Origin of the sequence: Pseudomonas sp. (assembly GCF_049653025.1) — a bacterium.
GTDB lineage: Bacteria > Pseudomonadota > Gammaproteobacteria > Pseudomonadales > Pseudomonadaceae > Aquipseudomonas.
In genome coordinates, this window is the sequence record NZ_JBASFM010000002.1 from 1 (window position 1) to 55,279 (window position 55,279).

58 protein-coding genes and 2 riboswitches (1 of these 60 cut by a window edge) are annotated in these 55,279 nt (G+C 60.8%); of the genes, 39 read left to right on the forward strand and 19 right to left on the reverse strand.

Translation table 11 applies throughout. The features are described from left to right. From WBK23_RS00300 to WBK23_RS00310, 3 genes are all read left to right on the forward strand, one after another. A partial coding sequence (locus WBK23_RS00300; RefSeq protein WP_424482075.1) for an OprD family outer membrane porin occupies positions 1-127 on the forward strand: 127 nt, incomplete at its 5' end. 143 nt (positions 128-270) lie between these two features. After that, entirely contained in the window at positions 271-804 is a 534-nt protein-coding gene (locus tag WBK23_RS00305) for a hypothetical protein (protein ID WP_424482020.1), read from the forward strand. A gap of 90 nt (positions 805-894) precedes the next feature. Beyond that, complete coding sequence (locus WBK23_RS00310; RefSeq protein ID WP_424482021.1) at positions 895-1,269, forward strand: hypothetical protein; 375 nt, start codon at positions 895-897, stop codon at positions 1,267-1,269. Between the two features lie 4 nt (positions 1,270-1,273). Here the strand turns inward: WBK23_RS00310 and WBK23_RS00315 are convergent, their stop codons facing one another. From WBK23_RS00315 to WBK23_RS00340, 6 genes are all read right to left on the reverse strand, one after another. Beyond that, positions 1,274-1,903 carry a class I SAM-dependent methyltransferase gene (locus WBK23_RS00315; protein WP_424482022.1) on the reverse strand — a complete coding sequence of 210 codons (630 nt, stop codon included), beginning with the start codon at positions 1,901-1,903 and terminating at the stop codon, positions 1,274-1,276. A 5-nt stretch (positions 1,904-1,908) separates the two neighbouring features. Further along, the gene (aroE, locus tag WBK23_RS00320) at positions 1,909-2,733 is read right to left on the reverse strand and encodes a shikimate dehydrogenase (protein WP_424482023.1); all 825 of its coding nucleotides are present in this window, start codon (positions 2,731-2,733) and stop codon (positions 1,909-1,911) included. Continuing rightward, positions 2,733-3,653: an oxygen-dependent coproporphyrinogen oxidase gene (hemF, locus tag WBK23_RS00325; RefSeq protein ID WP_424482024.1), complete on the reverse strand. Its 921-nt coding sequence runs from the start codon at positions 3,651-3,653 to the stop codon at positions 2,733-2,735. Before hemF ends, aroE begins: the two co-directional genes overlap by 1 nt. 224 nt (positions 3,654-3,877) lie before the next feature. Next, positions 3,878-4,435, reverse strand: coding sequence for an L-threonylcarbamoyladenylate synthase (locus WBK23_RS00330; RefSeq protein ID WP_424482025.1), 558 nt, complete (start codon positions 4,433-4,435; stop codon positions 3,878-3,880). A 41-nt stretch (positions 4,436-4,476) separates the two neighbouring features. After that, the gene (gene dprA, locus WBK23_RS00335; RefSeq protein WP_424482026.1) at positions 4,477-5,592 is read right to left on the reverse strand and encodes a DNA-processing protein DprA; all 1,116 of its coding nucleotides are present in this window, start codon (positions 5,590-5,592) and stop codon (positions 4,477-4,479) included. 115 nt (positions 5,593-5,707) lie between these two features. Next, positions 5,708-6,733 carry a LysM peptidoglycan-binding domain-containing protein gene (locus WBK23_RS00340; protein ID WP_424482027.1) on the reverse strand — a complete coding sequence of 342 codons (1,026 nt, stop codon included), beginning with the start codon at positions 6,731-6,733 and terminating at the stop codon, positions 5,708-5,710. A gap of 152 nt (positions 6,734-6,885) precedes the next feature. On the opposite strand from WBK23_RS00340, the gene def reads away from it, so the two are divergent. From def to WBK23_RS00365, 5 genes are read left to right on the forward strand one after another with little or no spacing between them, the layout of a single operon-like run. Continuing rightward, a complete protein-coding gene (gene def / locus WBK23_RS00345) occupies positions 6,886-7,392 on the forward strand; it encodes a peptide deformylase (protein WP_424482028.1) in 507 nt (168 codons plus the stop codon). A 58-nt stretch (positions 7,393-7,450) separates the two neighbouring features. Then, positions 7,451-8,395, forward strand: a complete 945-nt coding sequence (gene fmt / locus WBK23_RS00350; protein ID WP_424482029.1) for a methionyl-tRNA formyltransferase — start codon at positions 7,451-7,453, stop codon at positions 8,393-8,395. Then, positions 8,392-9,702: a 16S rRNA (cytosine(967)-C(5))-methyltransferase RsmB gene (rsmB, locus tag WBK23_RS00355; protein ID WP_424482030.1), complete on the forward strand. Its 1,311-nt coding sequence runs from the start codon at positions 8,392-8,394 to the stop codon at positions 9,700-9,702. Before fmt ends, rsmB begins: the two co-directional genes overlap by 4 nt. A gap of 12 nt (positions 9,703-9,714) precedes the next feature. Beyond that, entirely contained in the window at positions 9,715-11,088 is a 1,374-nt protein-coding gene (trkA, locus tag WBK23_RS00360) for a Trk system potassium transporter TrkA (RefSeq protein ID WP_424482031.1), read from the forward strand. A gap of 9 nt (positions 11,089-11,097) precedes the next feature. Further along, positions 11,098-11,415, forward strand: coding sequence for a tetratricopeptide repeat protein (locus tag WBK23_RS00365; protein WP_424482032.1), 318 nt, complete (start codon positions 11,098-11,100; stop codon positions 11,413-11,415). 26 nt (positions 11,416-11,441) lie between these two features. Here WBK23_RS00365 and WBK23_RS00370 read toward each other — a convergent pair whose 3' ends face one another. From WBK23_RS00370 to WBK23_RS00380, 3 genes are all read right to left on the reverse strand, one after another. Continuing rightward, complete coding sequence (locus WBK23_RS00370; protein WP_424482033.1) at positions 11,442-11,711, reverse strand: PilZ domain-containing protein; 270 nt, start codon at positions 11,709-11,711, stop codon at positions 11,442-11,444. Positions 11,712-11,794: 83 nt separating this feature from the next. Then, positions 11,795-12,682, reverse strand: a complete 888-nt coding sequence (locus WBK23_RS00375; RefSeq protein ID WP_424482034.1) for a lysophospholipid acyltransferase — start codon at positions 12,680-12,682, stop codon at positions 11,795-11,797. A gap of 45 nt (positions 12,683-12,727) precedes the next feature. After that, positions 12,728-13,285 (reverse strand): DNA-3-methyladenine glycosylase I, encoded by a 558-nt coding sequence (locus WBK23_RS00380; RefSeq protein ID WP_424482035.1) that lies wholly within the window; start codon positions 13,283-13,285, stop codon positions 12,728-12,730. Between the two features lie 66 nt (positions 13,286-13,351). Between WBK23_RS00380 and glyQ the strand changes: the two genes are divergently transcribed. The 4 genes from glyQ to WBK23_RS00400 all read left to right on the forward strand — a co-directional run bounded on the left by glyQ (position 13,352) and on the right by WBK23_RS00400 (position 17,810). Beyond that, the gene (gene glyQ / locus WBK23_RS00385; RefSeq protein WP_424482036.1) at positions 13,352-14,299 is read left to right on the forward strand and encodes a glycine--tRNA ligase subunit alpha; all 948 of its coding nucleotides are present in this window, start codon (positions 13,352-13,354) and stop codon (positions 14,297-14,299) included. Continuing rightward, positions 14,296-16,368: a glycine--tRNA ligase subunit beta gene (gene glyS, locus WBK23_RS00390; protein ID WP_424482037.1), complete on the forward strand. Its 2,073-nt coding sequence runs from the start codon at positions 14,296-14,298 to the stop codon at positions 16,366-16,368. The genes glyQ and glyS overlap by 4 nt, the downstream gene beginning before the upstream one ends. Before the next feature lie 102 nt (positions 16,369-16,470). Further along, complete coding sequence (gene gmhB, locus WBK23_RS00395; RefSeq protein ID WP_424482038.1) at positions 16,471-17,004, forward strand: D-glycero-beta-D-manno-heptose 1,7-bisphosphate 7-phosphatase; 534 nt, start codon at positions 16,471-16,473, stop codon at positions 17,002-17,004. A gap of 32 nt (positions 17,005-17,036) precedes the next feature. Beyond that, positions 17,037-17,810 (forward strand): lysophospholipid acyltransferase family protein, encoded by a 774-nt coding sequence (locus tag WBK23_RS00400; RefSeq protein WP_424482039.1) that lies wholly within the window; start codon positions 17,037-17,039, stop codon positions 17,808-17,810. A gap of 397 nt (positions 17,811-18,207) precedes the next feature. On the opposite strand, the gene WBK23_RS00405 is transcribed toward WBK23_RS00400, so the two are convergent. The 6 genes from WBK23_RS00405 to dnaA all read right to left on the reverse strand — a co-directional run bounded on the left by WBK23_RS00405 (position 18,208) and on the right by dnaA (position 25,103). Further along, positions 18,208-18,495, reverse strand: coding sequence for a type II toxin-antitoxin system RelE family toxin (locus tag WBK23_RS00405; protein ID WP_424482040.1), 288 nt, complete (start codon positions 18,493-18,495; stop codon positions 18,208-18,210). Next, positions 18,485-18,724 (reverse strand): type II toxin-antitoxin system RelB/DinJ family antitoxin, encoded by a 240-nt coding sequence (locus WBK23_RS00410; RefSeq protein ID WP_039964104.1) that lies wholly within the window; start codon positions 18,722-18,724, stop codon positions 18,485-18,487. The genes WBK23_RS00405 and WBK23_RS00410 overlap by 11 nt, the downstream gene beginning before the upstream one ends. Before the next feature lie 247 nt (positions 18,725-18,971). Continuing rightward, on the reverse strand, positions 18,972-21,389 hold the full coding sequence (gyrB, locus tag WBK23_RS00415; RefSeq protein WP_424482041.1) for a DNA topoisomerase (ATP-hydrolyzing) subunit B: 2,418 nt from the start codon (positions 21,387-21,389) through the stop codon (positions 18,972-18,974). Between the two features lie 4 nt (positions 21,390-21,393). Beyond that, positions 21,394-22,497: a DNA replication/repair protein RecF gene (gene recF / locus WBK23_RS00420; RefSeq protein WP_424482042.1), complete on the reverse strand. Its 1,104-nt coding sequence runs from the start codon at positions 22,495-22,497 to the stop codon at positions 21,394-21,396. A 7-nt stretch (positions 22,498-22,504) separates the two neighbouring features. After that, the gene (gene dnaN / locus WBK23_RS00425) at positions 22,505-23,608 is read right to left on the reverse strand and encodes a DNA polymerase III subunit beta (RefSeq protein WP_424482043.1); all 1,104 of its coding nucleotides are present in this window, start codon (positions 23,606-23,608) and stop codon (positions 22,505-22,507) included. Positions 23,609-23,639: 31 nt separating this feature from the next. Further along, a complete protein-coding gene (gene dnaA, locus WBK23_RS00430; protein WP_424482044.1) occupies positions 23,640-25,103 on the reverse strand; it encodes a chromosomal replication initiator protein DnaA in 1,464 nt (487 codons plus the stop codon). A gap of 522 nt (positions 25,104-25,625) precedes the next feature. Here dnaA and rpmH point away from each other — a divergent pair. The 25 genes from rpmH (at position 25,626) to WBK23_RS00555 (ending at position 48,658) form a co-directional block, all read left to right on the forward strand. Beyond that, a complete protein-coding gene (rpmH, locus tag WBK23_RS00435) occupies positions 25,626-25,760 on the forward strand; it encodes a 50S ribosomal protein L34 (protein WP_002551315.1) in 135 nt (44 codons plus the stop codon). Positions 25,761-25,771: 11 nt separating this feature from the next. After that, the gene (gene rnpA, locus WBK23_RS00440) at positions 25,772-26,170 is read left to right on the forward strand and encodes a ribonuclease P protein component (protein ID WP_424482045.1); all 399 of its coding nucleotides are present in this window, start codon (positions 25,772-25,774) and stop codon (positions 26,168-26,170) included. Then, on the forward strand, positions 26,163-26,408 hold the full coding sequence (gene yidD / locus WBK23_RS00445; protein WP_424482046.1) for a membrane protein insertion efficiency factor YidD: 246 nt from the start codon (positions 26,163-26,165) through the stop codon (positions 26,406-26,408). Before rnpA ends, yidD begins: the two co-directional genes overlap by 8 nt. A 2-nt stretch (positions 26,409-26,410) precedes the next feature. Then, a complete protein-coding gene (gene yidC / locus WBK23_RS00450; RefSeq protein ID WP_424482047.1) occupies positions 26,411-28,162 on the forward strand; it encodes a membrane protein insertase YidC in 1,752 nt (583 codons plus the stop codon). A 74-nt stretch (positions 28,163-28,236) separates the two neighbouring features. Next, positions 28,237-29,604, forward strand: coding sequence for a tRNA uridine-5-carboxymethylaminomethyl(34) synthesis GTPase MnmE (gene mnmE, locus WBK23_RS00455; protein WP_424482048.1), 1,368 nt, complete (start codon positions 28,237-28,239; stop codon positions 29,602-29,604). A 17-nt stretch (positions 29,605-29,621) separates the two neighbouring features. Further along, positions 29,622-31,007, forward strand: a complete 1,386-nt coding sequence (locus tag WBK23_RS00460) for a lysozyme inhibitor LprI family protein (protein WP_424482049.1) — start codon at positions 29,622-29,624, stop codon at positions 31,005-31,007. Between the two features lie 604 nt (positions 31,008-31,611). After that, on the forward strand, positions 31,612-33,504 hold the full coding sequence (gene mnmG, locus WBK23_RS00465; protein ID WP_424482050.1) for a tRNA uridine-5-carboxymethylaminomethyl(34) synthesis enzyme MnmG: 1,893 nt from the start codon (positions 31,612-31,614) through the stop codon (positions 33,502-33,504). Continuing rightward, positions 33,504-34,151 carry a 16S rRNA (guanine(527)-N(7))-methyltransferase RsmG gene (rsmG, locus tag WBK23_RS00470; protein ID WP_424482051.1) on the forward strand — a complete coding sequence of 216 codons (648 nt, stop codon included), beginning with the start codon at positions 33,504-33,506 and terminating at the stop codon, positions 34,149-34,151. Before mnmG ends, rsmG begins: the two co-directional genes overlap by 1 nt. Before the next feature lie 12 nt (positions 34,152-34,163). Next, on the forward strand, positions 34,164-34,952 hold the full coding sequence (locus WBK23_RS00475; RefSeq protein WP_424482052.1) for a ParA family protein: 789 nt from the start codon (positions 34,164-34,166) through the stop codon (positions 34,950-34,952). 10 nt (positions 34,953-34,962) lie between these two features. Then, complete coding sequence (locus tag WBK23_RS00480) at positions 34,963-35,835, forward strand: ParB/RepB/Spo0J family partition protein (RefSeq protein WP_424482053.1); 873 nt, start codon at positions 34,963-34,965, stop codon at positions 35,833-35,835. A gap of 159 nt (positions 35,836-35,994) precedes the next feature. Further along, positions 35,995-36,402 carry a F0F1 ATP synthase subunit I gene (locus tag WBK23_RS00485; RefSeq protein WP_424482054.1) on the forward strand — a complete coding sequence of 136 codons (408 nt, stop codon included), beginning with the start codon at positions 35,995-35,997 and terminating at the stop codon, positions 36,400-36,402. Between the two features lie 16 nt (positions 36,403-36,418). Further along, entirely contained in the window at positions 36,419-37,288 is an 870-nt protein-coding gene (gene atpB / locus WBK23_RS00490; protein WP_424482055.1) for a F0F1 ATP synthase subunit A, read from the forward strand. A 115-nt stretch (positions 37,289-37,403) separates the two neighbouring features. Next, positions 37,404-37,661 carry a F0F1 ATP synthase subunit C gene (gene atpE / locus WBK23_RS00495; protein ID WP_003097235.1) on the forward strand — a complete coding sequence of 86 codons (258 nt, stop codon included), beginning with the start codon at positions 37,404-37,406 and terminating at the stop codon, positions 37,659-37,661. Between the two features lie 56 nt (positions 37,662-37,717). Then, on the forward strand, positions 37,718-38,188 hold the full coding sequence (locus WBK23_RS00500) for a F0F1 ATP synthase subunit B (protein WP_424482056.1): 471 nt from the start codon (positions 37,718-37,720) through the stop codon (positions 38,186-38,188). 14 nt (positions 38,189-38,202) lie between these two features. Continuing rightward, positions 38,203-38,739, forward strand: coding sequence for a F0F1 ATP synthase subunit delta (locus tag WBK23_RS00505; protein ID WP_424482057.1), 537 nt, complete (start codon positions 38,203-38,205; stop codon positions 38,737-38,739). Positions 38,740-38,760: 21 nt separating this feature from the next. Further along, positions 38,761-40,305 (forward strand): F0F1 ATP synthase subunit alpha, encoded by a 1,545-nt coding sequence (gene atpA / locus WBK23_RS00510; protein WP_090254179.1) that lies wholly within the window; start codon positions 38,761-38,763, stop codon positions 40,303-40,305. A 50-nt stretch (positions 40,306-40,355) separates the two neighbouring features. Beyond that, positions 40,356-41,216 (forward strand): F0F1 ATP synthase subunit gamma, encoded by an 861-nt coding sequence (atpG, locus tag WBK23_RS00515; protein ID WP_424482058.1) that lies wholly within the window; start codon positions 40,356-40,358, stop codon positions 41,214-41,216. Positions 41,217-41,263: 47 nt separating this feature from the next. Then, positions 41,264-42,640, forward strand: coding sequence for a F0F1 ATP synthase subunit beta (gene atpD, locus WBK23_RS00520; protein ID WP_090378655.1), 1,377 nt, complete (start codon positions 41,264-41,266; stop codon positions 42,638-42,640). Positions 42,641-42,682: 42 nt separating this feature from the next. After that, on the forward strand, positions 42,683-43,108 hold the full coding sequence (locus WBK23_RS00525; RefSeq protein ID WP_424482059.1) for a F0F1 ATP synthase subunit epsilon: 426 nt from the start codon (positions 42,683-42,685) through the stop codon (positions 43,106-43,108). 311 nt (positions 43,109-43,419) lie between these two features. Further along, complete coding sequence (glmU, locus tag WBK23_RS00530) at positions 43,420-44,781, forward strand: bifunctional UDP-N-acetylglucosamine diphosphorylase/glucosamine-1-phosphate N-acetyltransferase GlmU (RefSeq protein WP_424482060.1); 1,362 nt, start codon at positions 43,420-43,422, stop codon at positions 44,779-44,781. Between the two features lie 14 nt (positions 44,782-44,795). Next, on the forward strand, positions 44,796-45,305 hold the full coding sequence (locus tag WBK23_RS00535) for a M23 family metallopeptidase (protein WP_424482061.1): 510 nt from the start codon (positions 44,796-44,798) through the stop codon (positions 45,303-45,305). A gap of 97 nt (positions 45,306-45,402) precedes the next feature. Next, entirely contained in the window at positions 45,403-46,170 is a 768-nt protein-coding gene (locus tag WBK23_RS00540; RefSeq protein ID WP_424482062.1) for a DeoR/GlpR family DNA-binding transcription regulator, read from the forward strand. A gap of 15 nt (positions 46,171-46,185) precedes the next feature. After that, positions 46,186-48,048 (forward strand): glutamine--fructose-6-phosphate transaminase (isomerizing), encoded by a 1,863-nt coding sequence (gene glmS, locus WBK23_RS00545; RefSeq protein WP_424482063.1) that lies wholly within the window; start codon positions 46,186-46,188, stop codon positions 48,046-48,048. Between the two features lie 17 nt (positions 48,049-48,065). Continuing rightward, positions 48,066-48,296: a hypothetical protein gene (locus WBK23_RS00550; RefSeq protein ID WP_424482064.1), complete on the forward strand. Its 231-nt coding sequence runs from the start codon at positions 48,066-48,068 to the stop codon at positions 48,294-48,296. Positions 48,297-48,340: 44 nt separating this feature from the next. Further along, positions 48,341-48,658 carry a hypothetical protein gene (locus WBK23_RS00555; RefSeq protein ID WP_424482065.1) on the forward strand — a complete coding sequence of 106 codons (318 nt, stop codon included), beginning with the start codon at positions 48,341-48,343 and terminating at the stop codon, positions 48,656-48,658. Here the strand turns inward: WBK23_RS00555 and cobM are convergent. From cobM to WBK23_RS00575, 4 genes are read right to left on the reverse strand one after another with little or no spacing between them, the layout of a single operon-like run. Beyond that, positions 48,639-49,394 (reverse strand): precorrin-4 C(11)-methyltransferase, encoded by a 756-nt coding sequence (gene cobM, locus WBK23_RS00560; protein ID WP_424482066.1) that lies wholly within the window; start codon positions 49,392-49,394, stop codon positions 48,639-48,641. The genes WBK23_RS00555 and cobM overlap by 20 nt on opposite strands. Continuing rightward, the gene (locus tag WBK23_RS00565) at positions 49,391-49,819 is read right to left on the reverse strand and encodes a cobalamin biosynthesis protein (RefSeq protein ID WP_424482067.1); all 429 of its coding nucleotides are present in this window, start codon (positions 49,817-49,819) and stop codon (positions 49,391-49,393) included. Before WBK23_RS00565 ends, cobM begins: the two co-directional genes overlap by 4 nt. Positions 49,820-49,822: 3 nt before the next feature. Beyond that, the gene (locus tag WBK23_RS00570; protein ID WP_424482068.1) at positions 49,823-50,548 is read right to left on the reverse strand and encodes a CbtA family protein; all 726 of its coding nucleotides are present in this window, start codon (positions 50,546-50,548) and stop codon (positions 49,823-49,825) included. Between the two features lie 10 nt (positions 50,549-50,558). Further along, the gene (locus WBK23_RS00575; protein WP_424482069.1) at positions 50,559-50,744 is read right to left on the reverse strand and encodes a CbtB domain-containing protein; all 186 of its coding nucleotides are present in this window, start codon (positions 50,742-50,744) and stop codon (positions 50,559-50,561) included. Between the two features lie 102 nt (positions 50,745-50,846). Further along, positions 50,847-51,065: riboswitch (cobalamin riboswitch) on the reverse strand. A gap of 59 nt (positions 51,066-51,124) precedes the next feature. Next, positions 51,125-51,357, forward strand: a riboswitch (cobalamin riboswitch). 100 nt (positions 51,358-51,457) lie between these two features. Here WBK23_RS00575 and cobW point away from each other — a divergent pair. Further along, positions 51,458-52,510, forward strand: a complete 1,053-nt coding sequence (gene cobW / locus WBK23_RS00580; protein ID WP_424482070.1) for a cobalamin biosynthesis protein CobW — start codon at positions 51,458-51,460, stop codon at positions 52,508-52,510. A 78-nt stretch (positions 52,511-52,588) separates the two neighbouring features. Continuing rightward, a protein-coding gene (cobN, locus tag WBK23_RS00585; RefSeq protein WP_424482071.1) for a cobaltochelatase subunit CobN crosses the window boundary here: on the forward strand, positions 52,589-55,279 show its 5' portion. Its footprint extends 1,044 nt past the window's final position; only the first 2,691 of its 3,735 coding nucleotides appear in the window; it begins with the start codon at positions 52,589-52,591; its stop codon lies beyond the right edge, outside the window.

A 55,279-nucleotide genomic window follows, 5' to 3' on the forward strand; every position in this document is an offset into this window, starting at 1 on the left:
CCTGCCGAGCGGCGCGTTCAAGGGCCTGGGCGTCTCCTGGCGTAACGCTGCCTTCCGCAGCAACACCACAGCGGCGGACCAGGACGAAAACCGCCTGATCCTCAGCTACAGCCTGCCACTGCTGTAAGCACTTGGGGCCAGTCTTTGGAGAGCCAGGCGTTCTCCAAAGACGCCAAACGGTTGACTCGACCCAAGTACCCCTGGCGAAGCGGGCAGCAGCCACTGACAACCCCATTAGCCCGCTTTTCGCCGTTCGACAGGAGCATCCACATGCACTCAATTCTATCGACCCTGCTGGGTCCACTGCGCCACGGCGGCAAACCCGCAGGGGTGCCCGCCACTCCGATTCACCGCAGCCCCCCAACTCTGCACGTAACCGGGCAGGTGCTGAATCAGCTGTGCCTCAGCGTGGCCGACCTGCAAGCCATGCCGGGGCATGACTGGGTGGCACGGACCAGCAAGGCCCACATGGGTCATGCCCAGAAAACGCAGACGACAGGTTATCGCGGCGTCCTGCTGCGAGAGATCGTTTTGCAGGCGGCGCTGAAATGTGACGACCCTAAAGGCTGGAAGCGCGCCTACGTCGTGGCCCATGCCAACGATGGCCATAGCGCCCTGTTCAGCTGGAACGAGCTACTCAACACCGAGGTTGGTGACGGCGTGCTGGTGGTCTATGCCCAACACAACGAACCGCCCACCGCAGATACGGAACAACTCTTCCTGGTTTCGCGGCGCGATCGACATTCCGGGGCACGCCATGTGAAGCGGCTAAACAGCATAGAGCTGCGCACCAACAGCGACTGATAACAGTGGCGGCTTGACGCTGCAACGCAGCAGGACGAGCGCCGGCTATCCGCGACTAACCAGTTGCGCTGGCCATTGAGGAGGACGGTGATGTGTTCTGGCGATGCCTACGACCTTGAGCAGCAACCCCTGGCGGAGCAGGTGCTTCCCGGCCAGCAGGGGGGCCCCGAATTAAAAGCCGCGCTACGCGAATTGCTGGCGCAAATGGATCGCGCCGGACACGACATCAATATCCACACGCTTGGGCTGTTTCTCGGCAACTTTGTCCCCAGGCAGACCCTGGATCGAGCCGAAGAGTGGCAAGAGCGAGCCGCGCGACGGTGGCTTAACGAGATCAAACCGGCGCTGGTGGATCGCCTGGCCGAGCACTTTATCGGTGGCGATGCCAGTTCATGGCTTGTCAGCAAGCCGCCCCATAATGACTGGCGCGCGCCGGGCGCAACTGCGCCGAAGCAAATCCAGTGATGGCCTATTGGGCCTTACGCCACACGCTGGCCAGCCAGGGCTGCTGTGCGCGTGGCAGCCCCTGCGGGCGGTAGTAATGCTCCAGCTCGCTGAAACCGGCCGCCAGCAGCAGGCTGCGCCAATTGGTCAGGTCGTAATACGCGCCATAGCGGTCGCCGTTCCAACCTTCCTGGTTATCGCCACGCGGGTTGGAGCTGAACAGCACGCCACCCGCTTTCAACGTGGCATGCAGTTGGCGCAGCACCCGTGGCAGTTCCTGGCTGGGGATATGGAACAGCACGGCGTTGGCGAAGATGCCGTCGAAGCGCGCCGGCGGCAGGTCAAGGGCGAGAAAATCCTGCTGCCAGGCCTCGCACTGGCTGTCGCTGCGGGCCATCTCGACAAACTGCGGACAGCCGTCGAGACCGATGGCCGTATGGCCCAAGGCGCTGAACGTGCGCAGGTCACGGCCCGGGCCGCAGCCGAAATCGAGAATCTGGTAGGGCGCGTCGGCCTGGATATACCGCAGCAAGGCGGCAATGTTCTGGCTGACATCGTGCTCGCGGGTGCCCTCGCGGAAGTCTTCGGCGCAGTCCTGGTAGTGGCGCAGGGTCAGCGTGCTGATCTGCGCCAGTTCATCCGCACTCAAGGGCATACGCCTCAGCCCTCGGCCAACAGGCGACGCAGCTCGGCCAGCACCGGCGTACTGTCCGGACGCACACCGCGCCACAGGAAGAAGGCTTCGGCGGCCTGCTCAACCAGCATGCCGAGGCCGTCGAGGGTGCGCGCCGCGCCCTGATCGGCAGCCCAGCGGTTGAACGCAGTCGGCAGCTTGCCGTACATCATGTCGTAGCAGAGCGTATGCCCGGGCTGGATCAGGCTCGAAGCCAGCGCTGGCAGCTCGCCGGCCAAGCTGGCCGAGGTGCCATTGATGATCAGGTCAACCGGGGCATCGATCCAGTCAAAACCACTGGCCACCAACGGTCCCAAATCGGCGAATTCGCGGGCCAGCAGCTCGGCCTTTTCCACCGTGCGGTTGGCAATCACCAGCGCTGCCGGCCGCTCGGCCAGCAACGGCTCAAGTACCCCGCGCACGGCACCCCCGGCACCCAGCAGGAGGATACGTTTACCCTTGAGTTCGCAGCCGGCATTGACCTTGAGGTCGCGCACCAGGCCAGCACCGTCGGTGTTATCGCCGAGCAGGCTGCCATCGGCCAACTTCTTCAGGGTATTCACCGCACCGGCGCGCTGGGCACGGGCAGTCAGGCTATCGGTCAGCTGAAAGGCCTGCTCCTTGAACGGCACGGTGACATTGCCGCCCAGGCCCTCGGCAAAGAAAGCCCGGGCAAACCCGCTGAAATCCTCCAGTGGGGCCAGCAACGGCTCATAGCTCAGCTGTTCGCCAGTCTGCTGCGCGAACAGCCGGTGAATCAGCGGCGACTTACTGTGGCCGATGGGGTTGCCGAATACGCCGTAGCGGTCCATCAGCGGACCGCCTGGTTAAGCCAGTCGCGATCGGTCAGGAAGTATTCGGTCAGGCGCGCTTCCTCGCTGCCCGGCGCCGCCTTCCAGTCATAACCCCAACGCACATGCGGCGGCAGCGACATCAGGATCGATTCGGTGCGCCCGCCGGACTGCAAGCCGAACAGGGTGCCGCGGTCGAACACCAGGTTGAACTCGACGTAGCGGCCACGGCGGAAAGCCTGGAACTCGCGCTCGCGTTCGCCGTAAGGGGTCAGCTTGCGCCGCTGCACGATCGGCAGGTAGGCCGCCAGGTAGGCATCGCCGATGGCGCGGATAAAGGCGAAGCTGGTGTCGAAGTCCCACTGGTTGAGGTCATCGAAGAACAGCCCGCCGATGCCCCGCGGCTCGCCACGGTGCTTGAGGTGGAAGTAGCGATCGCACCATTCCTTGAACTTCGGGTAGACCTCGGCACCAAAGGGTGCGCAGGCGTCATGGGCGACTTGGTGCCAGTGCACGCAGTCTTCCTCGAAGGCGTAGTAGGGGGTCAGGTCGAAGCCGCCGCCGAACCACCAGACTGGTTCTTCGCCCTCTTTCTCGGCGCTGAAAAATCGCACGTTGGCGTGGGAAGTCGGCACATAGGGGTTTTCCGGGTGGATCACCAGGGACACGCCGAGGGCTTCAAAGCCGCGCCCGGCCAGTTCCGGACGATGGGCGCTGGCGGAGGGCGGCAGGCTGTCGCCGAATACGTGGGAGAAATTCACCCCGCCTTTTTCGATCAACGCGCCGTTCTCGACCACGCGGGTGCGGCCACCACCACCGGCGGGGCGCTGCCAGGCATCCTCGAAAAACTCGGCGCTACCATCCTCGGCTTGCAGGGCGGTACAGATACGGTCTTGCAGGTCGAGCAGATAGGCTTTGACGGCCTCAGTACGGTCACTCACGGCAGCACCTTGAAAGCGGGTAAGGCCGTTCGGCAATGGGGTGACCGAGCGGCGAAATCGGCGGCAAGCATAGCATTTATGGCCTGCCATCCATGCCGGCCACCCTGCGGGCCGTCGCTGCGCGACGTAAAAAATCGCTCCCGGCCATTTTCCCTGCGCTCAACCCACCGCAGTTGACGCCGGTCAATGGATGGCCGGGCTAACCCAGGCAGACGCATGGCGAATCAGGACGGGCGCACCACATCGCCGCTGATCAGGTCGCGAATCAGGCTGGGGTTCTTGCGCCCTCCCAGTGCGCCACCGAGCACCTTGTCCAGTTGCCCGGGGAAATACTGCTCGACGCGCAGGCGACTGCGTGCGGCGGGGCGACCGCCCGGATTGGCGGAGGTCGACACCAGCGGCCCGGTCAGGGCGCACAACTCACGCACCAGCGGATGAGCGCTGACGCGCAGGGCAACGCTGTCGTGCTGCCCTGTGATCCACTCAGGCAGGCGGTGCTGATGGGGCACCAGCCAGGTATTGGGGCCGGGCCAGCTGCCAGCCAGCCGCGCCAGCCAGATTTCCGGCAGGTCATCGAGAAGAAAGTCGAACTGCTCGATATCGGCGGCCACCAGAATCAGCCCTTTGTGGACGGGGCGATCCTTCAGCGCTAATAGGCGCTCGACCGCCAACTCGTCCCAAGGATCACAGCCCAAGCCCCAGACAGCTTCCGTCGGATAGCCAATCACCCCACCACGCCGCACCACCTGTGCGGCCTGTTGCACCTGCCACCTGCTGACCATTCACTGCTCTCCGCTAAAGCCTGGCCGGCAGTGTATCCAAGCTAGCGCGCGCGGCCCACCCAGCGACCGCCCTCGCAGGCCACCAGACCGTCCAGCTCCAGCTCGGTCAGCGCCGCCAACACTTCGGATAACGGTCTACCGCTGGCGACGACCAGGGCTTCGCTGCTATGCGGCGCGGCATGCAGCAGCTCCAGCAACGGATGACTGTAAGGCTGCGCCAGGGGTGCTTGCTCGGGCGGCGCTGACAACTGCCAACCACGCAGCGCCTCGAGGATATGCTCGATGCTTTCCACCAGCGTGGCACCCTCGCGGATCAGCTGATGGCAGCCACGAGCACCGGGATGATGAATTGAACCAGGAATCGCATACACCTCGCGGCCCTGTTCCGCCGCCAGCCGGGCGGTGATCAACGACCCACTGGACGGGCTGGCCTCGACCACCAGCACTCCGAGCGACAAGCCGCTGATAATGCGATTGCGTCGAGGAAAATTGCTCGATTGTGGCGGGCAGTCCAGCGGCAACTCGGAGACCAGCGCACCACCCTGCGCGACGATTTCGGCCGCCAGCTTTATATGTCGCGCCGGGTACAGGCACTGCAAACCCGTGCCGAGCACCGCTACCGTCTTGCCACCGGCATCCAGTGCGCCCTGATGGGCCGCACCATCGATACCCAAGGCCAAACCACTGGTAATCACAAAACCGCCACCGGCCAGGCTGCGGGCAAAACTCTGCGCAGTATCCAGCCCCGGCCTGGAGGCGCGCCGACTGCCGACCATGGCCAGTTGCGGCTGCTCCAGCAACGCGGGATCGCCCTCAACGAACAGCAAAGGCGGCGCATCAGGTAGCTCGGCCAACAAGCCCGGATAGGTCGGCTCATCCCACATCAGCACATGGTGCTGTTCGGCTTCCAACCAGGCCAGGCTCTGCGCCGCACGCTCACGCACCTCGGTGCTACGCCGTGACTCGGCACAGGCCGCTGGCAACCCTAATGCACGCCAGGCGCTGGCCGGCGCGCTGAGCGCGGCAGAAGCACTGGCGAAAGCACTGAGTAATTTGCGAAAGCGCCGAGGGCCCAACTCCGGCAAGCAATGCAGGCGCAGACGGGCTTCAAGTTCAGCGGGAGAGACGGCAGGGGAAATAGCAGAGGATTGCGACATCCGGATCATCCTTGATCGGTCGCGCCGCGTGTGCGGCAAGGGAGTCAAATTGCAGCGCAACGGCACGCAGGATGGCACGCAATAAAAAGCCCCGCGATTGCGGGGCTCTTTGGTTTTACGGGTTACGCACTTTATCCATGACTTCAAGCGAGCGACTGGCACCTAGCACCAGGCCATAACTGAGCTTGTCGTAGGTGCGGAACACCATCAACAGACCGGAACGCTCATCTGGGATTTTCACCGACTCTCCGGTTACTCGGTCGCGCACGGTTTCACCGGTCTTGTAGATCGCCAGCACATTGCCTTCGCTGAGGCCGTCGCGCACGCCCTTGTTCAGGGTCACCACATCGAACTGACCAATCTGGGTCACACCGCGCGGCACGTCGAGAATCACACCGTTGATTTCGCCAGCTGGCTCACTCGGCATAAAGGTCGAATTGATCGAGCGCTCTTCAGTGGCAAACAGACGATCGCCGAGACGCACTTCCTGGGTCGAGCGGCTCAGCAGCATAGTGCCGATATCGCCTTCTTCGGCAACGATCTCACCCGAGCCAATGTCGTCGGCGTTGATCCCGAGGAACTCCTGGGTGTCCGGGTCCGCGTAGGTTTTACCCTGACGGAAGATCCCGTACGCCGGAGCCGACTCATCGAAAACACCGCGAGCATACACGCGATCGCCTGCGCCGCTGACTACACGTTCGGCGTTACCAGCAACGATATAGGGCGCACCCTGGAACTGCTCCGGGGTATCGACGATGCGGTTGCTCAGCAGGAAGCTGTTGATCGCTTCCAGCGGAATCGCCGGAATGGCCTCGGCCATCGGTGTGCTGCGAATCTGTGGCGACAGCTTGATGGTACCGCGCGACTCGCCACGGTTGAGCATCAGGCGCGGCTGGCCGTCGATGTACACCAGGCTGAGCAGGTCGCCTGGATAGATCAGATGGGGGTTTTCCACCTGTGGGTTGGCGTGCCAGATTTCCGGCCATTTCCACGGCTCGCTAAGAAATTTTCCGGAGATATCCCAGAGGGTATCGCCCTTGACCACGGTGTACCGGTCTGGGTGACCGTCCTTGAGTTGCACTTCGGCCTGGGCCAAGCCACTTGCCGCAAGCAGCAGCAGGGCGAGTAGTGATTTCCTCATGCGGTGAATCCCTTTATTATGTGTCTTCACGTGGAGCGCCCTAGCGCCGCGACGAAACCCAGTCGTGCTGCGGCGTGAAGCCGTTTTTCAATGCTGCTCATCATCTTAGCAGCGGATTTTGACTTTATTCCACAAGTGCATCACAAACGCATATGGCGATCCTGAATATCCTCGAATTTCCCGATCCGCGCCTGCGCACCATCGCCAAGCCGGTGGACGTAGTCGACGACGCCTTGCGTCAGCTGATCGACGACATGTTTGAAACCATGTACGACGCTCCGGGCATCGGCCTGGCCGCCACCCAGGTCAACGTGCACAAGCGTCTGGTGGTCATGGACCTTTCCGAGGACAAGAGCGAGCCGCGGGTGTTTATCAACCCCGAGTTCGAGCCGCTGACCGAGGAAATGGAGCAATACCAGGAAGGCTGCCTGTCGGTGCCGGGTTTCTACGAAAACGTCGATCGCCCGCAAAAGGTCAAGATCAAGGCCCTGGACCGTGACGGCCAGCCCTATGAGCTGATCGCCGAAGGCCTACTCGCCGTGTGCATCCAGCACGAATGCGACCACCTCAACGGCAAGCTGTTTGTTGATTACCTGTCTAATCTCAAACGCGACCGCATCAAGAAGAAGCTGGAAAAGCAACATCGCCAACAAGCTTGAGCCACACCTTATAAAGGCTTGCTGCGGCAAGCCTTTTTCTTTCTAGCAGTGAGAACCCATGTCTGAGTCTTTGCGTATTGTCTTTGCCGGCACCCCGGAATTCGCCGCCGAACACCTCAAGGCCTTGCTCGACACGCCACACCAGATCATTGCCGTGTACAGCCAACCGGATCGCCCAGCCGGCCGTGGGCAGAAGCTCACACCCAGCCCGGTCAAGCAACTCGCCGTACAGCATGAAATTCCCGTTTACCAGCCGCAGACCCTGCGCGATCCCACTGCCCAAGCCGAACTCGCAGCACTCAAACCCGACCTGATGGTGGTGGTGGCTTACGGCCTGATCTTGCCGCAGGTGGTGCTCGATACTCCACGCCTGGGTTGCATCAACAGCCACGCCTCCTTGCTGCCGCGTTGGCGCGGTGCCGCACCGATCCAGCGTGCAGTCGAAGCCGGTGATGCCGAATCCGGCGTCACCGTGATGCAGATGGAAGCCGGCCTGGACACCGGGCCGATGTTGCTCAAGGTCAGCACACCTATTACTGCCGAAGACACTGGCGGCAGCTTGCACGACCGCCTGGCCGCGCTCGGCCCGCAGGCGGTGATCAAAGCCATCGCCGGCCTGGCCGCCGGCACGCTCAAGGGCGAGGTGCAGGACGACAGCCTGGCCACTTACGCACACAAACTGAACAAGGACGAAGCACGCCTGGACTGGAGCCGCCCGGCCATTGAGCTGGAACGCCTGGCCCGCGCCTTTAACCCCTGGCCGATCTGCCATAGCACGCTCAATGGCGAAGCCATCAAAGTGCACGCCGCTGCACTAGGCGAAGGGCAGGGCAAACCCGGCAGCATCCTCGCCGCCGACAAGTCAGGGCTGACCGTGGCCTGCGGCCAAGGCGCGCTGCGCCTGACCCGCTTGCAGCTACCGGGCGGCAAGGCGCTGGCCTTCAGTGATCTGTACAACAGCCGCCGCGAGCAGTTCGCCATTGGCCTGGTACTCGGCCAATGAACCCGCGTCTCGCCGCCGCCCGTGCCCTGGCCGTGGTACTCAATGGCAAAGCCTCGCTGGGCAGCAGCCTGCCGCCGCTGCTGGATAAGGTCGACGCCCGTGACCGCGGCCTGGCCCAGGACCTGGCCTTCGGCACCGCGCGCTGGCAGCCGCGCTTGGCCCTGATCACCGAGAAGCTGCTGCAGAAACCCTTCAAGGCCGCCGACCGTGACGTCGAGGCGCTGCTGCTGATCGGCCTGTACCAGCTGTTCTACACCCGCATTCCGGCCCACGCCGCCATCGGCGAGACGGTGGCCTGCGTCGACAAGCTGAAGAAGCCTTCGCTCAAGGGCCTGCTCAATGCCGTGCTGCGCAATGCCCAGCGCGATGGCGAGAGCATTATCGCCAGCCTGGAGCGCGACCCGGTGCTGCACACCGCCCACCCGCGCTGGCTGCAGAAAGCCCTGAAAGCCCAGTGGCCAGAGCAATGGGAGGCCATCTGCGCGGCCAACAACGCCCATCCGCCGCTGATTCTGCGGGTCAACCGCCGCCTCGGCAGCCGCGATGACTACCTGGCCGAACTGCGCCGGGTCGGCTTCGACGCCGAGCTCTGCACCTTCAGCCGCGACGGCATCCGCCTGCTGCAAGCCTGCGATGTCACCACCCTGCCGGGCTTCGCCGAAGGCCGGCTTAGCGTGCAGGACGAAGCCGCGCAACTGGCCGCCGAACTGCTCGACCTGGCACCCGGCCAGAGTGTGCTGGACGCCTGCTGCGCCCCCGGCGGCAAGACCTGCCATCTGCTCGAAGCCGAGCCGGCGCTGGCCGGCGTGGTGGCGGTAGACCTCGAAGAAAAACGCCTGGTGCGGGTGCGCGAGAACCTCAAGCGCCTTGGCCTGCAAGCCGAGCTGATCGCCGCCGATGGCCGTGATCTGGCCGCCTGGTGGGACGGCAAGCCGTTCCAGCGCATCCTGCTCGACGCGCCTTGTTCGGCCACCGGGGTGATTCGCCGTCACCCAGATATCAAGCTGACCCGTCAGCCCGAGGATATTCCGGCCCTGGCCCAGTTGCAGGGCGAGCTGCTCGATGCCCTGTGGCAGACCCTGGAAGTCGGCGGCATCCTGCTGTATGCGACCTGCTCGGTGATGCCGGCGGAAAACAGCGACAACATCGCCGCCTTCCTCGCCCGCACCCCCGGTGCCCGTGAGCTGGATATCGCCGGCGCGTTCGGGATCAAGCAGGCCCATGGCCGCCAGTTATTGCCGCAAGTGGACGGCCACGACGGCTTCTACTATGCCAAGCTGATCAAAATCGCCGCCGCTCGCGGCTGAGGAACAGACTGCATGAAGATCATCATTCTCGGCGCTGGCCAAGTGGGCGGCACCCTGGCAGAACACCTGGCCAGCGAGGCCAACGACATCACCGTGGTCGACACCGATGGCGAGCGCCTGCGTGAGCTCGGCGACCGTCTGGATATCCGCACCGTGCAGGGCCGCGGCTCGTTCCCCACGGTATTGCGCCAAGCCGGCGCGGACGATGCCGACATGCTGGTGGCGGTGACCAACAGCGACGAAATCAACATGATCGCCTGCCAGGTCGCCTACAGCCTGTTTCACACCCCGACCAAGATCGCCCGGGTGCGTGAAGCCGCCTACCTGACCCGCAGCGGCCTGTTCAGCAACGAGTCGATTCCGGTCGACGTGCTGATCAGCCCCGAGCAGGTGGTGACCAACTACATCAAGCGCCTGATCGAATACCCCGGCGCCCTGCAGGTGATCGACTTCGCCGGCGGCAAGGCCCAGCTGGTGGCGGTCAAAGCCTATTACGGCGGCCCGCTGGTCGGTCAGCAGCTGCGCCAGTTGCGCGAGCATATGCCCAACGTCGACACCCGAGTGGCGGCGATCTTCCGCCGTAACCGGGCAATCATGCCGCAGGGCGATACGGTGATCGAAGCCGACGATGAAGTGTTCTTTATCGCCGCCAAGGCGCATATCCGTGCGGTGATGAGCGAAATGCGCCGCATGGAAGACAGCTACAAGCGCGTGGTGATCGCCGGCGGCGGGCATATCGGCGAGCGCCTGGCCGAGGCCATCGAGAGCCGCTATCAGGTGAAGATCATCGAGATGAACCCGGCGCGCTGCCGCTACCTCTCGGAAACACTCGATAGCACCATCGTGCTGCAGGGCAGTGCCTCGGACCGTGACCTGCTGGTGGAAGAAAACATCAGCGACGCCGATATCTTCCTGGCGCTGACCAACGACGACGAGGCCAACATCATGTCCTCCTTGCTGGCCAAGCGCCTGGGCGCGCGCAAGGTGATGACCCTGATCAACAACCCGGCCTACGTCGACCTGGTACAGGGCGGCGAGATCGACATCGCCATCAGCCCGCAGCTGGCCACCATCGGCACCCTGCTGACTCACGTGCGCCGTGGCGATATCGAAAGCGTGCACTCGCTGCGCCGTGGTGCCGCCGAGGCTATCGAAGCCATTGCCCATGGCGATGCCAAATCGAGCAAGGTGGTCGGCCGCGCCATCGCCGATATCGCCCTGCCACCGGGCACCACCATCGGCGCGATCATTCGCAATGAAGAGGTGCTGATCGCCCATGACAACACGGTGATCGAGTCCGGCGACCATGTGATCCTGTTCCTGGTCGACAAAAAATACATCCGCGATGCCGAGCGGCTGTTCCAGGTCGGCCTGACGTTCTTCTAGGAATCGCCCATGAGCACTGAAGCCCTGGAAAAAATGCTGGCCAAGGGCATGGACAACGCCCTGCTGCGCTTCGGCCTAGGCAAGGGTTATCTGGATGCGGCTGAGTTCGCCCAGGCGGCGGAGCATTTGCAGCGCTGTGTGCAATTCGATCCGCAGTACTCAGCCGCCTGGAAGCTACTCGGCCAGGCGCTGAACAAACAGGGATTGACTGATCAGGCGCGAATGGCCTGGACGCAGGGTTTGCAAGCCGCGCAAGAGAAGGGCGACAAGCAAGCGGAAAAGGAGATCGGGGTGTTTCTCAAGCGCCTGGATAAGCTCGCCCAGTAACTCGGCTTAGCCTAGAGTGCGGCAAGCTACTCGGAGTGCACAAAGCGCAGGCCAACCCCCTGTGCTTCGATGCGTACGACTTCCAGCGTAAGAATCGGCGCTTCCATGGGCAGGCCTTGCACCTGGCCCTGCATCTGCTCCCCCAGGGCAAGCACATTCTGCGCCTGATCCATCAGCACATAGACACCGCAATCGGAAATATCCCGGGTGGTGACCAGCATCTCACCGTGCACCGGGTGATCTATACGCAGGCGAACCTTGAGGGGCGTGCGGAGATGATTTCGACTATTGCTCATGCTGCGTCCGTCAAAGTGCGTGCCTGCAGACTAGTCGAGAGCGAATGCCGCTCGCAAGCCAGATGCCACACGAGCCACCCGCCTCAGTACCACTTGGCCTCACCGTCCGGGCGCTTCTTGAAACGCTTCATGCTCCACATGTACTGGCTGGGGTAGGCGCGTACATAACGCTCGATCACCGAACTCATGGCGGCCACCGCGACTTCCGTATCAGTGCTGTACATCTCTTCCGGCGCAGCTTCCAGAATCACCTTGAAACCCGAACCATCCGGGAGCCGCAGTGCATGCAGGAACACCCCACGAGCCTTGCCGCCGCTGAGCATGCCGGCAACAAACTTGCTGGTTAGCGCCTCGGTGCCGAGGAAGGGCACGAAGATCCCCGAAGAGCGGCTCGGCTCGGGATCGGCCGGAATGCCTACGGCTCCGCCTTTGCGCACTTCCTTGATCACGCTGAGGATGCCTTCCTTGGTCGACGGCGCAACGCGGTTCCCCAGCTGCACGCGCTGCTGACGCAGCAGGTCGTCGACCGCCTTCAGCTTGGGCGGACGGTAGAAGATGATCGGTTTGCACTGCGCGCAGTAGAAGTGGTTAAGCACTTCCCAGTTGCCGAGGTGGCTGGTGATGCCGACCACGCCTTTGCCGCTGGCCAGAGCCTCCTTGAGCACATCCAGACCCTCGACCTCGCGCACCAGGCCGATGGACTTCTGCGCCGGCCAGATCCAGGCACAGGCGCTTTCGGTCAGGGTTCTACCGATATCCATCAGCGATTGACCCAGCAGGCGCTGGTGCGCGGCGTCGTCCAACTCGGGAAAGCACTTGCGCAAGTTGATGCTGGCCACTTCGCGTGAGCCGTTCGGCAGCTTCCACATCAACCAGCCAATTGCCGCACCTACGGCCTGTACGGCGCGCCACGGCAGCAAGGCAAACAAACGCAGAAAGCCCACCACCAGGGCACCTTTGAGCTTTTCCACAGGCAACTCCAGCCGATCAAAAGGCGCTTATTGTAACCACCTGCGCTAGCGGGTGCTCAGGTGTGCGTAGCGGTCACAGTCTCTGGTGTGATCCATGACCATGCCGGTGGCCTGCATATAGGCGTAGCAGATGGTCGGGCCGACAAAGGTGAAACCGGCCTTCTTCAGCGCCTTGCTCATCGCCTCGGCCTCAGCGGTTACTGCCGGCACCTGGCCGCGTTCGCTGAAGTGATTGATCTTCGGCGCGCCGCCAACAAAGGACCAGAGCAGCGTCACCGGGTCTTCCAGCTTGAGCCAGGCCTGGGCGTTCTTGCGCACGGCCTTGAGCTTGAGGCGGTTGCGGATAATGCCTGGGTCCTGCATCAGGGTTTCTTCGATGTACTCGTCCGAGAGTGCGGCCAGGCGCTGCACATCGAAGCCGAACAGCACCTCGCGGTAGCGCTCGCGCTTCTTCAGCACGGTGATCCATGACAGGCCGGCCTGGAAGGCTTCGAGCAGGAGCAATTCAAACAGCACCTTGGGGTCGCGTTGCGGCACGCCCCATTCCTGATCGTGGTAGGTGATATACAGCGGGTCTTCGGAGCACCAAGAGCAGCGTGGCATGCGGGTTTTCCTGAGCTTCGGTATACTCGCGGACTTTCTGACGCCGCCAAAGTACGGGTGAAATTTGTGAGCCAGACTACGCCTGCCGTGCGCACCTTCCAAGACTTGATCCTCGCCCTGCAACAGTACTGGGCCGAGCAGGGCTGCGTGGTGATGCAGCCCTACGATATGGAAATGGGTGCGGGCACCTTCCACACCGCCACCTTCCTCCGCGCCATCGGTCCCGAGACCTGGAACGCCGCCTACGTGCAGCCTTCCCGTCGTCCGGCTGACGGCCGCTACGGCGAAAACCCTAACCGCCTGCAGCACTACTATCAGTTCCAGGTGGTCTTGAAGCCGAACCCGGAAAACTTCCAGGAGCTGTACTTAGGCTCGCTGAAGGCCATCGGTATCGACCCGCTGGTGCACGACATTCGCTTTGTCGAAGACAACTGGGAATCGCCAACCCTCGGTGCCTGGGGTCTGGGCTGGGAAATCTGGCTGAACGGCATGGAAGTCACCCAGTTCACCTACTTCCAGCAAGTCGGCGGCATCGAGTGCTACCCGGTGACCGGCGAGATCACCTACGGCCTCGAACGCCTGGCCATGTACCTGCAGGGCGTCGATTCGGTGTACGACCTGGTGTGGACCGACGGCCAGTTCGGCAAGGTCACCTATGGCGATGTGTTCCACCAGAACGAGGTGGAGCAGTCGACCTACAACTTCGAGCACGCCAACGTCGAGAAGCTGTTCGAGCTGTTCGACTTCTACGAGTCGGAAGCCAACCGCCTGATCGAGCTGGAGCTGCCGCTGCCGACCTACGAGATGGTGCTCAAGGCCTCGCACACCTTCAACCTGCTGGATGCGCGCCGCGCCATCTCGGTGACCGCGCGTCAGCAGTACATCCTGCGCGTGCGCGCCCTGGCTCGCGCCGTGGCGCAGAGCTATCTGCAGGCGCGGCGCAAGCTCGGCTTCCCGCTCGCCACCCCCGACCTGCGTGATGAAGTTTTAGCCAAGCTGGAGGCAGCAGAATGAGTGCGCGTGATTTCCTGGTAGAACTGGGCACCGAAGAGCTGCCACCGAAAGCCCTGAAAACCCTGGGTGAAGCTTTCCTCAGCGGTATCGAAAAAGGCCTGAAAACTGCTGGCCTGAGCTATGGCCAGGTGCGCTACTACGCCGCGCCGCGGCGTCTGGCCGTGTTGATCGAGCAGCTTGAAGAGCAACAAGCCGATCGCACCCAGAACCTCGACGGCCCGCCCATCCAGGCGGCGTTCGACAAGGACGGCAACCCGACTCAGGCAGCGCTGGGCTTCGCCAAGAAGTGTGGCGTTGAGCTGAGCCAGATCGACCAGAGCGGCCCCAAGCTGAAATTCAGCCAGAGCATTCCGGGCCAGGCTGCGGCCGGCCTGCTGCCCGCCATCGTCGAAACCTCGCTGAACGAGCTTCCGATTCCCAAGCGCATGCGCTGGGGCGCGCGCAAAACCGAATTCGTCCGCCCGAGCCAGTGGCTGGTGATGCTGTTCGGTGACGAGGTGATCGACTGCGAAATCCTCGCACAGCAAGCCGGTCGCGTATCCCGTGGCCACCGCTTCCACGCCAACCATGAGGTGCGTATCAGCGCGCCGGCCAACTACGCCGAAGACCTGCGCAGCGCCTATGTGATTGCCGACTTCGCCGAGCGCCGCGCGCAGATCGCTGCCCGCGTCGACCAGCTTGCCGCCGAGCAGCAGGGCACGGCCATCGTGCCACCAGCGTTGCTGGATGAAGTCAGCGCCCTGGTCGAATGGCCGGTGCCGCTGGTCTGCTCGTTCGAGGAGCGCTTCCTCGAAGTGCCGCAGGAAGCGCTGATCACCACCATGCAGGACAACCAGAAGTACTTCTGCCTGCTGGACGCCAACGGCAAGCTGCTGCCACGCTTTATCACCGTGGCCAACGTCGAGAGCAAAGACCCGGCGCAGATCATTTCCGGTAACGAGAAGGTGGTGCGTCCGCGCCTGACCGACGCCGAGTTCTTCTTTAAGCAGGACAAGAAGCAGAAGCTGGAAAGCTTCAACCAGCGCCTGGCCAATGTGGTGTTCCAGGCCCAGCTCGGTTCGGTCTATGACAAGGCTCAGCGGGTTTCCGCCCTGGCCGGTTTTATCGCCCAACGCATCGGTGGCGACGCTACCCGCGCCGCGCGGGCCGGCCTGCTGTGCAAGTGCGACCTGGCCAGCGAGATGGTCGGCGAATTCCCGGAAATGCAGGGCATCGCCGGTTACTACTACGCCAAGCATGACGGCGAAGCCGAAGACGTGGCCCTGGCGCTGAACGAGCAATATATGCCGCGCGGTGCCGGCGCTGAGCTGCCGAGTACCCTCACCGGTGCCGCCGTGGCCCTGTCCGATAAGCTGGACACCCTGGTCGGCATCTTCGGCATCGGCATGCTGCCCACCGGCAGCAAGGACCCCTACGCCCTGCGTCGTGCGGCCCTCGGCGTGCTGCGCATCCTGATTGAGAAGCAGCTGGATCTGGACCTGGTTGAGGCAGTCAAGTTTGCTTACGCCCAATACGTCCAACAGATGGTCGATAAAGGTCAGACAGGCATTAGCCTTGATGAACAGCTGGTGCTGGACTTTATCTTCGACCGTCTGCGCGCCCGTTATGAGGACGAAGGCGTCGAAGTGGCTGTGTACCAGGCCGTACGTGCGATCAGCCCGACCTCGCCGCTGGACTTCGATCAGCGCGTGCAGGCCGTGCAGGCCTTCCGTGCATTGCCGCAGGCGGCGGCTCTCGCGGCAGCGAACAAGCGCGTGTCCAACCTGCTGAGCAAGGCCGAAGGCCAGGTCGCAGCGAGCGTCGAAGCGCATCACTTCGACAGCCCCAGCGAGTTCGCTCTCAACGCCGCTATCCAGCAGGCCGAGCATGCGGTACGGCCGCTGGCTGAAGCCCGTCAGTACAACCTGGCGCTGAGCCAGCTGGCCAACCTGCGCGAGCCGGTGGACGCCTTCTTCGAGGCCGTACTGGTCAACGCCGAAGACCCTGCCGTGCGGGCCAACCGCTATGCGCTGCTGGCCAAGCTGCGTGGCCTGTTCCTCGGTGTGGCCGATATCTCGGTACTCGGCTAAGCACACCACGTAGGATGGGTTGAGCGCAGCGATACCCATCACAACAGCATGGGTTACGCCGCTTTGCGGCTAACCCATCCTACGGATTTTGAGCTTGCCGCTATGAAACTGCTGATTCTCGACCGCGACGGCGTGATCAATTACGACTCCGACGCCTATATCAAAAGCCTCGCCGAATGGACTCCATTGCCCGGTGCCATCGAAGCTATCGCGCGCCTGTCGCAAGCCGGCTGGACCGTCGCCGTGGCCACCAATCAGTCCGGGGTTGCCCGCGGTTATTACGACCTGGCCACCCTGGAAGCCATGCACGCGCGCCTGCGCGAACTGGTGGCGGCGCAGGGCGGCGAGCTGGGCTTGATCGTGCACTGCATCCACGGCCCGGATGAGGGCTGCAACTGCCGCAAACCGAAACCCGGCATGCTCGAGCAGATTGCTGCGTACTATGGCGTGGCACTCAAGGGCGTCTGGTTTGTCGGAGACAGCAGCGGTGACCTGACAGCGGCCAGCGCCGTCGATTGTCAGCCAGTTTTAGTAAAGACCGGCAAGGGCGAACGCACCCTGGCGAAAGGATTGCCAGCGGGCACCCTGGTATTCGATGATCTGGCGGCGGTTGCCGATCAGCTTCTCCACTTATAAAGCAGGCGCTGCCTGCGACGGTAAAAGCTCCCATGTCGACAGTGCAGACCCTCAGAACCTTCCTCTTCTACCTGCTGCTGGCTTCCACCTCCTTCTTCTGGTGCACCCTCAGCGTCTTCGTCGCGCCCTTTCTGCCGTTTCGTGCACGCTACCGCTTTGTCGTGCAGAACTGGTGCCGCTGCGCCACCTGGCTGGCCAAGGTGGTGGTCGGCATCAACTACGAGATCAAGGGCCTGGAGAATATCCCCGATAAGCCTTGCGTGATCCTCGCCAAACACCAAAGCACCTGGGAAACCTTTTTCCTTTGCGGCTACTTCGAGCCGCTGAGCCAGGTGGTCAAACGCGAGCTGCTGTATGTGCCGTTCTTCGGCTGGGCCATGGCCATGCTCAAGCCCATCGCGATTGACCGCAGCAACCCCAAGGCGGCGCTCAAGCAGCTGGCCAAACTCGGCCACAAGCGCCTGGGGCAGGGTGCCTGGGTGCTGGTGTTCCCGGAAGGCACACGCATTCCACCAGGCCAGATCGGCAAGTTCAGCCGAGGCGGTGCCTCCCTCGCCGTGAATGCCAACCTGCCGGTGCTGCCGGTTGCCCACAACGCCGGCGAGTTCTGGCCCAAGCAGGGCTGGCGTAAGACCCCTGGAACCGTCCAGGTGATTATCGGCCCACCGATGTACGCCGAAGGCACAGGCCCACGCGCCATCGCCGAACTCAACGACCGCGCCTTTGCCTGGGTCAGCCAGGCGCAACGCGATATCGGCTCACTGGATGCGCAGAGCCAGCCGCTGGAGACACAAGAGTCGGCCTAGGCCAATTGTGGATAACCTGTGCGCGAAATACCGGCAGAGTGCCATTAAGACTTTCAAGATAATGATTAATAAGCAGTTTTCATGAAGGCCTGACTAACAGCGTTTCGTGCATAAGTTTTTCCAGAGCAATCCAAAGCCGGCCATAGTGCCGGCTTTTTATCGCTCGAATTTTCTGACCCTGCGCCTACATTTATTCGTACGATCCCTGATGTTCCATGTGGAACAAAAAAGCCCCTGCTGAGATTAATCAGCAGGGGCTTTTTATTTAGATGCCTGAACGTGTTCAGGCATCCCCTAGGCTGTTGGAGGTCGAAAGCATAAATGCTCAAGCAGATCACCACCATCCATCCTGCCGGCACCACCTTTTCAGTCGTAGGAGAACAGCTGGCCCAACCTGTTATTTGAGGCGCTCGGCTGCCTTGCGGTAAGCCTGCTCACGCTCACGGCGATCAACCACGACCACAAACACCACCACCTCATGGTCAATCACCTGGTACACCAAGCGGTAGCCGCTGCTGCGCAGTTTGATCTTGTAGCAATCCGGCAGCGAATGGAGGCGGTTTGCTTCGATTCGCGGATTGAGCAATACCTCAGCGAGTTTTTTCTTGAGCTGCTGGCGAACGGTATCACCCAGCTTTTGCCATTCCTTCAGTGCCCGCGCATCGAACTCAAGGCTATAGGTCATCCAGCGCAACCTTCACGCGCTGAGGAGCTGCCAGGCGTTCACGAACCGTGGCTATTAACGCTTCATCTTCCTCAGTCATCAGCACTGGACGAAATGGTAGCTGTCCGCGCTCAGCCACATACTGCAAAGCCTGGCGCATTAGCTCAGAAGGGGTGACGCCGAGCTTTTCCAGCTCACGGTAAGCCCGGACTTTAAGCTCGTCGTCGATACGGATATTGATGGATGCCATGACCGACCCTCGACTGTAATTACAAACGTCATTACAGTGCCACCCTTGTGTTTTTTTGGCAACCGTCGATTGCCTGATCGAGTCAAAGTGCGGATAACCCTAGGTAACCGGACAATTGCTGATGCTATTTGTGTAATCGCTGCACTGCTCAAAGAAAAACCCCGGCGCTAGGCCGGGGTAGTGGCAGATTTCATCATGACAATAACTCGCACAATCATGACAATTAACCTGCCCGTCGACAAACCGTTTAGAAGTCCAGGTTGGACACGGCCAGCGCGTTGGTCTCGATAAAGTCCCTACGCGGTTCTACAGCGTCACCCATCAAAGTGTTGAAGATCTGATCGGCAGCGATCGCGTCTTCGATCCGCACCTTGAGCATGCGGCGCACTTCCGGGTCCATGGTGGTTTCCCAGAGCTGATCCGGGTTCATTTCACCCAGACCTTTATAGCGCTGAATGCTGTGGCGCTTGGTGCTTTCGGCCATCAGCCAGGCCAGCGCATCCTTGAAGGTGCTGACTGGCTTCTTGCGCTCGCCACGCTGCACGTAGGCACCGTCTTCCAGCAAGCTGTTGAGCTGGTCGCCCAGGCCGGTCACAGTCTTGTAGTCGTTACTGGCGAAGAAGTCGCGGTTGAAGACGATGTAGCTGGAAACCCCATGGGAAACCAGCTCGACCTGTGGCAACCAGAGGTGACGCTCCTGGTCTTCGTGCAGGCTGGTCTTGTACACCAGGCCGGACTTCTCCATGCCTTTGAGGCGGCCATCGAGCAGGGCGAGCCATTGCTGCATGGCCTCTTTATTCGCCAGCTGCTCGGTTTCCACACGCGGGATATAAACGAAGTGCTCGGTGAGCTCCAACGGGTACAGGCGCGACAGGCGCTTGAGAGTCTTCATCACCAGGCGATAATCGTTGACCAGACGCTCCAGCGACTCGCCAGACAGACCAGGCGCGCTTTCATTGACGTGCAGGCTGGCGTCTTCCAGGGCCGATTGGGTCATGTATTCATCCATGGCCTCGTCGTCCTTGATGTACTGCTCCTGCTTGCCCTTCTTCACCTTGTACAGCGGCGGTTGAGCGATATAAATGTAGCCACGCTCGACCAGCTCCGGCAGCTGACGGAAGAAGAAGGTCAGCAGCAGAGTACGGATGTGCGAACCGTCGACGTCGGCGTCGGTCATGATGATGATGTTGTGATAGCGCAGCTTGTCGATGTTGTACTCATCGCGGCCGATACCACAGCCCAGGGCGGTGATCAGGGTGCCGACTTCCTGGGAGGAAATCATCTTGTCGAAACGGGCTTTCTCGACGTTGAGGATCTTGCCCTTGAGCGGCAGGATCGCCTGGGTCTTGCGGTTACGGCCCTGTTTGGCAGAGCCGCCCGCGGAGTCCCCTTCCACGATATAGAGTTCGGAAAGGGCAGGGTCTTTCTCCTGGCAGTCGGCCAGTTTGCCCGGCAGCCCGGCGATATCCAGCGCGCCTTTACGGCGAGTCATTTCACGGGCTTTACGCGCCGCTTCACGAGCACGTGCAGCGTCGATCATCTTGCCGACCACGGCCTTGGCTTCGTTGGGGTTTTCCAACAGGAAGTCGGAGAAGTACTTGCCCATCTCCTGTTCCACCGCGGTTTTCACCTCGGAGGAAACCAGCTTGTCTTTGGTCTGTGAACTGAATTTCGGGTCCGGAACTTTGACCGAAATAATCGCGGTCAGGCCTTCACGGGCATCGTCACCGGTGGTGGCGATCTTGTGCTTCTTGGCCAAACCTTCCTGCTCGATATAGGCATTCAGGTTACGCGTCAGCGCCGAGCGGAAGCCGGCGAGGTGGGTACCACCGTCGCGCTGGGGAATGTTGTTGGTGAAGCACAGCAGGTTCTCGTTGAAGCTGTCGTTCCACTGCAGGGCGACTTCTACACCCACACCGTCATCACGCTGCACGGTGAAGTGGAACACCTGGTTGACCGCGGTCTTGTTGTGGTTGAGGTATTCAACGAAAGCACGCAGACCGCCTTCGTACTTGAACAGCTCTTCCTTACCGCTGCGTTCGTCCTTGAGAACGATGCCAACACCGGAGTTGAGGAACGACAATTCGCGCAGGCGCTTGGCCAGGATGTCCCAGCTGAAGTGGATATTAGCAAAGGTGTCTTCGGACGGTTTGAAGTGGATCTGCGTACCGGTGACATCGCTGTCACCAACCGCTGCAATCGGAGCCTGAGGCACGCCGTGGATGTAGGTCTGTTCCCAGATCTTGCCGCTACGGCGGATGGTCAGGATCAGTTCCTTGGACAGGGCGTTCACTACGGAAACACCCACGCCGTGCAGACCACCGGAAACCTTGTAGCTGTTGTCGTCGAACTTACCGCCGGCGTGCAGCACGGTCATGATGACTTCGGCAGCGGAAACGCCTTCTTCCTTGTGCATATCGACCGGGATACCGCGGCCGTTATCGCGCACGCTGATCGACTCATCCGGGTGGATGGTGATGGTGATTTCGCTGCAATGCCCAGCCAACGCCTCGTCAATCGAGTTGTCGACCACCTCGAACACCATGTGGTGCAGACCGCTGCCATCGTCGGTATCGCCGATGTACATGCCAGGCCGCTTGCGTACGGCATCCAGGCCCTTGAGGACCTTAATGTTATTGGAGTCGTACGTTTGGTTTTCGCTCATGCCTTCACTCCCGGTGGTCGTGGGTCTGGGTGATGCCACCATGTTCCACGTGGAACATGGCAACTGGCGTATCCGTGCGCCAGCCTTCCCTCAACAATTCATGGTCTACACAGGTGATGAACACCTGGCAGTGCAAGTCTTCCAACAATCGGCACAGCGCGCGACGATGCTGTTCATCCAGTTCTGACGGCAGGTCATCCACCAGATAGATGCATTGGCCGTGCTTGGCCTGATTGACTAAATGGCCCTGAGCAATGCGCAGGGCACATACAACTAATTTCTGCTGGCCGCGAGACAGAACCTCGGCGGCGTTATGTGCGCCTAGACGTAACCGTAAATCGGCACGCTGTGGGCCCGCTTGGGTATGACCCAACTGCTGATCGCGGGTGAGGGTAGAGGCGAGCACTTCAGTCAGCTCACGCTCTTTATCCCAACCTCGGTAGTAGCTGAGGCTTAGCCCTTGCAGATCAAGCAGCTCACTCAGGGTGCGCTCGAAGACCGGTTTCAGGGCCTGGATATAGGCACGTCTGTAGCCGTCTATTTCGTCGCTGGCCAGGCACAACTCACGATCCCAGGCCGCCTGCGAAGCGGCGTCAAGTGTACCATGCCGCAGCCACGAGTTCCGCTGACGCAGGGCCTTCTGCAGGCGCTGCCAGGCTGGCAGGAAGCGAGGTTCCACGTGGAACACTCCCCAATCGAGGAACTGTCGCCTGATCTTCGGTGCACCCTCCAGTAAACGGAAGCTGTCCGGATTGATCAGCTGCAGCGGCAATGTTTCGGCAAGCTGCGCCGCGCTACGGGCATTCTGCCCGTCGATGCGAATCTGAAATTCGCCCTGACGATCGCGGGAAATCCCCAGACTACTTTGCCGACCATCCGCCAACTGCACCTGGCCAAAGATGGTGCAGGCGAGTTGTTCGTACTGGATAACCGGAAGCAGCCGAGTACTGCGAAAGGAACGCGCCAAACCCAACAGATAGATGGCTTCGAGCAAGCTGGTTTTACCGCTGCCATTATCGCCGGAGAGGATGTTGATACGCGGGGAGGGGGAGAGGGTCACCGGGTGCAGGTTACGCACCGCGGTGACGGTAAAGCGAGTAAGGGACATTCAGTGATTACAGGCGCATCGGCATAACGACGTAGGACGAATCGTCGTTATCGGCTTCCTGCACCAGAGCACTGCTGTTGGCATCGGAGAGAATCAGACGCACCTGGTCGGTGGTCATCACGCTCAGTACGTCGAGCAGGTAGCTGACGTTGAAACCAATCTCCAGCGCGCTGCCGTTGTAGTCCACGGCGATCTCTTCCTCGGCTTCTTCCTGCTCAGGGTTGTTCGCCTGGATTTTCAGCAGGCCGGACTCCAGCTGCAGACGAATGCCACGGTACTTCTCGTTGGACAGAATCGCGGTACGGCTGAACGCTTCACGCAGGCCCTGACGATCGGCCACCACCAGCTTGTCGCCACCGCGCGGCAATACGCGCTCGTAATCCGGGAACTTGCCGTCGACCAGTTTCGAGGTGAAGGTAAACTCACCGGTGGTCGCACGAATGTGGTGCTGACCAAGAACGATGCTGACGCTGCCGTCTTGCTCGGTGAGCAGACGGGCCAGTTCGAGAATACCTTTGCGTGGCACGATGACCTGGTGGCGTTCAACCTGTTCGATTGCCGCCTCCATCGAACACATGGCCAGACGGTGACCGTCGGTGGCTACGGCGCGGAGGATGCCAGTCTGTACTTCCAGCAGCATGCCGTTGAGGTAATAACGCACGTCCTGCTGGGCCATGGCAAAGCTGGTGCGCTCGATCAAACGACGCAGTTTGCTTTGCACCAAGCTGAAGGTCAGCGAGCCTGGGCCTTCTTCGACGGTGGGGAAATCATTGGCGGGCAGGGTGGACAGACTGAAGCGGCTGCGACCGGCTTTGACCAGCAGCTTCTGCTCGTCGATACGGATATCGATCAGGGCGTCAGCCGGCAGGCTTTTGCAGATGTCCATCAGCTTGCGCGCCGGCACGGTGATCTCACCGGACTCCGCTGGCTCTTCCAGGGTGACCCGGCCGACCAGTTCGACTTCGAGGTCGGTACCGGTCAACGACAGTTGCTGGCCTTCAACCACCAGCAGAACGTTCGAGAGCACCGGCAAGGTCTGACGGCGTTCCACGACGCCGGCGACCAGTTGCAGAGGTTTCAACAAGGCTTCGCGTTGAATGGTGAAATGCATGGTCTAGTCCCTTGCCTAGTGGAGTTGCGTATTAGGTAGTCAGCGTACGCAGCAAATTCTTATAGTCCTCGCGGATGTCCGCGTCGGATTCCTTAAGTTCAGCAATCTTACGACAAGCATGCAATACCGTCGTGTGATCGCGGCCGCCAAAGGCATCACCAATTTCCGGCAAGCTGTGGTTGGTCAGCTCTTTCGATAAGGCCATCGCTACCTGACGGGGGCGAGCGACCGAACGCGAACGACGCTTGGACAGCAGGTCGGAAATCTTGATCTTGTAGTACTCGGCCACCGTGCGCTGGATGTTGTCGATGCTGACCAGCTTGTCCTGCAGCGCCAACAGATCCTTGAGCGATTCGCGAATCAGCTCGATGGTAATGTCGCGGCCCATGAAGTGCGAGTGAGCAATCACCCGCTTCAAGGCACCTTCCAGCTCACGTACGTTGGAACGAATGCGCTGGGCAATAAAGAAGGCGGCGTCATGCGGCAGATCGACTTTGGCCTGGTCGGCCTTCTTCATCAAAATCGCCACGCGGGTTTCCAGCTCAGGCGGCTCGACGGCCACCGTCAGGCCCCAACCGAAACGCGATTTCAGGCGCTCTTCCAACCCTTCGATTTCTTTCGGGTAACGGTCGCTGGTGAGAATCACCTGCTGACCACCTTCAAGCAGCGCGTTGAAGGTGTGGAAGAACTCTTCCTGGGAACGCTCTTTCTTGGCGAAGAATTGAATGTCGTCGATCAGCAGCGCATCGACCGAACGGTAGAAGCGCTTGAATTCGTTGATTGCGTTCAGCTGCAACGCCTTGACCATGTCCGCGACGAAACGCTCGGAATGCAGGTACACCACCTTGGCATTCGGGTTCTTCGCCAGCAGGTGGTTGCCCACCGCATGCATCAAGTGGGTCTTACCCAAGCCGACGCCACCATAAAGGAACAGCGGGTTGTAACCGTGCTTGGGGTTGTCCGCCACCTGCCAGGCTGCCGCACGGGCCAGCTGGTTGGATTTACCTTCGACGAAGTTATCGAAGGTAAAGGTGCGATTCAGATAACTGGTGTGCTTCAAGCCGCCTTCGACCTGCACCGAACGTTCAGTACGCGCTGGGGCCTGCTGACTGGCGGCACCGGCCATCGGATCAAAGCTGGCGCGTGAAGGTTCGGCCTGGCTATTAACAGCGGCGGTGGTAGTGGGCGCTGGTGGCGGATTATTGGCAACCGGCACGGAGGCGCTGACGGCAGCCCGAGGGGCGGCGCTGCGTTTGCTGCCTATTAATAAGGAGAGTGCCGGCACCAGACCGTTAGTCCGCTCGCTCAGCAACTCCAGCAGACGGCTGAGGTACTTATCGTTGACCCAGTCGAGGACAAAACGGTTCGGCGCATAAACGCGAAGCTCGTCGCCTTCGGCTTCGACCTGCAGTGGACGGATCCAGGTGTTGAATTGCTGAGCAGGTAGCTCATCGCGCAGAAGCTCGACGCACTGCTGCCAAAGTTCCACAGACACGGACATCCCCTAAATCGAAAGGCGGTGAGGCAAAAACAGCCGTCATTGTAGCCGCCAAGGCTTGAGTTATCCACACGTACGCTTGCTTATGAGCAAGTAAAATCAAGGTGTTATTGGCTTTCTGCACGAATAACGCAAACTCGATAAAGGCTGTGGATAACCGCCCACAAGCCCATCGGATAAACCAGGGTCAAACCCGGTGGAAAACCCTGCTGTGGGTAAAAGGCCATTCCATCCTCAGCTTATGCGCTGCTTCCACACAGCTGCAGCACCTCTTTTCGACAGACTTACTCTGCGCTGAACAGCCTTAAATCATTGACGTTCAAGCACTTATGCACAGATAGAGGGCAAGCTAATAGTTACTAACACTACAAAAGATCTTTAAATATTCTCTTCTTTATATTTCTTTATGCAGGAAAAGCCTGGTTGGAAATTGACCTGACCCTCGGGTTTCTCTAGAATTGCCGGTCTCTTAAAACGGGGGCCATTCCGGCCCGTAGTCGACCACCCAGGTACCGCATCATGAAACGTACTTTCCAACCCAGCACTATCAAACGCGCTCGCACCCACGGTTTCCGTGCTCGTATGGCCACCAAGAACGGCCGTGCTGTCCTGTCGCGTCGCCGCGCCAAGGGCCGTAAGCGTCTCGCCGTCTAATTTTCGGTCTTGTGGTGAGTCGAGACTTCAGTCGGGAAAAGCGTCTGCTAACCCCCCGGCAATTCAAGGCAGTCTTCGACTCCCCTAGCGGCAAAGCTCCGGGCAAAAATGTCCTGCTGCTGGCGCGCAACAATGACCTTGATCACCCCCGTCTGGGTTTGGTGATCGGTAAGAAGAGCGTCAAGCTCTCGGTTGAGCGCAATCGCCTGAAACGCCAGATCCGCGAATCGTTCCGTCTCAACCAGGACAACCTGGTGGGATGGGACATCGTGGTGGTGGCGCGTAAAGGCCTCGGCGATCTGGAAAATGTCGAACTGGCCCGCCAGTTTGGCAAGCTCTGGAAACGACTCGAGCGCAGCAAGCCAAGCCCGCAAGCCGAAACCGGGGTAAGCGACAGTCCCCATGCGTAAACTGGCTTTGCTTCCCATCCAGTTCTACCGCTACGCCATCAGCCCTTTGATGGCCAGTCACTGTCGCTTTTACCCAAGCTGCTCTTGCTACGCGCAGGAAGCCATAGAACAACATGGCGTCATGCGCGGTGGCTGGCTGACCGTGCGTCGGCTCGGCCGCTGTCACCCGTGGAATGCCGGTGGCTACGACCCGGTTCCCCTCGCAAAAACCTCCCGTTCCTCTTCGATGGCCGAATAATCATGGATATTCAACGCTCGATCCTGATCGTCGCCCTGGCAATCGTGTCCTATATGATGGTTCTCCAGTGGAACCAGGACTACGGTCAAGCGGCCCTGCCGACTGAAATTGCCGCGACCAGCAGCACTGTCCCGGGTCTGCCGGACACGCCTGCAGCCACCGCAGCTTCTGCTGGCGGTGATGATATTCCGAGCACTGCCGCGCCAATCGAAGCGGGCTCGGTCAGTGCCACCGCCGCAGTCGCCAACGACGAACTGATTCGGGTAAAAACCGATGTCCTCGATCTGGCCATCGACCCACGCGGCGGTGACGTGGTGCAACTGCGCTTGCCGCAGTACCCGCGTCGTCAGGACCGTCCAGACGTGCCATTCCAGCTGTTCGATAACGGTGGCGAACGCACTTACCTGGCGCAAAGCGGTTTGATCGGGACTAACGCCCCGGACAAATCCAGCGGCCGTGCCCTGTGGAGCAGCGCGCAGAAGAGCTACGAACTGGCCGACGGTCAAGAGCAACTGCAAGTTGACCTGACCCTCAGCGAAGACGGCGTCAACTACATCAAGCGCTTCACCTTCAAGCGTGGCTTGAACGCCGAGTGCTCGAGCAAGCAGCAACAGCAGAAAAAGCCGGGTTGCGTAGACCCGTCGTCGTATCAGGTGACTGTCAGCTACCTGATCGACAACCAGAGCAGCACCGCCTGGAGCGGCAACATGTTTGCCCAGCTCAAGCGTGATGGCAGCGACGATCCGTCCTCCACCACCGCAACCGGCACCGCGACTTACCTGGGTGGTGCACTCTGGACCACCGAAGAGCCGTACAAAAAAGTGTCGATGAAAGATATCGACAAACAAGCCTTCAAAGAAACCGTTCAAGGAGGCTGGGTTGCCTGGCTACAGCATTACTTCGTCACTGCCTGGATTCCAAGCAAAGACAGCACTAACCAAATACAGACCCGTAAAGACAGCCAAGGCAACTACATTGTCGGCTTTACCGGCCCGGCCCTTCAGGTTGCTGCCGGCGCTCAAGGCGAAACCAGTGCAGTTCTGTATGCCGGCCCGAAGCTACAAGGTCATCTGAAAACCCTGTCGCCCGGTCTTGAGCTGACGGTCGACTACGGCATTCTGTGGTTCCTCGCTCAGCCGATCTTCTGGCTGCTGGAAGTTATCCACAACCTGCTGGGTAACTGGGGTTGGTCGATCATCATGTTGACCGTGATCATCAAACTGATCTTCTTCCCACTCTCGGCCGCCAGCTACAAGTCGATGGCGCGTATGCGTGCCGTGGCCCCGAAACTGGCGCAGCTGAAAGAGCAGTTCGGTGACGATCGCCAGAAGATGTCCCAGGCGATGATGGAGCTGTACAAGAAAGAGAAGATCAACCCGCTGGGCGGCTGCCTGCCGATCCTGGTGCAGATGCCGGTTTTCCTCGCGCTGTACTGGGTGCTGCTGGAAAGCGTGGAAATGCGCCAGGCCCCGTGGCTGCTGTGGATAACTGACCTGGCGATCAAAGACCCGTTCTTTATCCTGCCGATCATCATGGGCGCGACCATGTTTATCCAGCAGCAGCTCAACCCGACGCCGCCGGACCCGATGCAAGCCAAGGTACTGAAGATGATGCCGATCATTTTCACCTTCTTCTTCCTCTGGTTCCCGGCTGGTCTGGTGCTGTACTGGGTGGTCAACAACGTCTTGTCGATCGCACAGCAGTGGTACATTACCCGCAAGATCGAAGCCGCAGCCAAGGCCGCTGAAGCCTAAGTCGCACAAGCTTCTAAGCTGGATAAAACGCCCCTCTTCAGGGGCGTTTTGCTATGTCGTATCTGGAGACCCGCATGCAAACAGCCCGTGAAACCATTGCCGCCGTTGCCACCGCCCAAGGCCGTGGCGGCGTCGGTATCGTGCGTGTGTCCGGCCCACTGGCAGGAACACTGGCTGAGGCGATCTGCCGGCGTGAACTGAAGCCGCGCTATGCGCATTACGGCCCGTTCTTCGCCGACGCCGAACAGGTGCTGGATGAAGGCCTGGCGCTGTACTTTCCCGGACCGAACTCGTTTACCGGCGAAGACGTACTGGAACTGCAGGGGCATGGCGGCCCAGTGGTGCTCGACCTGCTGCTGCGTCGCTGTGTACAACTCGGCGCACGACTGGCGCGCCCGGGAGAGTTCAGCGAACGCGCCTTTCTCAATGACAAGCTCGACCTGGCGCAAGCCGAAGCAATTGCCGACCTGATCGAGGCCAGCTCCGAGCAGGCCGCGCGCAATGCCCTGCGTTCGCTGCAGGGCGAGTTCTCCCGTCGTGTGCATGGCCTGACCGAGCGGCTGATCAGCCTGCGCATCTATGTCGAAGCGGCCATCGACTTCCCGGAAGAAGAAATCGACTTTCTCGCCGATGGTCATGTGCTCAACCTGCTCGATGGCGTGCGCACCGATCTAACGGGTGTGCTGCGTGAGGCCGGTCAGGGTGCCCTGCTGCGCGATGGCATGACCGTGGTGATTGCCGGTAGGCCGAATGCCGGAAAATCCAGCTTGCTCAACGCCCTGGCCGGTCGCGAGGCCGCTATCGTCACCGAGATCGCCGGCACCACCCGCGACGTGCTGCGCGAACATATCCACATCGATGGCATGCCGCTGCACGTAGTGGACACTGCCGGCTTGCGTGACACCGAGGATCAGGTCGAACGCATCGGCGTCGAGCGTGCGCTGAAAGCCATTGGTGAAGCCGACCGCATCCTGCTGGTGGTGGATGCCACAGCCCCCGAAGCCGACGACCCCTTTGCCCTGTGGCCGGAGTTTCTCGACCAACACCCTGATCCGGCCAAGGTCACCCTGATTCGCAACAAGGCCGACCTGTCTGGCGAGTCGGTGGTGCTGGAAGTCTGCAATGATGGCCACGTCACCATCAGCCTGTCGGCCAAATCCGCTGAGGGTCTGGATCTGCTCAGAGAACACCTCAAGGCCTGTATGGGCTATGAACAGACCTCAGAGAGCAGCTTTAGCGCGCGCAGACGCCACCTGGAGGCGCTACGCCAGGCCGCCACTCACCTTGAGCACGGCCACGCCCAGTTGACCTTGGCTGGGGCTGGCGAACTGCTCGCTGAAGACCTGCGTATGGCTCAGCAAGCCCTGGGCGAAATCACCGGGGCCTTCAGCTCCGATGACCTACTGGGTCGAATCTTTTCCAGTTTTTGTATTGGTAAGTAGCCACGGAGTGGCCTCGCATGAAATTCCAACCGTTATTGTCCGGTACCGCGCTAGTGCTTCTGCACGGTCCGCTGCTTGCCGCGGGCATGGACTGTAGGCTTGCCGCTACAACGAGCGAGCAAACCATCTGTGCGAGCCCCAACCTATACCGACTCGACCAGCGCATGGGAGAGCTCTACAGCAATCTGGCAAAGGGTTATCCACAGAAGCTTCCTGCATTACGGCAGACACAACGAGCCTGGCTGAAACAGCGCGATCGATGCTTGGCTGTCGAGGACTGCCTGACGCAAGAGTACGACCAGCGCTTGGCCGCTTTACATGTGCAGTTGCGTGATCACCTTGCCTACCAGCCGGATGATATCGATCGGCTGGCTCTGGAGGATCTGCGCCTGGCCGTCGAACAGACAAGCCAGAGCAACACGGAGTTTCCTCTCGAGTCGGTACTGGAAAGTCTGCTGATCACGTCGGGGGAAACCCGCTTCAACAACGTCAGTAACGATCAGAGTTCCTCGTCAGAATCGGCTCGTTTCCCCATGCAACGTCCGGATGGCGTCAGCGCGGACGAATGGCAGGCCCTACTGGCCTCAGAAGTCGAAACCATCGGTGAGAACGGCAACACCAGCTATACCCTGATCGACCTGAATGGCGATGGCCTGCGCGACCTGATAATCGACACCTACTACGGTGGCACCGGGTTGTTCTCTTATATAGGTACGCTGCAACGCAGCGGCGAGCGTTTTTTCAGTAGCCGGCCAGTTGATCACAACAACCGTTCCGAGGAAGACCCACCCGGTTATCTCTATTCGCTGAATGGACGTGGCGCCAATCAGGCGGCTTACTGGATAGAACTGCGCGGACGGCGCTATGCCGCCTACCATGTTGGCTACTACGGCATCGACTATCTCTATCTGCTGCCCCCGCTGGCTCTGGCAGGACAGGTGCCTACCCTGACCCTGAATTATCGCTACCAATTATCCATCCCAAGGATTCAGACAGATGATGCTGCAGCCACTCAGATCGAATTGAGCGAGGTGCATCACGCGGCGCTGACCCACGCCCTGAGCCTTGTCGATGCCGAACCCGGCAACCTTGACGGCCCGCTCTGCCCGATCCCTGCGGGTACGCAGGAAGATCGGCTTGGTGCCTATTACGGCTTTGGACCTGGGCACTACACCTATGAAGTCGTCACCGATATGGCCGTCATCCTCGATGGTTACTGCCACGTAGCCAGGTTGGCGAACTGGTTCGGTAGCTATTCTGCCAAACAGGGATTGCACGCGCAGCTGTGGATAAAGCGGCCTGGTTCGGATAGCGAAGGTCAGGTTTACCAGGTGCACGGTCGGCGCCAGATCAAAAACGCTGCAGCCTCGATAGGCCGAGTAGAGGGTGACAACGGCTTCTAACCCTATCCTTCTAAGCGACGCAGCGTAGTAGCTTGATGCGCCTGTAGGCCTGCTTGGCTGATGGGTTACGGCGCATCTGAAACCCTCTTGAATCTAACATTCCCTTTCTGCGGCTACTAAAACCTCATTTATGTCGTCCAGGCAGGCATTCGCCTGGGCGAAATATGGGCGGCCAAGCACTTATTAATCCATCTAAGCCCTGTGGAAAACCGGCCCTAAGCCCTGCCTATAACCCGGTGATAAAACGGAGGATAACCGCCCCTGTGGATAACCATCTATTTCATCCACAGCTTGCGTACGGCAACTGAACAGGCAGATGGCAGGATCAGCACAGACTTTTTAAACGCTGTAAGTATTGAATCCATTGACCTGTAGCGATCTATCCACAGAAAAGCCGTTGCTAAGTAATAAACATATAAACAAGGCTTTATAAAAATTCTCTCTTTTATTCTTTATTAACCGAACGACTTGCATGGCACCCAAGGCAGCTGGCTATTTTTTGTGCAAAAGGCTTCTTTCACACCGGCTAAATCCCTATACTTGCCGCCTTTCCCGCTTTTCAAACCAAAAAGCCCCCCATTTCTCAACAGGCACGAGGTGCGTGGTGGATTTCCCTTCCCGTTTTCAGGTGATCGTCATCGGCGGCGGTCATGCCGGTACCGAGGCTGCGCTGGCAGCTGCACGCATGGGGGTAAAAACCCTGCTGCTGACCCATAACGTGGAAACACTTGGGCAGATGAGCTGCAACCCGGCCATTGGCGGGATTGGCAAGAGCCATCTGGTCAAGGAAATCGACGCCCTCGGCGGTGCCATGGCTGAAGCCACCGACAAAGGTGGTATCCAGTTCCGCGTGCTCAACAGCCGTAAAGGCCCAGCGGTACGCGCCACTCGTGCCCAGGCCGATCGGGTGCTGTACAAAGCCGCTATCCGTGAAACCCTGGAAAACCAGGCCAACCTGTGGATATTTCAGCAGGCAGCCGATGACCTGATCGTCGATAACGACGAAGTCAAAGGCGTAGTCACCCAGATGGGCCTGCGTTTCCTCGCGGATTCCGTAGTGTTGACCACGGGTACCTTCCTCGGTGGACTTATCCACATAGGCCTGCAGAACTACTCCGGCGGTCGTGCCGGTGATCCACCCTCAATCGCCCTGGCCCATCGCCTGCGTGAATTGCCGCTGCGCGTTGGTCGTTTGAAAACCGGTACGCCACCCCGCATCGACGGCCGTTCGGTGGACTTCTCGGTAATGACCGAGCAGCCGGGCGATACGCCAACGCCGCTGATGTCCTTCCTCGGGCGTGCCGAGCAGCAACCACGGCAGGTCAGCTGCTGGATCACCCACACCAACGCGCGTACTCACGAAATCATCGCGGCCAACCTCGATCGCTCGCCGATGTACTCAGGCGTGATCGAGGGCGTCGGTCCCCGCTATTGCCCGTCGATCGAAGACAAGATCCACCGCTTCGCCGACAAGGACAGCCACCAGGTATTTATCGAGCCCGAAGGCTTGAATACCCATGAGCTGTACCCGAATGGTATCTCCACCTCGCTGCCGTTCGATGTGCAATTGCAGATCGTGCGCAGCATCCGCGGCATGGAGAACGCCCATATCGTGCGCCCCGGCTACGCCATCGAGTACGACTACTTCGACCCGCGTGACCTCAAGTACAGCCTGGAAACCAAGGTGATTGCCGGGCTGTTCTTCGCCGGGCAGATCAACGGCACCACCGGCTACGAAGAAGCCGGTGCCCAGGGTTTGCTCGCGGGCTGCAACGCCGCGCTGCGCGCGCAGGGCAAGGACAGTTGGTGTCCGCGTCGTGATGAGGCCTACATCGGCGTGCTGGTCGATGACCTGATCACCCTGGGTACCCAGGAGCCGTACCGCATGTTCACTTCGCGCGCCGAATACCGGTTGATCCTGCGCGAAGACAACGCCGACCTGCGCCTGACCGAGAAAGGTCGCGAGCTGGGCTTGGTCGATGATGTGCGTTGGGCCGCGTTCGAAACCAAGCGCGAAGCCATCGTGCAGGAAGAACAACGGCTGAAAAGCAGCTGGGTGCGCCCAGGCACACCCCAGGGTGATGCAATTGCCGCGTATTTCGGTACGCCGCTGACCCACGAATACAACCTGCTCAACCTGCTGTCGCGCCCGGAAATCGATTACGCCGGCCTGATCTCCATCACCGGCGGCGGGGCGCAAGACCCGCAAGTGGCCGAGCAGGTCGAGATCAAGACCAAGTACGCCGGTTATATCGACCGCCAGCAGGACGAAATCGCCCGCCTGCGCGCCAGTGAAGACACCAAGCTGCCTCTCGATATCGACTACGCAGGGATTTCCGGGCTGTCCAAGGAAATCCAGCACAAGCTTGGTAACACTCGCCCGGAAACTCTGGGCCAGGCCTCGCGGATTCCCGGCGTCACTCCGGCAGCGATTTCCCTGCTGCTGATCCACCTGAAAAAGCGCACTGCCGGTCAGCAGTTGGAGCACAGCGCCTGATGTCTCTGGTCACCGCCCGTCACGCCGAAGAACTGCGCCAGGGTGCCATTGAGCTGGGCGTCGAACTCAGCACTGAGCAGCACGAGCAGTTGCTGGCCTACCTGGCCCTGCTGATCAAGTGGAACAAGGCCTACAACCTCACCGCGGTGCGCGATCCCAATGAAATGGTCTCGCGCCATCTGCTCGACAGCCTGTCTGTGGTGCCTTTCGTCACCGAGGCTGGGGATAATTGGCTGGATGTCGGCAGCGGCGGCGGCATGCCTGGGATTCCCCTGGCCATCCTGTTTCCCGAGCGGCAGTTCACCCTGCTGGATTCCAACGGCAAGAAGACTCGCTTCCTGACTCAGGTGAAGCTGGAGTTGAAACTGGCCAACCTGCAAGTTATCCACAGCCGCGTTGAAGAGTTCCGTCCCGAGCAGCCATTCAGCGGTATCTGTTCACGGGCGTTCAGTTCGCTGGAGGATTTCAGCAACTGGACCCGGCACCTAGGCAACGGTGATACCCAGTGGTTGGCGATGAAAGGCGTACACCCAGATGACGAGCTGCAGGCCCTGCCTGCGGACTTCCGTCTCACGGCCACTCATGTGCTCAAGGTTCCCGGTTGCCAAGGTCAGCGCCATCTGCTGATACTGCGTCGCTCGGTCTAGGGGGAACGCAGCATGGCTAAGGTATTCGCAATCGCTAACCAGAAAGGCGGCGTGGGCAAAACCACCACCTGCATCAATCTGGCTGCCTCGCTGGTGGCGACCAAGCGCCGTGTGCTGCTGATCGACCTCGATCCCCAGGGCAACGCGACCATGGGCAGCGGCGTGGATAAACACGGCCTTGAGCACTCGATCTACGACGTGCTGATCGGCGAGTGCAACCTGGTCGATGCCATGCAGTTCTCCGAGCACGGCGGTTATCAGCTGCTGCCGGCCAACCGCGACCTGACCGCTGCCGAAGTCTCGCTGCTGGAAATGAAAATGAAGGAAAGCCGCCTGCGTTATGCGTTGGCGCCGATCCGCGAGAATTACGATTACATCTTGATCGACTGCCCGCCGGCGTTGTCGATGCTTACGGTTAACGCCCTGGTGGCCGCCGATGGCGTGATCATCCCGATGCAGTGCGAGTACTACGCGCTTGAGGGTTTGAGCGACCTGGTCAACAGCATCCAGCGCATCGCCGAGCTATTGAACCCCAAGCTGAAGATCGAAGGCCTGCTGCGCACCATGTACGACCCGCGCATCAGCCTGACCAACGATGTTTCGGCGCAGCTCAAACAACACTTCCCCGATCAGCTCTACGACGTGGTCATCCCGCGTAACGTGCGCCTGGCCGAGGCACCGAGCTTCGGCATGCCGGCACTGGTGTACGACAAGCAATCCCGTGGTGCCATTGCCTACCTGGCCCTGGCCGGCGAACTGGTCCGCCGCCAGCGCGCCAGTGCCCACACCGCAACCGCATAAGGAAATTCGCATGGCGCTGAAAAAACGAGGACTGGGACGCGGTTTGGACGCTCTGCTGGGCGGCACCAGTGTCAGTGCGTTGCAGGAAGAAGCCGCGCAGGTCGATAGCCGTGAACTGCAATACGTGCCGCTGGACCTGATTCAGCGCGGCAAATACCAGCCACGCCGCGACATGGATTCGACCGCTCTGGAAGAACTGGCGCAGTCGATCAAATCCCATGGCGTGATGCAGCCCATCGTGGTGCGGCCGATTGGTGGCGGGCGCTTCGAGATCGTCGCCGGTGAACGCCGCTGGCGTGCCAGTCAGCAAGCCGGCCTGGACAAGATTCCGGCCATGGTTCGCGAACTGCCGGACGAAGCCGCCATCGCCATGGCGCTGATCGAGAACATCCAGCGCGAAGACCTCAATCCGATTGAGGAAGCCATGGCCCTGCAGCGCTTGCAGCAGGAGTTTCAGCTGACCCAGCAGCAAGTGGCCGAAGCGGTGGGCAAATCGCGGGTGACCATCACCAACCTGTTGCGCCTGATTGCGTTGCCGGAAGAGATCAAGATCCTGCTGTCCCACGGTGACCTGGAAATGGGTCATGCCCGCGCCCTGCTCGGTTTACCGGCGGAACAGCAGACTGAAGGTGCGCGACATGTTGTCGCACGCGGCCTTACCGTGCGCCAAACCGAGGCACTGGTACGCCAGTGGTTGAACAGCAAAGAGAAGCCTGCGGCAGTCGCCAAGGTTGACCCGGACATCACCCGTCTGGAGCAGCGCCTGGCTGAGCGCCTGGGCTCTCCGGTGCAGATCAAGCATGGGCAGAAGGGCAAAGGTCAGCTGGTGATCAGTTACAGCTCGCTGGATGAATTGCAGGGTGTGCTGGCTCACATTCGCTGAAACAATTGGCTGTGTAGCGACTAGTCGGAAATCACTACCGGACAGTTGAACAGGGGGGGAAGCGCCCCTATACTCTGCGCGCATTTCGTCGGCACAAAGTATGCCAAGTTATTGATTTTTTGGGTGCCGACGCCCGAGTTCAGATTCCAGGAAAACATGATGGATGTCCGCATGCAGAATCGCCTGCCCTTCCATCGTCTAGCTGTTTTCCCGGTGCTGATGACGCAGCTGGTGGTCGTGCTGCTCATGGCAGCAGTGCTCTGGCAGTGGAAAGGCGTTGTAGCGGGTTATTCAGGGTTGTGCGGTGGCTTGATTGCCTGGCTACCGAATATGTATTTCGCCCACAAGGCGTTCCGTTTCAGTGGAGCGCGGGCCGCTCAAGCCATCGTCCGGTCTTTTTATGCCGGTGAGGCGGGCAAGCTTATTTTGACGGCAGCGTTGTTTACGCTGACGTTCGCAGGAGTGAAACCTTTGGCGCCGCTGGCGGTATTTGCGGTGTTCTTCGTGACCCAACTGGTCAACTGGTTTTCGCCACTGCTGATGAGAAAAAGACTTTCGAGACCTTAAGGCGTTTGAGGCAAACATGGCAGAACAAACCGCTTCGGGCTATATCCAGCACCACCTGCAGAACCTGACCTACGGGCAACTGCCGAATGGTGATTGGGGCTTTGCCCACACCGCACAAGAAGCCAAAGAAATGGGTTTTTGGGCGTTCCACGTCGATACCCTCGGCTGGTCCGTTGCCCTCGGCCTGCTTTTCGTCCTGCTGTTCCGCATGGCAGCGAAGAAGGCGACTTCCGGTCAACCTGGCGCACTGCAGAACTTCGTAGAAGTGCTGGTTGACTTCGTCGATGGCAGCGTCAAGGACAGCTTCCACGGTCGTAGCCCGGTGATTGCACCGCTGGCACTGACCATTTTTGTCTGGGTGTTCCTGATGAACGCCATCGACCTGATCCCGGTCGACTGGATTCCTCAAGTGGCCATGCTGGTGTCCGGCAACGAACATGTGTTCTTCCGTGCCGTACCGACCACCGACCCGAACGCCACCCTGGCTATGGCCTTCTCGGTGTTCGCCCTGATCATTTTCTACAGCATCAAGGTCAAGGGGCTCAAAGGCTTTATCGGCGAGCTGACCCTGCACCCGTTCGGCAGCAAGAACCTGCTGGTGCAGGCACTGCTGATTCCGGTCAACTTCCTGCTTGAATTCGTCACCCTGATCGCCAAGCCGATTTCCCTGGCTCTGCGTCTGTTCGGCAACATGTACGCCGGCGAGCTGGTGTTCATCCTGATTGCGGTGATGTTCGGCAGCGGCTTGCTCTGGCTGAGTGCCCTGGGCGTTGCCTTGCAGTGGGCGTGGGCGGTATTCCACATCCTGATCATCACCCTGCAAGCGTTCATCTTCATGATGCTGACCATCGTCTACCTGTCGATGGCGCACGAAGACAACCACTAAGAGCGTTTCGGCGCTCGCAGTGGACGCCCGCAAGGGCACTAGAAGTAGCGATTTTGCTTTACCGCTTTACCTTAGAAAACCTTAACCAATACGACATAAAAAGTCGGGAGGAAAGATGGAAACTGTAGTTGGTCTGACCGCTATCGCTGTAGCACTGCTGATTGGCCTGGGTGCCCTGGGTACCGCCATTGGTTTCGGCCTGCTGGGCGGCAAGTTCCTGGAAGGCGCTGCGCGTCAGCCGGAAATGGTTCCGATGCTGCAAGTGAAAATGTTCATCGTCGCTGGTCTGCTCGACGCCGTGACCATGATCGGTGTTGGTATCGCACTGTTCTTCACCTTCGCGAACCCCTTCGTTGGTCAAATCGCAGGCTAATTCACTCGTTTTCGAGTGAATTGGTTTGATGGACAACGAACGAGCGAGGTGTTGGCGTGAACATTAATGCAACCCTGATTGGCCAATCCGTTGCCTTCTTCATCTTCGTGCTGTTCTGCATGAAGTACGTGTGGCCTCCGGTCATTACGGCTTTGCAAGAACGTCAGAAGAAGATCGCAGACGGCCTGGACGCTGCTAGCCGTGCGGCTCGTGACCTGGAGTTGGCCCAAGAGAAAGTGGGTCAGCAACTGCGCGAAGCCAAAGGCCAAGCAGCCGAGATCATTGAGCAAGCCAAGAAACGCGGTACCCAGATCGTCGACGAAGCCCGTGAACAGGCCCGTATCGAAGCTGACCGTGTGAAGGCTCAGGCTCAGGCCGAGATCGAACAGGAAATCAACGGTGTCAAAGACGCGCTGCGTGCCCAATTGGGTAGCCTGGCCGTTAGCGGTGCCGAGAAGATCCTGGGCGCATCTATCGACCAAAACGCGCATGCGGAGCTGGTTTCCAAACTGGCAGCCGAAATTTAAGCGAGGGCGCGATCATGGCAGAACTGACCACGTTGGCCCGACCTTACGCCAAGGCTGCCTTTGAGTATGCTCAGGCCCACCAGCAGCTGGCCAATTGGTCAGCCATGCTCGGCCTGGCTGCAGCGGTGTCGCAAGACGACACCATGCAAAGCCTGCTCAAAGCACCGCGTTTGACGAGTACAGACAAGGCCACCACGTTTGTTGACGTGTGTGGTGACAAGTTCGACGCCCAGGTACGCAATTTCATTCACATCGTCGCTGAAAACGATCGCCTGGCCCTGTTGCCAGAGATTGTTGAACTGTTCGAGCTGTACAAGGCCGAGCAGGAAAAAACGATCGACGTGGACGTTACCAGTGCCTTCGCATTGAGCGATGAACAGCAAGACAAACTCGCCAAGGTTCTCAGTGCACGGCTCGGCCGAGAAGTGCGTCTGCACGCCGCGGAGGATGCCACCCTGATCGGTGGTGTCGTGATCCGCGCCGGCGACCTGGTTATCGATGGCTCAGTTCGCGGCAAAATCGCGAAGCTGGCCGAAGCATTGAAATCTTGAGTTTGAAGGGGCAGCAGAGCTATGCAGCAACTCAATCCTTCCGAAATAAGTGAAATCATCAAGGGGCGTATCGAGAATCTCGATGTCGCCTCTCAAGCCCGTAACGAAGGCACTGTCGTCAGCGTATCTGACGGTATCGTGCGTATTCACGGTCTCGCCGATGTGATGTACGGCGAAATGATCGAGTTCCCGGGCGGCGTCTACGGTATGGCACTGAACCTGGAGCAAGACTCCGTCGGTGCTGTTGTGCTGGGTGCTTACACCAGCCTTGCCGAAGGCATGAGCGCCAAGTGCACCGGCCGTATCCTGGAAGTTCCGGTTGGTCCGGAACTGCTGGGTCGCGTTGTCGATGCACTGGGTAACCCAATTGACGGCAAAGGCCCGCTGAACAACGTCGCTACCGACGCTGTTGAGAAGGTTGCGCCGGGCGTGATCTGGCGTAAGTCGGTCGACCAGCCGGTGCAAACCGGTTACAAGTCGGTTGACGCCATGATCCCGGTTGGCCGTGGCCAGCGTGAGCTGATCATCGGTGACCGTCAGATCGGTAAAACCGCTCTGGCCATCGACGCCATCATCAACCAGAAGAACAGCGGCATTAAGTGCGTCTACGTAGCCATCGGTCAGAAGCAATCGACCATCGCTAACGTGGTGCGCAAGCTGGAAGAAAACGGCGCGCTGGCTAACACCATCGTGGTCGCGGCTTCTGCTTCCGAATCCGCTGCTCTGCAGTTCATTGCACCGTACGCCGGTTGCACCATGGGCGAATACTTCCGCGACCGCGGTGAAGACGCGCTGATCGTTTATGACGATCTGTCCAAGCAAGCAGTGGCTTACCGCCAGATTTCCCTGCTGCTGCGCCGTCCGCCAGGCCGTGAAGCTTACCCAGGCGACGTGTTCTATCTCCACAGCCGTCTGCTGGAGCGCGCTTCCCGCGTTTCCGAAGAGTACGTTGAGAAGTTCACCAATGGCGCCGTGACTGGCAAGACCGGTTCTTTGACCGCTCTGCCGATCATCGAAACCCAGGCTGGCGACGTTTCCGCGTTCGTTCCGACCAACGTGATCTCGATCACCGACGGTCAGATCTTCCTGGAATCGGCCATGTTCAACTCGGGTATCCGTCCTGCGGTCAACGCCGGTATTTCGGTATCCCGCGTGGGTGGTGCTGCACAGACCAAGATCATCAAGAAGCTCTCCGGTGGTATCCGTACCGCTCTGGCTCAGTACCGTGAACTGGCGGCATTCGCCCAGTTCGCTTCTGACCTGGACGAAGCCACCCGTAAGCAGCTTGAGCACGGTCAGCGCGTTACCGAGCTGATGAAGCAGAAGCAATATGCGCCAATGTCGATCGCTGACATGTCGCTGTCGCTGTATGCCGCCGAGCGTGGTTTCCTGGTCGATATCGAAGTCGCCAAAATTGGTGCATTCGAGCAGGCCCTGATTGCTTACTTCAACCGGGATCACGCCGCACTGCTGGCGAAGATCAACGAGAAGGGTGACTTTAACGACGAAATCGACGCTGGCCTGAAAGCCGGTATCGAGAAGTTCAAGGCCACCCAAACCTGGTAAGCCGCAGCGGAGGCCGCGAGGCCTCCGCTTGCTAACCCGATAGGTGTCAAATGGCAGGCGCAAAAGAGATTCGCAGCAAGATTGCGAGCATCAAAAGCACGCAGAAGATCACCAGCGCCATGGAAAAGGTGGCGGTCAGCAAAATGCGCAGAGCACAAATGCGCATGGCTGCTAGCCGTCCCTACGCGGAGCGTATCCGTCAGGTGATTGGTCATCTGGCCAACGCCAACCCGGAATACCGTCATCCGTTCATGATCGACCGTGAAGTTAAGCGCGTCGGTTATGTGGTGGTGAGCTCGGACCGTGGTCTGTGTGGTGGTCTGAACACCAACCTGTTCAAGGCTCTGGTCAAGGACATGGCGAGCAATCGCGAGCAAGGCGTGGAGATCGATCTCTGCGTGGTTGGCAGCAAGGGTGCGGCATTCTTCCGCAACTTTGGTGGCAACATCGTTGCTGCGATCAGCCACCTGGGCGAAGAACCGTCGATCAATGATCTGATCGGTAGCGTCAAGGTAATGCTCGATGCCTACCTCGATGGTCGCATCGATCGTTTGTCCGTGGTCTCGAACAAGTTCATCAATACCATGACGCAAAAGCCGACAGTGGAGCAGTTGATTCCGCTGGTGGCCGATCCGGATAAAGAACTCAAGCACCACTGGGATTACCTGTACGAACCCGACGCCAAACAGCTGCTCGACGGCTTGATGGTGCGTTACGTGGAGTCGCAGGTGTACCAGGCAGTGGTTGAGAACAACGCGGCTGAACAAGCGGCCCGGATGATCGCGATGAAGAATGCCACCGACAACGCTGGCGATATCATCAAAGACCTGCAGTTGGTTTACAACAAGGCACGTCAGGCAGCGATCACCCAGGAAATTTCGGAAATCGTCGGCGGCGCTGCCGCGGTTTAAGCACGGTTCAACTGTTAGACGGTTGAAAAAAGTCAGAGGAACCAAAGATGAGTAGCGGACGTATCGTTCAAATCATCGGCGCCGTTATCGACGTGGAATTCCCGCGTGATCAAGTGCCGAGTGTTTATGAAGCGCTGAAAGTAGTCGGCGCCGAAACCACCCTGGAAGTTCAGCAGCAGCTGGGCGACGGCGTGGTACGTACCATTGCGATGGGTTCGACCGAAGGCCTCAAGCGTGGCCTGAGCGTCGGCAGCACTGGCGCAGGTATCCAGGTACCGGTTGGGGTGAAAACCCTGGGCCGTATCATGGACGTGCTGGGCAACCCAATCGACGAAGCTGGCCCGATTGGCGAAGAAGAGCGTTGGGGCATTCACCGTGCCGCGCCTTCCTACGCTGAGCAAGCTGGCTCCAACGAGCTGCTGGAAACCGGCATCAAGGTTATCGACCTGGTTTGCCCGTTCGCCAAGGGCGGTAAAGTCGGTCTGTTCGGTGGTGCCGGTGTAGGCAAAACCGTAAACATGATGGAACTGATCCGTAACATCGCCATCGAGCACAGTGGTTATTCCGTGTTCGCCGGTGTGGGTGAGCGTACCCGTGAGGGTAACGACTTCTACCACGAGATGAAGGACTCCAACGTTCTCGACAAGGTAGCCCTGGTTTACGGTCAGATGAACGAGCCACCAGGCAACCGTCTGCGCGTAGCACTGACCGGCCTGACCATGGCTGAGAAGTTCCGTGACGAAGGTCGTGATGTGCTGTTCTTCGTGGACAACATCTACCGTTACACCTTGGCCGGTACCGAAGTATCCGCACTGCTCGGCCGTATGCCGTCGGCAGTGGGTTATCAGCCGACCCTGGCCGAAGAAATGGGCGTTCTGCAAGAGCGCATCACTTCGACCAAGACCGGTTCGATCACCTCGATCCAGGCCGTATACGTACCTGCGGACGACCTGACCGACCCAAGCCCGGCGACCACCTTCGCCCACTTGGACGCCACTGTCGTACTGTCGCGTGACATCGCCTCCCTGGGTATCTACCCAGCGGTCGATCCACTCGACTCGACGTCGCGCCAGCTGGACCCGATGGTTATCGGCCAGGAGCATTACGACACCGCTCGCGGCGTGCAGTACGTACTGCAGCGCTACAAAGAGCTGAAGGACATCATCGCGATTCTGGGTATGGACGAACTGTCCGAAGCAGACAAGCAGCTGGTATCCCGCGCTCGTAAGATCCAGCGCTTCCTGTCCCAGCCATTCTTCGTGGCCGAAGTCTTCACCGGTTCGCCGGGTAAGTACGTCTCCCTGAAGGACACCATTGCCGGCTTTAGCGGCATTCTGAAAGGTGACTACGATCACTTGCCAGAGCAGGCGTTCTACATGGTTGGCAGCATCGAAGAAGCTGTCGAGAAAGCGAAGAAACTGTAATCACCCGTGCGCCCGGCAACGGGCGCTTACGTGAGGCTAGATATGGCTATGACAGTCCATTGCGACATCGTCAGCGCAGAAGGCGAGATCTTCTCCGGTCTGGTCGAGATGGTGATTGCGCACGGTAACCTGGGTGATATCGGTATCGCTCCAGGTCACGCGCCGTTGATCACCGACCTCAAGCCGGGCCCGATTCGTCTGGTCAAGCAGGGTGGCGAAACCGAGGTGTTCTACATCTCCGGTGGCTTCCTGGAAGTCCAGCCGAGCATGGTCAAAGTGCTGGCTGATACCGTGCAGCGTGCTGCCGATATCGATGAAGCTGCTGCTCAGTTAGCCCTCCAGGCTGCTGAGAAAGCGCTGCATGAGCAAGGTGCCGAGTTCGATTACGGCTCCGCGGCTGCTCATCTGGCCGAGGTCGCAGCCCAGCTGCGTACCGTTCAGCAGTTGCGCAAGAAGTTCGGCGGCTAAGCCACCTGCTTCATTGTGCGTAGGTAAAAGGGTAGCCTTGGCTACCCTTTTTCTTTGCCTGCTGTTTTAGAACCTGCTTACGATCTGCTGCGCGTCGGCCCTACGGCGTTAAAAACAGGCTCGGAATGCTCATGTACAAAAGTACACTCCGCTTTCTCGCCGTTTTGACCAGCCGGAGGCTGTTACTAACGTAGCGCCTTGTAGGTCTCTAGCTCGCGAGATCGTAAACACGTTCTTAGCAAGTAGCCCGGATGAAATCCGGGACGATCACCCCCGGATTGCATCCGGGCTACTAATAGGATTTGTCCCCCATGTCGCTCGATATCGTTATCCTCGCCGCCGGCCAAGGCACCCGCATGCGTTCCGCCTTGCCGAAAGTGCTGCACCCGGTTGCTGGCAAAGCCATGCTCGGCCATGTCATCGACACCGCCCGCCTGCTCAAACCGCAAGGCATTCATGTGGTGATCGGCCATGGCGCTGAACTGGTGCGCGAGCGACTGGCGGCGGATGACCTGAATTTCGTGCTGCAGACTGAGCAACTGGGTACCGGCCATGCCGTGGCCCAAGCACTGCCGGCCTTGAGCGCCGAGCGCGTGCTGATTCTCTACGGCGATGTGCCGCTGATCGAAACCGCCACCCTGGAGCGCCTGCTGCAACTGGTCAGCGAGCAGCAGCTTGGCCTGCTGACGGTCAACCTGAATAACCCGACCGGCTACGGCCGCATCGTCCGCGATGACAGTGGCGTGGTGAAGGCCATCGTCGAGCACAAGGACGCCAGCGCCGAGCAGCGCCTGATCAGCGAAGGCAACACCGGCATCCTCGCCGTACCGGGCCAGCGCCTGGGTGATTGGCTGAGCCGCCTGTCCAACAGCAACGCCCAGGGCGAGTACTACCTCACTGACGTAATCGCCATGGCCGTGGCCGACGGTCTGGTAGTCGCCACCGAGCAGGCAACCGACGAGATGGAAGTGCTGGGTGCCAATGACCGTATCCAGCTCTCCCAGCTTGAGGGCCACTATCAGCAGCGCTTTGCCAATCGGTTGATGGCGCAAGGCGTCACCCTGATCGACCCGTTCCGCTTCGATGTGCGCGGCGAGGTCAGCGTCGGCCGCGACATCACCATCGATATCAATGTGATCCTCGAAGGCCGCGTGGTGATTGAGGACGACGTACAGATCGGCCCAAATTGTGTGATCAAAAACTCGGTCCTGCGCAAAGGCGCGATCGTCAAAGCCAACAGCCATTTGGAAGGTGCCGAAGTGGGTGAGGGTGCCGATTGCGGCCCGTTCGCTCGTTTGCGCCCGGGTTCGGTGCTCGGTGCTCGCGCCCATGTGGGTAACTTCGTCGAGCTGAAGAACGCCGTGCTGGGCGAGGGTGCCAAGGCCGGCCACCTGAGCTACCTGGGCGATGCCGAGATCGGTGCACGGACCAATATCGGTGCCGGCACCATCACCTGCAATTACGATGGTGCCAACAAGTTCAAGACCGTACTCGGTGAGGACGTGTTTATCGGCTCCAACAGCGCCCTGGTCGCGCCCGTGACCCTCGGCGATCGCGCCACCACCGGTGCTGGTTCGGTGATTACCGGGGATGTGCCGGATAACACCCTGGCGGTCGGCCGCACCAAGCAGCGCAATATCGAAGGTTGGAAGCGCCCGACCAAGAAGACCTGATGGAGTTGGCAAGGATGCCTTTACGCAAACGCTGGATAGTACCGGCGCTGTTCCTGCTCTGGGGCTTGCTGCCGGAATGGCCGCAGATTCCGGTGCAGGGTGCCAGTGCCCGGGACTGGAACCCGCGCACCTTCTGGTTCGAACCCTGGGGCCGCTCCGGCGTGCACAAGGGTATCGATATCTTCGCCCAACGCGGCACACCGGTACGCTCCAGCAGCTATGGAGTGGTGCTGTTCCGCGGTGAAATCGCGCAGGGCGGCAAGGTGGTGGTCGCCCTGGGGCCGAAATGGCGCATTCATTATTACGCCCATCTGCAAACCATCGACGCCTACCCAGGCCAACCGCTGCTGGCCGGCAGCCTGCTGGGCACGGTTGGCGATACGGGTAACGCTCAAGGCAAACCGGCGCACTTGCACTACTCGATTGTCAGTCTGCTGCCGTTGCCTTGGCGGGCGGACGAGTCGACCCAAGGCTGGAAGAAGATGTTCTATCTGGACCCCAACCAGCTTCTGCAAACACGCTGAATTGCCAGGAAATAGCTGCCCTACGTCGATTGCAGCTTGACGAAAAAGCTTCATTAGGTTTTGATTCGCGCCATTATCTTTCGAATCGAAACTTAGTATGTCGAAACGCAACACTCCGCAACGTCGCCATACCATTCTTGCCTTGCTCGCCGAGCAGGGCGAGGTGAGCGTGGATGAGTTGTCGAAAGCGTTCGCTACTTCGGAAGTGACCATTCGCAAAGACCTCGCCGCCTTGGAAAAAAGCGGCCTGCTGTTGCGTCGTTACGGCGGTGCGGTGCCCATGCCGCAGGAGCTGATCAGCGATATCCAGCCAATCTCCCAGTACAAGCAGGCCATCGCCCGCGCCGGTGTGGCGCGCATTCGTGAACACGCGCGGATCATCATCGACAGCGGCACCACCACCGCGGCGATGATCCCGCAGCTAGGGCACAAGCCCGGCCTGGTGGTGATGACCAACTCGCTGAACGTCGCCCGCGCCATCAGTGAGCTGGAGCACGAGCCGGTGTTGCTGATGACCGGCGGCACTTGGGACCCGCATTCCGAGTCGTTCCAGGGCCAGGTCGCCGAACAGGTGCTGCGCTCTTACGACTTCGACCAGCTGTTTATTGGTGCCGATGGCATCGACCTGAACCGTGGCACCACCACCTTCAATGAATTGCTGGGCCTGAGCCGGGTGATGGCGGAAGTGGCCCGTGAAGTGGTGGTGATGGTCGAGAGCGACAAGATCGGCCGCAAGATTCCCAACCTGGAGCTGCCCTGGAGCGGCATCCATACCCTGATAACCGACGAACGCCTCAGCCCCGAGGCCCGTGAACAATTGACCGCGCGCGGGATCAACTTGATCTGCGCGGCTGTAGATGCCTGAGTTAAGGAGAGACATATGTGTGGAATCGTAGGCGCAGTCGCCGAACGCAATATCACCGCCGTGCTGGTTGAAGGCCTCAAACGCCTGGAATACCGCGGTTACGACAGCGCCGGTGTGGCGTTGCTGACGGATAAAGGCGACCTCGACCGTCGCCGCCGTGTCGGCAAGGTCAGCGAGCTGGAAAGCGCGCTGAGCGCCGAACCACTGGCCGGCCGCCTGGGTATCGCCCACACCCGCTGGGCCACCCACGGTGCGCCGAGCGAGCGCAATGCCCACCCGCATTTTTCAGGTAGAGAGCTCGGCCAGGAACTGGCGGTGGTGCACAACGGCATTATCGAAAACCACGAAGAACTGCGCGCCCAGCTCAAGGGCCTGGGCTACGTGTTCAGCTCCGATACCGACACCGAAGTGATCGTGCACCTGCTCGACCACAAGCTGAAAACCCAGCCGGACCTGACCGCCGCACTGAAAGAAGCGGTCAAGGAACTGCACGGGGCTTATGGCTTGGCGGTGATCAGCGCCAAGCAGCCGGATCGTCTGCTCGCCGCCCGCAGCGGCAGCCCGCTGGTGATCGGTCTGGGCCTGGGTGAGAACTTCCTCGCCTCCGACCAGCTGGCTCTGCGTCAGGTCACCGACCGCTTTATGTATCTGGAAGAAGGCGATATCGCCGAAATCCAGCGCGAAAGCGTGCAGATCTGGAGCGTTGACGGCCAGCCGGTGACGCGCGAGAGCGTGCAATACCACGAAGGTGCGGAAGCCGCCGACAAGGGCGAGTACCGCCACTTTATGCTCAAGGAAATCTTTGAACAGCCTAAGGTGGTGCAACGCACCCTGGAAGGCCGTCTGGGTTCCGACCACGTGCTGGTCCAGGCCTTTGGCCCGCAGGCTGCCGAGCTGTTCGCCAAGGTGCGCAACGTGCAGATCGTTGCCTGCGGCACCAGTTACCACGCCGGTATGGTTGCCCGTTACTGGCTGGAAGGCCTGGCCGGGATTCCTTGCCAGATCGAAGTGGCCAGCGAGTTCCGCTACCGCAAGGTGGTGGTGCAGCCGGACACCCTGTTTGTCAGCATCTCCCAGTCCGGGGAAACCGCCGACACCCTGGCCGCGCTGCGTAACGCCAAGGAAAAATCGCCGACCCAGGGCGGCTATCTGGCCAGCCTGGTGATCTGCAACGTCGGCATCAGCTCGCTGGTGCGCGAATCCGACCTGACCCTGTTGACCCAGGCCGGCCCGGAAATCGGCGTGGCTTCGACCAAGGCCTTCACCACCCAGCTGGTCGCGCTGATGCTGCTGACCCTGGCCCTCGGCCAGGTGCGCGGCACCCTGGATAAAGGCCTGGAAGCCGAGCTGGTCGACGAACTGCGCCGCCTGCCGACCCGTCTGGGTGAAGCCCTGGCCATGGACAGCGTGGTCGAGAAAGTCTCCGAGCTGTTCGCCGAGAAGCACCACAGCCTGTTCCTCGGCCGTGGCGCGCAGTATCCGGTGGCGATGGAAGGCGCGCTCAAGCTCAAGGAAATCTCCTATATCCACGCCGAAGCCTACCCGGCCGGCGAGCTTAAGCACGGCCCGTTGGCGCTGGTGGACAGCGATATGCCGGTGGTCACAGTCGCGCCGAACAACGAGCTGCTGGAGAAGCTCAAATCCAACCTGCAGGAAGTGCGCGCCCGCGGCGGCGAGCTGCTGGTGTTTGCCGACGAGCAGGCCGGCATGAGCAATGGCGAGGGCACCCACGTGGTGAACATGCCGCACATTCACGACGCCCTGGCCCCGATCCTCTACACCATTCCGCTGCAGCTGCTGTCCTACTACGTCGCCGTGCTCAAGGGCACCGACGTCGACCAGCCGCGCAACCTGGCCAAGAGCGTGACGGTCGAGTAGCGGCGTCAGGAGGGCGGATGAAGCGCGCAGATATACGAGCCAAGCACGCCGCCGGCGTGCTCTTCGATACCCAGGTTATAGCCAACCCGGCCAATACCCGGGAATGGATAGTGCTGTTCAAGAAAGGTGCGGGCACCAGCTACTTTCTGGTCGATGACCAGGAGCAGGTGGAGTCCTTTGCCGATCTCAATAGCCTGATCGAAGAGCTGCGCCAACTCGGCATCAAGCGCGCCGAGATCTATATCTGAAGCGGCTTATCCGTCATAGCCGAAGCCTGAGTGGAGGCTAACCCGTGAATCCGCCGCTGGGACTTTTCCTCAGCTGCTGCGAGCGCCTGCTGGCTGGCGATGCCGAGCTAATCGGTCAGTTGCGTGATCACGGCTTCGTTTGCGCGTCCGGCACCTGGCAATTTCGCCTGCCGGCCCTGCATGCCTACCTGATGACGCGCCTACCGCCTGGCGAGCGCGTCGACTATCGGGGGTTTCTGCGTGAGCTGTATGCCAGCGACTTGAACACCCGCCTGGGTGAACTGGGCGCGCAAATCGCCGTTGTGGATAACCTTGGCAAGGTCGACCTGAGCACCTATGCCCTCAGGCGTCTGACGATCTGAACAGATGCCGATGCTCGGCGTTGTACAGCGCCGAGTCGGCAAACTGTTCGGCGTTCAGCACCCGGCCCACCAGAATCAGTGCGGTGCGGCGGAAACCCTTGGCGCTGACCCGTGCCTCGATATCGGCCAGGGTGCCGCTGACCCAGTCCTGATCCGGCCAGCTGACGCGATGCACCACGGCAATCGGGCAATCCGCGCCGTAATGCGGCAGCAGTTCGGCGACTATCTTGCCCAGATGCACCACGCCCAGGTGGATGGCCATGGTCGCGCCGTGGCGCGCCAGGTCGTGCAGCTGCTCGCCGGCGGGCATCGTCGATTTGCTCGCATAGCGGGTGAGGATCAGCGTCTGCGACACCTCGGGCAGGGTCAGCTCGCTCTCCAGCAGGGCGGCGCAGGCAGCGGTGGCGGTCACCCCGGGGATGATCTGGAAGGGAATGCCCAGCGCGCGCAGCTGGCGAATCTGCTCGCCGATCGCGCCATACAGCGACGGATCACCGGAATGCACGCGGGCCACGTCCTGGCCCTTGGCATGTGCCTGGCGGATCAGCTCGATTATTTCTTGCAGATGCAGTTCGGCGGTATTCACCACCCGTTCGGCGCTGTTGCCGGCAAGTACTGCTTCTGGCACCAGCGAGCCGGCATACAGGATCACCGGGCAGGCGTGCAGCAAACGCTGACCCTTGACGGTGATCAGCTCCGGGTCGCCGGGGCCGGCACCGATAAAATAGACGGTCATAGAATCTCCAGAAGCTGCGCCCTGGCCAGGGCGCAGGTGGCTGTGGCCGAGCGCAGTTTTTCCCCCAGCAGTTCGCCGCGTTGTCCGCTCAGCAGTTCGACCTGGGCCAGGGCACTGGCTTCGGCCACTCCGGCGCTGCCGGTGATCTGCAGGCTGAGCGCCGAGGTCTGCCTGAGCCGCTGATGGTAGGGGCTCAGCTGGCTGGCCGGCAGCCAGGCGATAGGCAGGGACAGTTGTTCGGCCAGTTGGCGCAGGCCGGGTTCAGCCTGCTTATGGCTGCTGCTGGCCAGGGCGTTGAGATCGGCCGGCTGCAAACCGTGGGCCGCTAGCGCCTGTTGCAGCAGCTCGAACAATTGCACGCTGGAGCAGTCGCGTCGACAGCCCAGCCCGGCGACATGGATCAGTTGCGCGCCGGACTGGGTCAAGGTTTAGGCGCTTTGTTGCGGGCGTGTGTAGAACCAGGCGGCGGCCAGGCCGAGAGCTGCCCAGAACAGCGCGTTGGTCAGCAGCGAGGCGAGGATAAATTCGTGCTCCAGGGCTTCCGGGGCCAGGCTCGAATGCACTTCCGGCTGCGGTGCGCCGATCAGATGCGGAATCGCCAGGATCGCCACACCGACGATGCGCAGCGCCCAGTGGCGAGCGAATGCCAACAGGCCCAGGCCGGCGGCGGTGGCCACGGCGGTGCCGATCCACCAGTACTGGCGTAGCAGCAATTCTGCGGCGGCGGTGCCTGGCAGTTCCGGCGGCAGGCCGGCGGACGGGGCCAGGGAGAAGGTGGCGAAGCCGCCGAGGCCCCAAAGCAGGCCTTGCCAGGTCTGGCCCGGTGCACGCAGGGCAAACAGGCCCGCCAGCATCAGGGCGAAACCGACGGCCACCACCAGGTTGCTCAAACCAGTGGCCAGGGTCCGTTGCCAGCCGTCTTCGGGAGCCCAGGCTTCGACGTCGTGGCTATGCTCGGCGACCGCCGCATGGCTGTGCTCGGGAGTGGCGGCGGCGTGGCTGTGTTCGGCCACCACGGCTTCGGTTGGGGCGCTGTTTTCGTAGGTTTCCGCCTGCAGGATCAGCGGGGTGACCCACAGGCTTTGCAGCAGGGTCAGCACGATGGCGGCGAGCAGGCCGGCGAAGCCTGCGGTCTGGGCGATACGCTTGAACATGGGATCGGTCTCAGTGGCAGGGGAAGGCGGCGCTGTGGCGCGTATCGTGGGCGGCGTTGTGCAGCGCTTCGATCGGCGAGAAGCCGGCGACGAAGATCAGCGCGGCACCCAGCAGGCAGCTGCCGATGGCCAGTACGAGGCGTTGCGAAAGAGGGAGGGTGACGGCTACAGAGGAAGCGAGTGCGCTGCTGGACATGGTCTGATCTTCTGCTGTTGGGGAAGCGATGCAGAAGGAACGCAGCAAGGACCCAGGCCTGAACAGGCACGGGATTCCGGCGCGTACCCGCCCACCGCGGGTTGCCAAACAAGGTTTCAGGCCGGTCTCCGGGCTTACGCTGACTGTCGCGTGGACAGTTCCAGAATCAACCTTCCCAAGCCTTGCGGCTCAGTGGCTATAGCGTTCTGACATGCGATTACCGTTGCGGGGGCAGCGCCGGAATTGCCCATGAAGGGCGCACCGGCTTCCCGTTTCACCTCGCGCGGCAACGCGCGAGACACCTGAAACAGCTTTTTAGAACATCACGAAGCGGCCCCGGCCGTCAACCGCGGCGATTGACCTGCCCAAGGCCACTGCGTAGCCTTACCGCGTTCGAGGTTCTTCGGCACAGGTGCCGAAGCTAAGAGGGAACAAGGTTGATACCTTGGCTGCCCCCGCAACTGTGAACGACTCGTACCCTTGCGTTGTTCTGCCGCCCAAGCGCTGCAGCACAACAGCCACTGCGTAAACGCGGGAAGGCGAAGGGATTGGCCGGCGTATCTACGCCAGCCCGGTCGTGAGCCAGGAGACCTGCCTCGTCACGCTTTCGACAACCGGGCGGGGTGATCCGGTGGTGTTGGCTGACGCCCTGTGGCTGTCATGTCTGTGCCGCCTCCTGCTCGTCTTTCTTTCGACGTCACGCAGGACTCGCCATGAAAACCCTCGCCAAACTTCCCGTCACCATCGTTACCGGCTTTCTCGGCGCCGGCAAAACCACCCTGTTGCGCCATATGCTCGGTCACGCCGACGGGCGGCGTATCGCGGTGATCGTCAACGAGTTCGGCGAGTTGGGCATCGACGGCGAAATCCTCAAGCAGTGCTCCATCGGTTGCAGCGAAGAAGAGGCCAATGGCCGCATCTTTGAACTGGCCAACGGCTGCCTGTGCTGCACCGTGCAGGAGGAATTCTTCCCGGTGATGCGCGAGCTGGTGGCACGCCGCGGCGAACTCGACCATATCCTGATTGAAACCTCGGGTTTGGCGCTGCCCAAGCCGCTGGTACAGGCCTTTAACTGGCCGGAAATCCGCAACGCCTGCACCGTCGATGCCGTGATCACTGTGGTCGACAGCCCGGCCGTGGCCGCCGGCACCTTCGCCGCCTTCCCCGAGCAGGTCGATGCGCAGCGCAAGCTCGACCCCAATCTGGACCACGAATCGCCGCTGCACGAGCTGTTCGCCGACCAGTTGGCCAGCGCCGACCTGGTGATCCTCAACAAGGCCGACCTGCTCGACGCCGCTGCCCTGGCCGCGGTGCGCGCGGAAGTGGCAGAAGAGCTGTCGCCGGCGGTGAAAATCATCGAAGCCCATGGCGGCGAGCTGCCGTTGGACGTGCTACTGGGCCTGAACTGCGAGACCGAGCTGCATATCGAGGGCCGCAAGACCCACCATGATCTGGAAGGCCATGAAGACCACGATCACGACGAATTCGCCTCCTTCCACGTCGAGCTACCCGAGGCCGAGGAAGCCCGTCTGCTGCAAGCGCTGAAGGATGCGGTCAGCAAACACGGCATTCTGCGCATCAAGGGTTTCGCAGCGATTCCCGGCAAGCCGATGCGCCTGCTGCTGCAAGGCGTCGGCCAGCGTTTCGACAAACACTTCGACCGCGCCTGGCAGGCCGATGAGCAACGCATCACCCGCCTGGTGGTGATCGGCCAGCAGCTTGATCGCCCGGCAATTGAAGCCGAGCTGCACGCGGCGCTGGCCTAAAAATGTAGGAGGGGCTTTAGCCGCGACTAGGCCCGATACGGCTCGCGGCTAAAGCCCCTCCCACAAAGAAGAGCGATCATGCACCTATTGCGCACCCAGCCCGGCAGCCAGCTGCCGGTCGACAGCATTGCCGACCTTGGTCAGACCCCGGCCGAGTTGGTGATTCTCTGTACCGGCGATTCGCACCTGTCGTTGCTGGCTGAAGTGGCGCGGCAGCTGCCGGCGGATTACCCCAGTCTGCGTCTGGCCAGCCCGGCGCAGCTGAGCAATCACGCCTCGGTGGATCTGTATGTCGAGCAGGTGCTGCAGCACGCCAAGGTCATCCTGATTTCAGTGCACGGCGGCGTCAGCTATTGGCGCTACGGCATCGAGCGCCTGGTCGAACTGGCCGAGCGCGGTGCGCGGGTGATTATGGTGCCGGGCTGCGACAACCCTGATCCGGAGCTGATGGGCCTGAGCAATGTGCCTGTGGCCGAGGCCGAGCGGCTCTGGCAGTTCCTGCGCCAGGGCGGCGCGGGCAATGCGCTGCAGCTGTTCAACTGCATCGCCAGCCAGTGGCTGCAGCGTGACGATGCCTGGGGCGAACCGCAGCCGCTGCCACGCGTGGGCCTGTATCACCCGCAACTGGCTAACCCGAGCCTGGCCGATTGGCAAGCCCGCTGGCAGGTTGATGCGCCGGTGGCGGCGCTGTTGTTCTACCGCACCCAGGTGCAGGCGGCGAATACCGGATTTATCGATGTGTTCTGTCAGCGCTTGCAGGCCCAGGGTCTTAATCCGCTGCCGATTGCCGTGGCCAGCCTCAAGGAGGCGGCCTGCCTGGCCCAGGTGGAGAACTGGCTGGATGAAGCCGATGCCCGCCTGATTATCAATACCACCGGCTTTGCCATGTCCAACCCGGAAGCGCCGGAACTGCGTCCGTTTCGCCGGGATATCCCGGTGCTGCAGGCGATCTGCGCGCTGGATAACCTCGAGCAATGGCAGGCCAATGCCCAGGGCCTGGGTTCGCGCGACTTGGCCATGCATATAGTGCTGCCGGAGCTGGACGGCCGCCTGATTACCCAGCCGATCAGCTTCAAGGGTCTGGCCTGGCGCAGCGAGCGCAGCCAGAGTGATGTGGTCTGTTACCAGCCCCATCTGCCGGGCATGGATTTCGTCGCCGAGCTGGCGCGCAACTGGATTGAACTGGCGCGCAAAGCCAACGCCGACAAGCGCATCGCCCTGATCCTCGCCAACTACCCGACCCGCGATGGGCGCATCGGCAACGGTGTCGGCCTGGATACTCCGGCGGCGGCGCTAAATATCCTCAAGGTGCTGCAAGAGCAGGGCTATCCGGTTGCAGAGCTGCCCGATAGCGGCACCGCGTTGATTCACCAGCTGCTCGGCGGCGTGACCAATGACCTGGACAGCCTTGATGCAAGGCCCTGCGCCCAAAGCCTGGCGCTGGACGAGTACCTTGCGTTCTTCCATAGCCTGCCGGCAGCCAACCAGCAGGCGGTGCGTGAGCGCTGGGGCGGCCCCGAGCAGGATCCGATGTTCCGCGGCGGCCGGCTGATGATCGCCGGCCTGCGCTTCGGCCTGAGCTTTGTCGGCATCCAGCCGGCGCGCGGTTATCAGCTGGATGCGGCGGCGGTGTATCACGACCCCGATCTGGTGCCGCCGCACGGCTACCTGGCGTTCTACTGCTGGCTGCGCCGGGCCTTTGCTTGTGATGCGGTGATCCATGTCGGCAAGCATGGCAATCTGGAATGGCTGCCGGGCAAGAGCGTCGGTCTTTCCGAACAATGCTGGCCGAGCGCGATTCTCGGCTCGTTGCCGAATATCTATCCGTTTATCGTCAACGATCCGGGCGAGGGCGCGCAGGCCAAACGGCGCACCCAGGCGGTGATCATCGACCACCTGATGCCGCCGCTGACCCGCGCGGAAAGCTACGGCCCGCTGCGCGATCTGGAGCGCCTGGCCGACGAATATTACGAGGCCAGCCAGCTCGACCTGCGCCGCGCCGCCGAGTTGCGTGGCGAGATTCTGCTCAAGGTGCGCGAGGCCAGCCTCGACCGCGAGCTGGGCCTGCAACTGAATGAAGACCCCAACAGCTGGCTGCCGCAGCTCGATGCCTACCTGTGCGATTTAAAGGAATCGCAGATCCGCGATGGTCTGCATGTATTTGGCGAATCGCCGGCCGGCACCCTGCGTCGCGACACCTTGCTGGCGCTGCTGCGCATTCCCCGGGGTGATGGCCAGGGCGGCAACGCCAGCCTGCTGCGCGCCCTGGCTCGCGACTTGGAACTGGACTTCGATCCGCTCGACTGCGAGATGGCCGCGCCTTGGCAGGGCCCGCGCCCGGCGCTGTTGCAGCGCCTGAGCGATGACAGCTGGCGCAGTGCTGGCGATACCCGCGAGCGCCTTGAGCTGCTGGCTTTGCAGCTGATCGAGGCTACGGACTGCGAATCCGTTGGTATTGAAAGTAGCCAGGTGCTGCAGCGTTTGCGTGAGCAGATCGCACCGCTGCTGGACGCCTGCGGCGATGCAGAAATGCACGGCCTGCTGTCTGCGTTGAGCGGGCGTTTTGTGCCCGCCGGGCCGAGTGGCGCGCCGAGTCGCGGGCGACTGGATGTGCTGCCCACCGGGCGCAATTTCTACAGCGTCGATGTGCGCAACTTGCCCACGCCGACCGCCTGGCGCATCGGCGTGCAGGCGGCGGATCGCCTGCTGGAGCGGCATCTGCAGGACCACGGCGACCACCTGCGTCAGCTCGGCCTGTCGATGTGGGGC

Excerpts from the sequence above, each read along its gene's own strand:
- WBK23_RS00305 (WP_424482020.1), top strand. The coding sequence starts at position 271 with ATGCACTCAATTCTATCGACCCTGCTGGGTCCACTGCGCCACGGCGGC.
- WBK23_RS00310 (WP_424482021.1), top strand. The coding sequence starts at position 895 with ATGTGTTCTGGCGATGCCTACGACCTTGAGCAGCAACCCCTGGCGGAG.
- WBK23_RS00315 (WP_424482022.1), bottom strand. The coding sequence starts at position 1,903 with ATGCCCTTGAGTGCGGATGAACTGGCGCAGATCAGCACGCTGACCCTG.
- aroE (WP_424482023.1), bottom strand. The coding sequence starts at position 2,733 with ATGGACCGCTACGGCGTATTCGGCAACCCCATCGGCCACAGTAAGTCG.
- WBK23_RS00330 (WP_424482025.1), bottom strand. The coding sequence starts at position 4,435 with ATGGTCAGCAGGTGGCAGGTGCAACAGGCCGCACAGGTGGTGCGGCGT.
- dprA (WP_424482026.1), bottom strand. The coding sequence starts at position 5,592 with ATGTCGCAATCCTCTGCTATTTCCCCTGCCGTCTCTCCCGCTGAACTT.
- WBK23_RS00340 (WP_424482027.1), bottom strand. The coding sequence starts at position 6,733 with ATGAGGAAATCACTACTCGCCCTGCTGCTGCTTGCGGCAAGTGGCTTG.
- def (WP_424482028.1), top strand. The coding sequence starts at position 6,886 with ATGGCGATCCTGAATATCCTCGAATTTCCCGATCCGCGCCTGCGCACC.
- fmt (WP_424482029.1), top strand. The coding sequence starts at position 7,451 with ATGTCTGAGTCTTTGCGTATTGTCTTTGCCGGCACCCCGGAATTCGCC.
- rsmB (WP_424482030.1), top strand. The coding sequence starts at position 8,392 with ATGAACCCGCGTCTCGCCGCCGCCCGTGCCCTGGCCGTGGTACTCAAT.
- trkA (WP_424482031.1), top strand. The coding sequence starts at position 9,715 with ATGAAGATCATCATTCTCGGCGCTGGCCAAGTGGGCGGCACCCTGGCA.
- WBK23_RS00365 (WP_424482032.1), top strand. The coding sequence starts at position 11,098 with ATGAGCACTGAAGCCCTGGAAAAAATGCTGGCCAAGGGCATGGACAAC.
- WBK23_RS00370 (WP_424482033.1), bottom strand. The coding sequence starts at position 11,711 with ATGAGCAATAGTCGAAATCATCTCCGCACGCCCCTCAAGGTTCGCCTG.
- WBK23_RS00380 (WP_424482035.1), bottom strand. The coding sequence starts at position 13,285 with ATGCCACGCTGCTCTTGGTGCTCCGAAGACCCGCTGTATATCACCTAC.
- glyS (WP_424482037.1), top strand. The coding sequence starts at position 14,296 with ATGAGTGCGCGTGATTTCCTGGTAGAACTGGGCACCGAAGAGCTGCCA.
- gmhB (WP_424482038.1), top strand. The coding sequence starts at position 16,471 with ATGAAACTGCTGATTCTCGACCGCGACGGCGTGATCAATTACGACTCC.
- WBK23_RS00400 (WP_424482039.1), top strand. The coding sequence starts at position 17,037 with ATGTCGACAGTGCAGACCCTCAGAACCTTCCTCTTCTACCTGCTGCTG.
- WBK23_RS00405 (WP_424482040.1), bottom strand. The coding sequence starts at position 18,495 with ATGACCTATAGCCTTGAGTTCGATGCGCGGGCACTGAAGGAATGGCAA.
- WBK23_RS00410 (WP_039964104.1), bottom strand. The coding sequence starts at position 18,724 with ATGGCATCCATCAATATCCGTATCGACGACGAGCTTAAAGTCCGGGCT.
- gyrB (WP_424482041.1), bottom strand. The coding sequence starts at position 21,389 with ATGAGCGAAAACCAAACGTACGACTCCAATAACATTAAGGTCCTCAAG.
- recF (WP_424482042.1), bottom strand. The coding sequence starts at position 22,497 with ATGTCCCTTACTCGCTTTACCGTCACCGCGGTGCGTAACCTGCACCCG.
- dnaN (WP_424482043.1), bottom strand. The coding sequence starts at position 23,608 with ATGCATTTCACCATTCAACGCGAAGCCTTGTTGAAACCTCTGCAACTG.
- rpmH (WP_002551315.1), top strand. The coding sequence starts at position 25,626 with ATGAAACGTACTTTCCAACCCAGCACTATCAAACGCGCTCGCACCCAC.
- yidD (WP_424482046.1), top strand. The coding sequence starts at position 26,163 with ATGCGTAAACTGGCTTTGCTTCCCATCCAGTTCTACCGCTACGCCATC.
- yidC (WP_424482047.1), top strand. The coding sequence starts at position 26,411 with ATGGATATTCAACGCTCGATCCTGATCGTCGCCCTGGCAATCGTGTCC.
- mnmE (WP_424482048.1), top strand. The coding sequence starts at position 28,237 with ATGCAAACAGCCCGTGAAACCATTGCCGCCGTTGCCACCGCCCAAGGC.
- WBK23_RS00460 (WP_424482049.1), top strand. The coding sequence starts at position 29,622 with ATGAAATTCCAACCGTTATTGTCCGGTACCGCGCTAGTGCTTCTGCAC.
- rsmG (WP_424482051.1), top strand. The coding sequence starts at position 33,504 with ATGTCTCTGGTCACCGCCCGTCACGCCGAAGAACTGCGCCAGGGTGCC.
- WBK23_RS00475 (WP_424482052.1), top strand. The coding sequence starts at position 34,164 with ATGGCTAAGGTATTCGCAATCGCTAACCAGAAAGGCGGCGTGGGCAAA.
- WBK23_RS00480 (WP_424482053.1), top strand. The coding sequence starts at position 34,963 with ATGGCGCTGAAAAAACGAGGACTGGGACGCGGTTTGGACGCTCTGCTG.
- WBK23_RS00485 (WP_424482054.1), top strand. The coding sequence starts at position 35,995 with ATGGATGTCCGCATGCAGAATCGCCTGCCCTTCCATCGTCTAGCTGTT.
- atpB (WP_424482055.1), top strand. The coding sequence starts at position 36,419 with ATGGCAGAACAAACCGCTTCGGGCTATATCCAGCACCACCTGCAGAAC.
- atpE (WP_003097235.1), top strand. The coding sequence starts at position 37,404 with ATGGAAACTGTAGTTGGTCTGACCGCTATCGCTGTAGCACTGCTGATT.
- WBK23_RS00505 (WP_424482057.1), top strand. The coding sequence starts at position 38,203 with ATGGCAGAACTGACCACGTTGGCCCGACCTTACGCCAAGGCTGCCTTT.
- atpA (WP_090254179.1), top strand. The coding sequence starts at position 38,761 with ATGCAGCAACTCAATCCTTCCGAAATAAGTGAAATCATCAAGGGGCGT.
- atpG (WP_424482058.1), top strand. The coding sequence starts at position 40,356 with ATGGCAGGCGCAAAAGAGATTCGCAGCAAGATTGCGAGCATCAAAAGC.
- atpD (WP_090378655.1), top strand. The coding sequence starts at position 41,264 with ATGAGTAGCGGACGTATCGTTCAAATCATCGGCGCCGTTATCGACGTG.
- WBK23_RS00525 (WP_424482059.1), top strand. The coding sequence starts at position 42,683 with ATGGCTATGACAGTCCATTGCGACATCGTCAGCGCAGAAGGCGAGATC.
- glmU (WP_424482060.1), top strand. The coding sequence starts at position 43,420 with ATGTCGCTCGATATCGTTATCCTCGCCGCCGGCCAAGGCACCCGCATG.
- WBK23_RS00535 (WP_424482061.1), top strand. The coding sequence starts at position 44,796 with ATGCCTTTACGCAAACGCTGGATAGTACCGGCGCTGTTCCTGCTCTGG.
- WBK23_RS00540 (WP_424482062.1), top strand. The coding sequence starts at position 45,403 with ATGTCGAAACGCAACACTCCGCAACGTCGCCATACCATTCTTGCCTTG.
- glmS (WP_424482063.1), top strand. The coding sequence starts at position 46,186 with ATGTGTGGAATCGTAGGCGCAGTCGCCGAACGCAATATCACCGCCGTG.
- WBK23_RS00550 (WP_424482064.1), top strand. The coding sequence starts at position 48,066 with ATGAAGCGCGCAGATATACGAGCCAAGCACGCCGCCGGCGTGCTCTTC.
- cobM (WP_424482066.1), bottom strand. The coding sequence starts at position 49,394 with ATGACCGTCTATTTTATCGGTGCCGGCCCCGGCGACCCGGAGCTGATC.
- WBK23_RS00570 (WP_424482068.1), bottom strand. The coding sequence starts at position 50,548 with ATGTTCAAGCGTATCGCCCAGACCGCAGGCTTCGCCGGCCTGCTCGCC.
- WBK23_RS00575 (WP_424482069.1), bottom strand. The coding sequence starts at position 50,744 with ATGTCCAGCAGCGCACTCGCTTCCTCTGTAGCCGTCACCCTCCCTCTT.
- cobW (WP_424482070.1), top strand. The coding sequence starts at position 51,458 with ATGAAAACCCTCGCCAAACTTCCCGTCACCATCGTTACCGGCTTTCTC.